This is a genomic window from Pseudomonas sp. LBUM1641 (genome assembly GCF_059716235.1).
In genome coordinates, this window is the sequence record NZ_CP166815.1 from 5,366,510 (window position 1) to 5,423,353 (window position 56,844).

The 56,844-nt window shown below is 60.2% G+C and carries 53 protein-coding genes, 4 tRNA genes and 1 riboswitch (2 of these 58 only partly in view); of the genes, 18 read left to right on the forward strand and 39 right to left on the reverse strand.

Annotated elements, in window-relative coordinates; translation table 11 throughout:
- Positions 1–114, forward strand: the 3' portion of a protein-coding gene (locus ACA046_RS24595) for an META domain-containing protein (protein WP_167663706.1). It extends 291 nt beyond the left edge of the window; only the last 114 of its 405 coding nucleotides appear in the window; its start codon lies beyond the left edge, outside the window; it ends in the stop codon at positions 112–114.
- Between the two features lie 118 nt (positions 115–232).
- On the opposite strand, the gene ACA046_RS24600 is transcribed toward ACA046_RS24595, so the two are convergent.
- A complete protein-coding gene (locus ACA046_RS24600) occupies positions 233–694 on the reverse strand; it encodes a TlpA disulfide reductase family protein (protein WP_076015050.1) in 462 nt (153 codons plus the stop codon).
- 115 nt (positions 695–809) lie between these two features.
- Between ACA046_RS24600 and arsC the strand changes: the two genes are divergently transcribed.
- The 3 genes from arsC to ACA046_RS24615 are packed head-to-tail and all read left to right on the forward strand — an operon-like array spanning position 810 to position 2,177.
- Positions 810–1,163: an arsenate reductase (glutaredoxin) gene (gene arsC / locus ACA046_RS24605; RefSeq protein ID WP_445574197.1), complete on the forward strand. Its 354-nt coding sequence runs from the start codon at positions 810–812 to the stop codon at positions 1,161–1,163.
- A complete protein-coding gene (gene wrbA / locus ACA046_RS24610) occupies positions 1,160–1,774 on the forward strand; it encodes an NAD(P)H:quinone oxidoreductase (RefSeq protein ID WP_167663707.1) in 615 nt (204 codons plus the stop codon). The genes arsC and wrbA overlap by 4 nt, the downstream gene beginning before the upstream one ends.
- The gene (locus tag ACA046_RS24615) at positions 1,758–2,177 is read left to right on the forward strand and encodes a DUF2069 domain-containing protein (RefSeq protein WP_167663708.1); all 420 of its coding nucleotides are present in this window, start codon (positions 1,758–1,760) and stop codon (positions 2,175–2,177) included. The genes wrbA and ACA046_RS24615 overlap by 17 nt, the downstream gene beginning before the upstream one ends.
- Positions 2,178–2,369: 192 nt before the next feature.
- Here the strand turns inward: ACA046_RS24615 and ACA046_RS24620 are convergent, their stop codons facing one another.
- Together ACA046_RS24620 and ttcA are read right to left on the reverse strand one after the other, a co-directional pair.
- Entirely contained in the window at positions 2,370–3,041 is a 672-nt protein-coding gene (locus ACA046_RS24620) for a DNA-3-methyladenine glycosylase I (RefSeq protein WP_063027900.1), read from the reverse strand.
- A gap of 67 nt (positions 3,042–3,108) precedes the next feature.
- Entirely contained in the window at positions 3,109–3,933 is an 825-nt protein-coding gene (gene ttcA, locus ACA046_RS24625) for a tRNA 2-thiocytidine(32) synthetase TtcA (RefSeq protein ID WP_459023064.1), read from the reverse strand.
- A gap of 362 nt (positions 3,934–4,295) precedes the next feature.
- Between ttcA and ACA046_RS24630 the strand changes: the two genes are divergently transcribed.
- Complete coding sequence (locus ACA046_RS24630) at positions 4,296–4,898, forward strand: Yip1 family protein (protein ID WP_258347235.1); 603 nt, start codon at positions 4,296–4,298, stop codon at positions 4,896–4,898.
- A 128-nt stretch (positions 4,899–5,026) separates the two neighbouring features.
- Positions 5,027–5,521 (forward strand): SprT family zinc-dependent metalloprotease, encoded by a 495-nt coding sequence (locus tag ACA046_RS24635; RefSeq protein WP_026077778.1) that lies wholly within the window; start codon positions 5,027–5,029, stop codon positions 5,519–5,521.
- A 123-nt stretch (positions 5,522–5,644) separates the two neighbouring features.
- Here the strand turns inward: ACA046_RS24635 and ACA046_RS24640 are convergent, their stop codons facing one another.
- Positions 5,645–6,826 (reverse strand): CaiB/BaiF CoA transferase family protein, encoded by a 1,182-nt coding sequence (locus ACA046_RS24640; RefSeq protein WP_459023067.1) that lies wholly within the window; start codon positions 6,824–6,826, stop codon positions 5,645–5,647.
- Positions 6,827–6,975: 149 nt separating this feature from the next.
- Entirely contained in the window at positions 6,976–8,310 is a 1,335-nt protein-coding gene (locus ACA046_RS24645; RefSeq protein WP_459023069.1) for a dicarboxylate/amino acid:cation symporter, read from the reverse strand.
- A gap of 339 nt (positions 8,311–8,649) precedes the next feature.
- Between ACA046_RS24645 and ACA046_RS24650 the strand changes: the two genes are divergently transcribed.
- On the forward strand, positions 8,650–9,648 hold the full coding sequence (locus ACA046_RS24650; RefSeq protein WP_497675159.1) for an AraC family transcriptional regulator: 999 nt from the start codon (positions 8,650–8,652) through the stop codon (positions 9,646–9,648).
- 129 nt (positions 9,649–9,777) lie between these two features.
- On the opposite strand, the gene ACA046_RS24655 is transcribed toward ACA046_RS24650, so the two are convergent.
- From ACA046_RS24655 to ACA046_RS24665, 3 genes are read right to left on the reverse strand one after another with little or no spacing between them, the layout of a single operon-like run.
- A complete protein-coding gene (locus ACA046_RS24655) occupies positions 9,778–11,124 on the reverse strand; it encodes an ATP-binding protein (protein ID WP_459023073.1) in 1,347 nt (448 codons plus the stop codon).
- Entirely contained in the window at positions 11,121–11,798 is a 678-nt protein-coding gene (locus tag ACA046_RS24660) for a response regulator transcription factor (RefSeq protein WP_003214228.1), read from the reverse strand. Before ACA046_RS24660 ends, ACA046_RS24655 begins: the two co-directional genes overlap by 4 nt.
- A gap of 18 nt (positions 11,799–11,816) precedes the next feature.
- Positions 11,817–12,125: a hypothetical protein gene (locus ACA046_RS24665; RefSeq protein WP_459023075.1), complete on the reverse strand. Its 309-nt coding sequence runs from the start codon at positions 12,123–12,125 to the stop codon at positions 11,817–11,819.
- 179 nt (positions 12,126–12,304) lie between these two features.
- On the opposite strand from ACA046_RS24665, the gene ACA046_RS24670 reads away from it, so the two are divergent.
- Positions 12,305–13,030: a 4'-phosphopantetheinyl transferase family protein gene (locus ACA046_RS24670; RefSeq protein WP_497675160.1), complete on the forward strand. Its 726-nt coding sequence runs from the start codon at positions 12,305–12,307 to the stop codon at positions 13,028–13,030.
- An 87-nt stretch (positions 13,031–13,117) separates the two neighbouring features.
- On the opposite strand, the gene ACA046_RS24675 is transcribed toward ACA046_RS24670, so the two are convergent.
- Both ACA046_RS24675 and ACA046_RS24680 read right to left on the reverse strand, forming a co-directional pair.
- Complete coding sequence (locus tag ACA046_RS24675; protein WP_459023079.1) at positions 13,118–14,734, reverse strand: ATP-binding protein; 1,617 nt, start codon at positions 14,732–14,734, stop codon at positions 13,118–13,120.
- A complete protein-coding gene (locus ACA046_RS24680) occupies positions 14,731–15,456 on the reverse strand; it encodes a response regulator (RefSeq protein ID WP_076015038.1) in 726 nt (241 codons plus the stop codon). Before ACA046_RS24680 ends, ACA046_RS24675 begins: the two co-directional genes overlap by 4 nt.
- Positions 15,457–16,262: 806 nt before the next feature.
- Between ACA046_RS24680 and ACA046_RS24685 the strand changes: the two genes are divergently transcribed.
- A complete protein-coding gene (locus tag ACA046_RS24685; RefSeq protein WP_459023081.1) occupies positions 16,263–19,160 on the forward strand; it encodes a ribonucleoside-diphosphate reductase subunit alpha in 2,898 nt (965 codons plus the stop codon).
- Positions 19,161–19,251: 91 nt separating this feature from the next.
- Here the strand turns inward: ACA046_RS24685 and ACA046_RS24690 are convergent, their stop codons facing one another.
- From ACA046_RS24690 to ACA046_RS24720, 7 genes are all read right to left on the reverse strand, one after another.
- Positions 19,252–20,343 (reverse strand): hypothetical protein, encoded by a 1,092-nt coding sequence (locus tag ACA046_RS24690; protein ID WP_497675161.1) that lies wholly within the window; start codon positions 20,341–20,343, stop codon positions 19,252–19,254.
- A 172-nt stretch (positions 20,344–20,515) separates the two neighbouring features.
- Entirely contained in the window at positions 20,516–21,838 is a 1,323-nt protein-coding gene (gene flgE, locus ACA046_RS24695; protein WP_459023085.1) for a flagellar hook protein FlgE, read from the reverse strand.
- Positions 21,839–21,869: 31 nt separating this feature from the next.
- Positions 21,870–22,598, reverse strand: coding sequence for a flagellar hook assembly protein FlgD (gene flgD, locus ACA046_RS24700; RefSeq protein ID WP_076015035.1), 729 nt, complete (start codon positions 22,596–22,598; stop codon positions 21,870–21,872).
- A gap of 16 nt (positions 22,599–22,614) precedes the next feature.
- Positions 22,615–23,067, reverse strand: a complete 453-nt coding sequence (flgC, locus tag ACA046_RS24705) for a flagellar basal body rod protein FlgC (RefSeq protein WP_003214244.1) — start codon at positions 23,065–23,067, stop codon at positions 22,615–22,617.
- A gap of 3 nt (positions 23,068–23,070) precedes the next feature.
- Entirely contained in the window at positions 23,071–23,478 is a 408-nt protein-coding gene (gene flgB, locus ACA046_RS24710; protein ID WP_497675162.1) for a flagellar basal body rod protein FlgB, read from the reverse strand.
- A gap of 236 nt (positions 23,479–23,714) precedes the next feature.
- Positions 23,715–24,542 (reverse strand): protein-glutamate O-methyltransferase CheR, encoded by an 828-nt coding sequence (gene cheR / locus ACA046_RS24715; protein ID WP_010165768.1) that lies wholly within the window; start codon positions 24,540–24,542, stop codon positions 23,715–23,717.
- 43 nt (positions 24,543–24,585) lie between these two features.
- Positions 24,586–25,518, reverse strand: a complete 933-nt coding sequence (locus ACA046_RS24720) for a chemotaxis protein CheV (protein ID WP_003214250.1) — start codon at positions 25,516–25,518, stop codon at positions 24,586–24,588.
- An 80-nt stretch (positions 25,519–25,598) separates the two neighbouring features.
- Between ACA046_RS24720 and flgA the strand changes: the two genes are divergently transcribed.
- From flgA to ACA046_RS24740, 4 genes are all read left to right on the forward strand, one after another.
- A complete protein-coding gene (flgA, locus tag ACA046_RS24725; RefSeq protein ID WP_459023088.1) occupies positions 25,599–26,363 on the forward strand; it encodes a flagellar basal body P-ring formation chaperone FlgA in 765 nt (254 codons plus the stop codon).
- Positions 26,364–26,504: 141 nt separating this feature from the next.
- On the forward strand, positions 26,505–26,828 hold the full coding sequence (gene flgM / locus ACA046_RS24730; RefSeq protein WP_003214254.1) for a flagellar biosynthesis anti-sigma factor FlgM: 324 nt from the start codon (positions 26,505–26,507) through the stop codon (positions 26,826–26,828).
- A 48-nt stretch (positions 26,829–26,876) separates the two neighbouring features.
- Positions 26,877–27,344 (forward strand): flagellar protein FlgN, encoded by a 468-nt coding sequence (gene flgN, locus ACA046_RS24735; RefSeq protein ID WP_076015033.1) that lies wholly within the window; start codon positions 26,877–26,879, stop codon positions 27,342–27,344.
- 95 nt (positions 27,345–27,439) lie between these two features.
- Complete coding sequence (locus ACA046_RS24740) at positions 27,440–28,189, forward strand: flagellar brake protein (RefSeq protein ID WP_076015032.1); 750 nt, start codon at positions 27,440–27,442, stop codon at positions 28,187–28,189.
- 60 nt (positions 28,190–28,249) lie between these two features.
- On the opposite strand, the gene ACA046_RS24745 is transcribed toward ACA046_RS24740, so the two are convergent.
- Together ACA046_RS24745 and ACA046_RS24750 are read right to left on the reverse strand one after the other, a co-directional pair.
- Positions 28,250–29,632 carry an MFS transporter gene (locus tag ACA046_RS24745; protein ID WP_459023093.1) on the reverse strand — a complete coding sequence of 461 codons (1,383 nt, stop codon included), beginning with the start codon at positions 29,630–29,632 and terminating at the stop codon, positions 28,250–28,252.
- Positions 29,633–29,974: 342 nt separating this feature from the next.
- Positions 29,975–30,051, reverse strand: a tRNA-Arg gene (locus ACA046_RS24750).
- A gap of 337 nt (positions 30,052–30,388) precedes the next feature.
- Here ACA046_RS24750 and ACA046_RS24755 point away from each other — a divergent pair.
- Both ACA046_RS24755 and ACA046_RS24760 read left to right on the forward strand, forming a co-directional pair.
- Complete coding sequence (locus ACA046_RS24755; RefSeq protein ID WP_459023095.1) at positions 30,389–30,616, forward strand: hypothetical protein; 228 nt, start codon at positions 30,389–30,391, stop codon at positions 30,614–30,616.
- Positions 30,617–30,636: 20 nt separating this feature from the next.
- Entirely contained in the window at positions 30,637–30,816 is a 180-nt protein-coding gene (locus ACA046_RS24760) for a PA3371 family protein (RefSeq protein ID WP_318301830.1), read from the forward strand.
- Positions 30,817–30,914: 98 nt separating this feature from the next.
- Here ACA046_RS24760 and ACA046_RS24765 read toward each other — a convergent pair whose 3' ends face one another.
- Entirely contained in the window at positions 30,915–31,220 is a 306-nt protein-coding gene (locus tag ACA046_RS24765) for a hypothetical protein (RefSeq protein WP_497675163.1), read from the reverse strand.
- A 32-nt stretch (positions 31,221–31,252) separates the two neighbouring features.
- Here ACA046_RS24765 and ACA046_RS24770 point away from each other — a divergent pair, with 32 nt between their 5' ends.
- On the forward strand, positions 31,253–31,579 hold the full coding sequence (locus ACA046_RS24770; RefSeq protein WP_003175643.1) for an Arc family DNA-binding protein: 327 nt from the start codon (positions 31,253–31,255) through the stop codon (positions 31,577–31,579).
- A 104-nt stretch (positions 31,580–31,683) separates the two neighbouring features.
- Here the strand turns inward: ACA046_RS24770 and mgtE are convergent, their stop codons facing one another.
- The 8 genes from mgtE to ltaE all read right to left on the reverse strand — a co-directional run bounded on the left by mgtE (position 31,684) and on the right by ltaE (position 39,433).
- Complete coding sequence (gene mgtE, locus ACA046_RS24775; RefSeq protein ID WP_076015027.1) at positions 31,684–33,126, reverse strand: magnesium transporter; 1,443 nt, start codon at positions 33,124–33,126, stop codon at positions 31,684–31,686.
- 339 nt (positions 33,127–33,465) lie between these two features.
- Positions 33,466–33,542, reverse strand: a tRNA-Arg gene (locus ACA046_RS24780).
- Between the two features lie 72 nt (positions 33,543–33,614).
- Positions 33,615–33,691: transfer RNA gene (locus tag ACA046_RS24785), tRNA-Arg, on the reverse strand.
- A gap of 108 nt (positions 33,692–33,799) precedes the next feature.
- Positions 33,800–33,890, reverse strand: a tRNA-Ser gene (locus ACA046_RS24790).
- Positions 33,891–33,952: 62 nt separating this feature from the next.
- Positions 33,953–34,141 (reverse strand): carbon storage regulator CsrA, encoded by a 189-nt coding sequence (gene csrA / locus ACA046_RS24795; protein ID WP_002554426.1) that lies wholly within the window; start codon positions 34,139–34,141, stop codon positions 33,953–33,955.
- Positions 34,142–34,326: 185 nt separating this feature from the next.
- Positions 34,327–35,568 carry an aspartate kinase gene (locus ACA046_RS24800; protein ID WP_076015026.1) on the reverse strand — a complete coding sequence of 414 codons (1,242 nt, stop codon included), beginning with the start codon at positions 35,566–35,568 and terminating at the stop codon, positions 34,327–34,329.
- 95 nt (positions 35,569–35,663) lie between these two features.
- Positions 35,664–38,282, reverse strand: coding sequence for an alanine--tRNA ligase (gene alaS / locus ACA046_RS24805; RefSeq protein ID WP_167663715.1), 2,619 nt, complete (start codon positions 38,280–38,282; stop codon positions 35,664–35,666).
- Positions 38,283–38,428: 146 nt separating this feature from the next.
- The gene (gene ltaE / locus ACA046_RS24810) at positions 38,429–39,433 is read right to left on the reverse strand and encodes a low-specificity L-threonine aldolase (protein WP_459023102.1); all 1,005 of its coding nucleotides are present in this window, start codon (positions 39,431–39,433) and stop codon (positions 38,429–38,431) included.
- A gap of 190 nt (positions 39,434–39,623) precedes the next feature.
- Positions 39,624–39,793: riboswitch (FMN riboswitch) on the forward strand.
- Between the two features lie 111 nt (positions 39,794–39,904).
- Between ltaE and ACA046_RS24815 the strand changes: the two genes are divergently transcribed.
- On the forward strand, positions 39,905–40,414 hold the full coding sequence (locus tag ACA046_RS24815) for a 6,7-dimethyl-8-ribityllumazine synthase (protein ID WP_076015023.1): 510 nt from the start codon (positions 39,905–39,907) through the stop codon (positions 40,412–40,414).
- Positions 40,415–40,532: 118 nt separating this feature from the next.
- On the opposite strand, the gene astE is transcribed toward ACA046_RS24815, so the two are convergent.
- The 7 genes from astE to ACA046_RS24850 form a co-directional block, all read right to left on the reverse strand.
- Positions 40,533–41,537, reverse strand: a complete 1,005-nt coding sequence (gene astE / locus ACA046_RS24820; RefSeq protein WP_497675164.1) for a succinylglutamate desuccinylase — start codon at positions 41,535–41,537, stop codon at positions 40,533–40,535.
- Between the two features lie 11 nt (positions 41,538–41,548).
- Positions 41,549–41,839: a hypothetical protein gene (locus ACA046_RS24825; RefSeq protein ID WP_003214319.1), complete on the reverse strand. Its 291-nt coding sequence runs from the start codon at positions 41,837–41,839 to the stop codon at positions 41,549–41,551.
- A gap of 23 nt (positions 41,840–41,862) precedes the next feature.
- A complete protein-coding gene (gene astB / locus ACA046_RS24830; protein ID WP_497675165.1) occupies positions 41,863–43,209 on the reverse strand; it encodes an N-succinylarginine dihydrolase in 1,347 nt (448 codons plus the stop codon).
- Positions 43,210–43,365: 156 nt separating this feature from the next.
- Positions 43,366–44,835, reverse strand: a complete 1,470-nt coding sequence (astD, locus tag ACA046_RS24835) for a succinylglutamate-semialdehyde dehydrogenase (RefSeq protein WP_497677135.1) — start codon at positions 44,833–44,835, stop codon at positions 43,366–43,368.
- Entirely contained in the window at positions 44,832–45,857 is a 1,026-nt protein-coding gene (gene astA, locus ACA046_RS24840) for an arginine N-succinyltransferase (RefSeq protein WP_076015018.1), read from the reverse strand. The genes astD and astA overlap by 4 nt, the downstream gene beginning before the upstream one ends.
- A gap of 49 nt (positions 45,858–45,906) precedes the next feature.
- Positions 45,907–46,926, reverse strand: a complete 1,020-nt coding sequence (gene aruF / locus ACA046_RS24845; RefSeq protein ID WP_076015017.1) for an arginine/ornithine succinyltransferase subunit alpha — start codon at positions 46,924–46,926, stop codon at positions 45,907–45,909.
- Between the two features lie 225 nt (positions 46,927–47,151).
- On the reverse strand, positions 47,152–48,372 hold the full coding sequence (locus ACA046_RS24850) for an aspartate aminotransferase family protein (protein WP_459023109.1): 1,221 nt from the start codon (positions 48,370–48,372) through the stop codon (positions 47,152–47,154).
- 278 nt (positions 48,373–48,650) lie between these two features.
- Between ACA046_RS24850 and ACA046_RS24855 the strand changes: the two genes are divergently transcribed.
- The gene (locus ACA046_RS24855) at positions 48,651–53,630 is read left to right on the forward strand and encodes a dermonecrotic toxin domain-containing protein (RefSeq protein WP_497675166.1); all 4,980 of its coding nucleotides are present in this window, start codon (positions 48,651–48,653) and stop codon (positions 53,628–53,630) included.
- A 3-nt stretch (positions 53,631–53,633) separates the two neighbouring features.
- Here ACA046_RS24855 and ACA046_RS24860 read toward each other — a convergent pair whose 3' ends face one another.
- The 4 genes from ACA046_RS24860 to ACA046_RS24875 form a co-directional block, all read right to left on the reverse strand.
- The gene (locus ACA046_RS24860; RefSeq protein WP_003214334.1) at positions 53,634–54,614 is read right to left on the reverse strand and encodes a GlxA family transcriptional regulator; all 981 of its coding nucleotides are present in this window, start codon (positions 54,612–54,614) and stop codon (positions 53,634–53,636) included.
- Positions 54,615–54,827: 213 nt separating this feature from the next.
- Positions 54,828–55,592: an ABC transporter ATP-binding protein gene (locus ACA046_RS24865; protein WP_003214336.1), complete on the reverse strand. Its 765-nt coding sequence runs from the start codon at positions 55,590–55,592 to the stop codon at positions 54,828–54,830.
- A 27-nt stretch (positions 55,593–55,619) separates the two neighbouring features.
- Positions 55,620–56,732: a M14 family metallopeptidase gene (locus ACA046_RS24870; protein WP_497675167.1), complete on the reverse strand. Its 1,113-nt coding sequence runs from the start codon at positions 56,730–56,732 to the stop codon at positions 55,620–55,622.
- A gap of 1 nt (position 56,733) precedes the next feature.
- Positions 56,734–56,844, reverse strand: the final stretch of a protein-coding gene (locus ACA046_RS24875) for an ABC transporter permease (protein ID WP_010165618.1). Its footprint extends 588 nt past the window's final position; the window shows 111 of its 699 coding nt (coding positions 589–699); its start codon lies off the right edge, out of view; it ends in the stop codon at positions 56,734–56,736.

A 56,844-nucleotide genomic window follows, 5' to 3' on the forward strand; every position in this document is an offset into this window, starting at 1 on the left:
CGCTTCTTCCAGGCCCTGCAAGGCGTACAGCGCTGGGACATCTCGCCGATCGAGCAAACCCGTTTCTGGCCGGCGGATGGCAAGCCGTTGCGGTTGTGGCTGGAAGAAGGCTGATCTGTAAGGCGCAGCAGATCTAAATGTGGGAGCGGGCTTGCTCGCGAAAGCGGTGGATCAGTCGATGTATCTGGTGACTGTCACACCGCATTCGCGAGCAAGCCCGCTCCCACATTTTTTATCCGCGCAACGCTTTGAGCTTGGCCAACACCCCTTCCGCCGTCTGCTCACCCATCAGTTGTTCGCGCACCTTGCCCTTGTCATCGATGATGTAGGTCACCGGCAAGGCTTCACTGCGGGGAATGTCGAAGATCCCGTCCGGGTTCTGCGCCAGTACGGTGAACTTGATGCCCAGCTTGTCGCTGGCGCTTTTGAGTTCTTCACCCTGGGCGTTGTCGAAGTTCACGCCGAACACACCCACTGACTGGCCCTTAAGCTGTTCGGCCAAAGCGTTGAGTTCAGGGATTTCGGTACGGCACGGGCCACACCATTCGGCCCAGTAGTTAACCACCAGCCATTGCTTGTCCAGGCGTTCGGCGGCCACTTTCTGACCATATTGGTCAACGCCATAATCATTGCCACAGCCACTGAGCAGCAGTGTGCCGATGATTGCCAATGCGCCTAACAGTCGCCTCGTCATGGGGTAATCCTTCGTAAAAATGAACGTTGGCTGCGGCCTATCGCCTCTCATGGTTTAAGGACGTGGCACAGCGCGGGTAGAATACCCGCCACCTTACGCAAGATGCGACCCGCACATGACCGATCTGACGCTTTATCACAACCCGCGCTGCTCGAAATCCCGCGGTGCGCTCGAACTGCTGGAAGCCCGTGGCCTGACACCGAACGTGGTGCGCTACCTGGAGACCCCGCTCGACGCCGCGCAGTTGCAGGCCTTGCTGGGCAAGCTGAACATCAGCGCGCGGCAATTGCTGCGTACCGGCGAAGACGAATACAAAACCCTCAACCTGGCTGACACCAGCCTCAGCGAAGCGCAACTGATTGCCGCCATCGCCGCTCATCCGAAACTGATGGAACGCCCAATCCTCGAAACCGCCGACAAGGCCGTGATTGGCCGCCCGCCAGAGAACATCCTGGAGCTGGTTTCGTGAGTGCGCCGTATGTGCTGGTGTTGTATTACAGCCGCAACGGCTCGGTCAGCGAAATGGCCCGGCAAATTGCCCGGGGCGTCGAGCAAGCCGGGCTTGAGGCGCGCTTGCGCACCGTGCCGGCCATCTCCAGCGAATGCGAAGCCGTGGCGCCGGACATTCCGGTGGACGGCCCGCTGTACTGCAGCCTCGACGACCTGAAGCACTGCTGTGGCCTGGCGCTGGGCAGCCCGACCCGTTTCGGCAACATGGCCGCGCCGCTCAAGTACTTTCTCGACGGCACCAGCAACCTGTGGCTGACCGGCGCCCTGGTCGGCAAGCCGGCGGGCGTGTTCACCTCCACCGCCAGCCTGCACGGCGGCCAGGAGACCACATTGATGTCGATGCTGCTGCCGCTGTTGCACCACGGCATGCTGATCACCGGCCTGCCCTACAGCGAACAGGCACTGCTTGATACCAAGGGCGGCGGCACGCCTTATGGCGCCAGCCACCATTCCGGTGCCGACGGCAAGCGCGCACTGGATCAACACGAGATCGCCCTGTGCCGCGCCCTCGGCCTGCGCCTGGCGAAGACGGCCGCGCTACTGGAGAACGGCCGTGGCCAGGAAGCCTAAGGTACTGCCACCCCAGGCGTGGCTGGAGCCACGGGTCAAGGCGACGCGGGTGTTGAGCCTGCTGGCGTTTTTGGGATTGGTGGGGCTGCTGTGTGCCTACTACCTGGTGTTCGCCGACCTGCACGGCGCACGGCCGTGGGTGATTCTGCTGATCGAGCTGGTGCCGTTGCTGTTGCTGGCGCCGGGGATGATCCTGGGCAGCGCACGCGGGCATTCGTGGATGTGCTTTGTGGTGAACTTGTACTTCATCAAGGGTGCGCTGGCGGCGTATGACCCGAACCGGCAGTGGTTTGGTGTGCTGGAAATGCTGGCGAGCCTGGCGGTGTTCTGCACGGCACTGATGTATGTGCGTTACCGGCACCAATTGAATCGGCGGTTGGCGGGGGAAGGTTTGCCTGCTTGAAAACACTTTTCAGGCAAAGCCGCAATCAATGTGGCTGGGGAGCTTGTTGTGGCGAGGGAGCTTGCTCCCGCTGGGCTGCGTAGCGGCCCCAAAATCTTGGGAGCGCTACGCACTCCAGCGTGAGCAAGCTCCCTCGCCACAGCAAGCCCCCTTGCCACAAAAGCTCCCTCGCCACAGGGTTATTTGTCGGTATCAATGATTGACGGTGTAAGCCAGCATCATCGACAACTGGCACATCGGCCGCCCGCTCTCGGCATGCCACTGGTTGAACGCGCCTTGCACCGTGGCCAGGTCCCGCAGGCTGGTGGGTACCTTGTCGACAATCTTCTGCGCATTCAGCGCGGCCACTACGTCATAGCTCGGCACGAACGTGTCCTTGCCCACCATCCGCAAAAAACGCGGCGCTGACAGCCCGCCCAACTGGTGGCCGTGCTTGCTCAGGTACTTCCACAGGCCGACGATATCGGTCACCGGCCAGTCGGCAATCAACGCACCGAAGCTGCCCTTTTCTTTCTCGATATCCAGAATCATCTGCGCATTGCGCGGCACGCTCTTGAGCTTGCCCAAGTGGCGGATGATGCGTGTGTCCTGCATCAATCGCTCCAGGTGCTCGGCGCCCATCAGCACGACTTTTTCCGGGTCAAAACCAAAGAACACTTGCTCGAACGCCGGCCACTTGGCGTCCACCACGCTGTGTTTGAGCCCGGCGCGAAACACCCGCAGCGATAGGGTCGACAGGTAGCGGTCATCGCTGATCTTGCGCAGTTTCGCCGGGGTCAGGGGCACAGGCAGGTGGGCTTCCAGCTCGGCCGCCGAACCAAACCGGTTCAGACAATATTCGTGCAGCCACTTGTAATCGCGCATGCCCTCTCCTAAGGATTGAAATGAAAACGGCGCCCAGGAGCGCCGTCTGTCAGAGCGGTGAAACGGCTCAGAGGTTCACTACATTGACGAAGCGCGACGCCGCACTTTCGTCGATACGCAGGTTGGTGAAGTCGAATAGGTTACGGTCGGCCAACTGCGACGGCTGCACGTTCTGCAAGCTGCGGAAGATGCTGTCGACGCGGCCCGGGGTCTTGCGGTCCCAGTCCTGGAGCATGTCCTTGACCACCTGGCGCTGCAGGTTTTCCTGGGAGCCGCAGAGGTTGCACGGGATGATCGGAAACTGCTTGAGGTCGGAGTACGCCTGGATGTCCTTCTCATGGCAGTACGCCAGTGGGCGAATCACCACGTTGCGCCCGTCGTCGGCCCGCAGCTTGGGCGGCATGGCCTTGAGGCTGCCGTTGAAGAACATATTGAGGAAGAAAGTTTCGACGATGTCGTCACGGTGGTGACCCAGGGCCATCTTGGTCGCGCCGATTTCGTCGGCAAAGGTGTAGAGCGTGCCACGGCGCAGGCGCGAGCACAGCGAGCAGGTGGTCTTGCCTTCCGGGACCAGTTCCTTGACCACCGAGTAAGTGTCTTTCTCGACGATGTGGTACTCGACCCCCAGTTCCTTGAGGTAGGCCGGCAGCACATGCTCGGGAAAGCCCGGCTGCTTCTGGTCCATGTTCACGGCGACGATCTCGAACTTGATCGGCGCGACCTTTTGCAGGTGCATCAGCACGTCGAGCATGGTGTAGCTGTCTTTGCCGCCAGACAGGCAGACCATGACCTTGTCGCCCTCTTCGATCATGTTGAAATCGGCGACTGCCTCACCGGCTTGGCGACGCAGGCGTTTTTGCAGTTTGTTCTGGTTGACCGTAAGAGTGCCCATGGCGCTTGAATCCGCGAAAGGTGTGTGACGAAAAGCCAGGTATTTTACCGGGATGGACGACCGAGTTCCAATGTGGGAGCGGGCTTGCTCGCGAATGCGGAGTGTCAGTCGCCAGGTGTTTAGCTGACCCACCGCATTCGCGAGCAAGCCCGCTGCCACATTTGACCGCATTCCAATCAACAGACCGCGCCGCGATTAAGCCTAGTGTTTACAGCGCAATTTGCTCTAAAGCCCTACAGTTTTTCCGGTCATCACTTCCTATACTGCGACATAAGGTCGCACATATATCCAGACCTTTCAGGCCAATTGGCCCGTGGGCGCTCCGCTGGGGGGCGATGGTAATAACGACAGGAGTGACTGGCATGATCCATCACGTCGTGGGACTTTTCACCCACCCCGATCAGGAATGGCGGGAAATTCGTGGCGATAAAGAAGAAAGCATCAGCCACATGTACCTCACCCACACGCTGATTCTCGCGGCGATCCCCGCTGTATCAGCCTTTATCGGTACCACTCAGGTCGGTTGGGTCATCGGCAGCCGCGCACCGGTGATGCTGACGGTGGAGAGCGCGTTATGGATGACCATCATGTCCTACGCGGCGATGCTCGGCGGCGTGGCGGTGATGGGGGCGTTCATTCACTGGATGGCGCGCACCTATGACGCCAATCCAAGCATGGCCCGCTGCGTAGCGTTTGCCACCTATACCGCAACACCGCTGTTTGTCGGCGGGCTGGCGGCGCTGTACCCGCACATGTGGCTGGGGATGGTCGTCGGCACGGCCGCCATTTGCTACACGGTGTACCTGCTGTACGTAGGATTGCCGACTTTCATGAACATCCACCCGGACGAGGGATTCCTGTTCTCCAGCTCGGTGCTGGCCGTGGGCCTGGTGGTGCTGGTGGCGATCATGGCCTTTACCGTGATCGTCTGGGGGCTGGGCGTAGGCCCGATCTACACCAACTGACGCGGTTTACCCGCAGGAAAAGCCATCGCAAGGTGGCTTTGTGCGTTATGCATGACCATTCGGCGCCTGACAGATTCGGATACACCGTTGTTTGCGGCATACTGGACGTCTCTGGAGATATGTACAGCATGCCCGAGCAACTCAATACCCGCGTCGAAGATTGTTTCCTGCAAGCCGAATCCTTTTTCAAACGAAGCTTCAAACGCCCCCAGGTCAGCCTCAAGCTGCGGGGCCAGAAGGCCGGTGTCGCGCATTTGCACGAGAACCTGCTGCGCTTCAACCCGCAGTTGTACCGTGAAAACAGCCAACACTTCCTTAAACAGACGGTTGCCCATGAAGTGGCGCACCTGATTGCCCACCAATTGTTCGGCGAGCGCATCCAGCCCCATGGCGAGGAATGGCAGTTGATCATGCGTGGGGTTTACGAACTGCCGCCGGATCGCTGCCACACCTATGAAATCCAGCGGCGGCGCGTGACGCGGTATATCTACCGCTGCCCGTGTGCCGACAGTGACTTTCCGTTTTCGCCACAGCGTCATGGGCTGGTGAGCCAGGGGCGGCGGTATTTGTGCCGCAGGTGTCGGCAGACGTTGGTGTTTACCGGGGAAACCCGCGTCGAGTGAGGTTTGTGGTGCTTGTAAGGCCCTCTTCGCGAGCAAGCCCGCTCCCACATTTGATCGCATTCCACCGATGGAACTCGGTCGAATGTGGGAGCGGGCTTGCTCGCGAAGGGGCCGGCCCAGGCGCTACTGAATCACCTTGGTACGCCGCAAATCATCTATTTGCTGAGCACTGAATCCCAACTCCACCAACACCTCATCCGTGTGAGCGCCCACCGCCGCGCCTATATGCCTGGCCGCCGGCAAACCCTCGGAAAACTTCAGCGGACACGCGATTTGCGCCTGGCTGGAACCATCGCCACGCGGCACCTGGCTGACCAGTTCCCGGGCTTTCAACTGCGGGTGTTCAACCGCCTCGCTCAGGTTCAGCACCGGCTCGACACACGCATCAATCCCGGCAAACAACTCACACAGCTCATCAAAGCTGCGTTTCTCGAACTCGACCTGCAACGCCAGCTTGAGGGCTTTCTGCTGCTCGGGTCTGGGCGACAAGCCTTGCGCCGCCAATTCGGGGCACCCAAGGGCCGTACACAACTGCTGCATAAAGGCCGGCTCCAGGCTGCCCACCGACAACCACCGCCCTTCCCGCGAGCGGTAATAGTCATAGAAGCTGCCACCATTGAGCACCTGGTTCTCCCACGCCGGCTCCACGCCGCACGCCAGGTAACCCGCGCCGGCCATGGCATTCAGGCTGAAGGCGCAGTCGGTCATGCTCACGTCGAGGTATTGCCCTACCCCGCTCTGCTGCCGGGCAATCACCGCCGCCAGCAAGCCGATCACTGCGTGCAACGAGCCGCCGCCCACATCCGCCAACTGCACGCCCAGGGGCAACGGCCCGCTGTCCTGGCGCCCGGTGTAACTGGCGACACCCGCCAGGGCCAGGTAGTTGATGTCATGGCCGGCGCGGTCCTTGTAGGGGCCGGTCTGGCCGTAGCCGGTGATGGAGACGTAGATCAGCTTCGGGTTGATCGCCTTCAATGCCTCGTAGCCCAGGCCCAGGCGCTCCATCACCCCGGGGCGGAACTGCTCGAGGACGATGTCATGATCCGCCACCAACTGCCGCACGATCTCCACCGCCTCGGCTTGCTTGAGGTCCAGGGCCAGGCTGCGTTTGTTGCGGTTAAGATAGGCATGGCTGGCCGACACGCCATGGTCATGGGGCGGCAATACGCGCAGCAAGTCCATGCGCGTGGGAGATTCGATGCGCAATACCTCGGCGCCCATGTCGGCCAGCAGCAGCGAGGCAAACGGCCCCGGCAGCAAGGTGGAGAAATCCAGTACTTTGAGGGACGCCAAGGGACCTGACATGGGGACTCCGATTCCGATTCGATTGGCCACAGAGTAGGCAAACCTGGCGGTCAGCAGCAATCACATAAACCATCATCCGGAGTGACTGATGTTTCCCGCAGGCATAAAAAAACCCATCCGAAGATGGGTTTTTCACACACGGTACAGTCTTACTTGACGGCGGTTGGAGCCGGGCCTTCGGCCACGCCCAGGTCGTCTTCTTCACGGGTCTCGGAGATACCGCGACCACCGGAAGCCAGTTCGACTTGCAGCTTGTCTTCGTCCAGTTCCTTGACCCACTTGGCCACAACCAGGGTAGCAACAGCGTTGCCTACCAGGTTGGTCAGTGCGCGGGCTTCGGACATGAAGCGGTCGATACCCAGGATCAGCGCCAGGCCGGCAACTGGCAGGTGGCCAACGGCCGACAGGGTAGCGGCCAGTACGATGAAGCCACTACCGGTCACGCCAGCAGCGCCCTTGGAAGACAGCAGCAGTACCAGCAACAGGGTGATCTGGTGGGTGATGTCCATGTGGGTGTCAGTCGCCTGGGCGATGAACACGGCAGCCATGGTCAGGTAGATCGAAGTACCGTCCAGGTTGAACGAGTAGCCAGTCGGGATAACCAGGCCAACGACCGACTTCTTGGCGCCCAGGCGTTCCATCTTGATCAGCATGCGTGGCAGTGCGGATTCGGACGAGGAAGTACCCAGTACGATCAGCAGTTCTTCACGGATGTAGCGGATCAGTTTCAGGACGCTGAAGCCGTGAGCGCGGCAGATGCCACCCAGCACGATCAACACGAACAGGATGCAGGTGATGTAGAAGCAGATCATCAACTGGCCGAGCTGCACCAGCGAACCTACACCGTAGGCACCGATGGTGAACGCCATGGCGCCCAGGGCACCGAGTGGCGCGAGCTTCATGATCATGTTGATGATGTTGAACATCACGTGGGCGAAGCGATCGATGAAGTCCAGCACCGGCTTGCCGTAGGCACCCAGGCGATGCAGGGCGAAACCGAAGATCACCGAGAACATCAGCACTTGCAGGATGTCACCGGTAGCGAACGCGCCAACGATGGTGTTCGGGATCACGTTCAGCAGGAAGCCAACGATGCTCTGGTCTGCACCGGCAGTCACGTAGGCCGCGACTTTAGAGGCGTCCAGGGTAGCCACGTCGATGTGCATGCCGGCGCCCGGTTGCACAACGTTGACCACGACCAGGCCGATCAGCAGGGCGATGGTGGAGACGACTTCGAAGTACAGCAGCGCGTAGCCACCGGTTTTGCCGACCGATTTCATGCTTTGCATGCCAGCGATGCCGCTGACAACGGTACAGAAGATGATCGGGGCGATGACCATTTTGATCAGCTTGATAAAGCCGTCACCCAGTGGCTTGAGGGCCACGCCGGTCTGCGGGTAGAAGTGGCCGAGCAAAATACCGATAACGATTGCAACGATCACCTGGAAATACAGGGATTTGTACAGTGGCTGACGAGTCGTCATTGCAAAGTTCCTCAATCGTCCCGTGTGGCAAATATCCGCCATTGCCCACGACACTTGAATTGCGAACCCTCCTGCACTGGAGGGATTTGTTGTTTGAGAGCCTGCTCAAGGCCGGTCTCCCTGCGCTCTCTAATCGCAAGCGTCGTGCCACTTTTACTGAAAACCGCTGAAGGCCTTTAGATACCAGCTCTTGGGTGGCTTTCGGCTTCAGACACCGCCTACACAAGGTGGCGGATTTCCGCCTCACCTCCTGATCTCGTCCTACAATTTGGCGGATATCCGCCTTGTTGCCCTCCCACAGGATGGCTAACATCCGCCACTCAATGGACGAGGCCCCTCATGCGTGAACGTACCATCGCCAGTCACTACGCTCGGGCCGCCCTCGGCGGTGCACGCCGGGCCGGCTACGACTACTCGGGCCTGCTGCAGCAAGTGGGCATTACCCCGGAGCTGCTGAGCGAACCCCGAGCCCGCATCGCCCCGGAGCAATTTACCCGGCTGCTACAGATGCTGTGGCTGGCGCTGGATGACGAATACCTGGGTTTCGCCGAAGGCCCGAGCAAACGCGGCACCTTCGCCATGATGTGCCACGCGCTGATTCACTGCCGCACCCTCGAGAAAGCCCTGGAACGCGGCTTATTATTTTATAGCCTATTCCCACAGGGTCCGCGCTGGCGCCTGACACGCGAAGGGGAGATGGCCCGCTTGAGCCTGGACGATTCGCAGCTGTGGGACCCGGACCACTTCCTCAGCGAATGCCTGCTGGTGATCTGGCATCGCCTCGGCAGTTGGCTGATCGGCCAACGCATCCGCCTGGACCAGGCCACCTTCAGTTACCCGATGCCGCCCCATGCCGGTGAGTACGACTTGCTGTTCCCCTGCCCGCAAGTGTTCGCCGCGCCCACCAGCAGCCTGGTGTTTCCCAGCCGCTACCTGAGCCTGCCGCTGATGCAGGACGAGCGCACCCTCAAGCACTTCCTCGAACGCTCACCAGCCGACCTGCTGTCGCGACCGGATGAAGGCGACAGTTTGAGCAGCCAGTTGCGCCGCTTATTGAGCCGCGACCGCACGCCGTGGCCCGACCTCGAAGCCGTCGCCCAGCACCTGCATATCAGCCCGCAGACCCTGCGTCGGCATTTGCGGGAGGAAGGCACCAGCTTTCAGGCGCTCAAGGATGAATTACGCCGGGACATTGCGATTTATCATTTGGGCCGGGCGGATTTGTCGTTGCAGGAGATCGCCGAGCAGTTGGGGTTTTCCGAACCGTCGGCGTTTCATCGGGCGTTCAAGAAGTGGACCGGGCTGACCCCGGGGGCCTATAGAGCACAAGAAACCTAACCGTAGCAGCTGTCGAGCCTTGGCGAGGCTGCGTTGGGGGCGCCTCCAATATCGAGCCAGGCGCAAGGCCAAGTGGGGCCCTACGCAGCCTCGCTAAAGCTCGACAGCTGCTACGAGGAGATAGCGGAGTTAGACGCCAGGGAAGTGGATCTTGAACGCCGCGCCACCCAACGGTGAATCTCCAAGGGTCAACCGTGCGCTGTAGCTTTCGATGATGTCCTTGACCACCGCCAGGCCGATGCCCTGTCCCGGATGCTGGCGGTCCAGCCGCTCCCCCCTTTGCAGGATCCGCGCACGCTGGTCCGGTGGCACGCCGGGGCCGTCGTCTTCGATGCACAGCTCGGTGCCTTCCAGGCTTTCCTGCAAGGTGATGCGCACTTCGCTCAGGCACAGGCGATAGGCGTTTTCCAGCAGGTTGCCGAGCAGTTCCAGCAAGGCGCCCTTCTCGATCGGCACGTCGCATTCTTCCGGCAAATCGAAGGCGACCTTCACGCCTTTATCGCGATAGACCTTGTCCAGCGTGTCGCACAGGCTTTGCAGTACCGGCTCCAGGCGCACCTGGTGACGCACCAGGCCGCTTTTACGCAGGCTGGCGCGCTGCAATTGGTAGCTGATTTGCTGGCTCATGCGCTCGATCTGCGATTGCAGCACCCGGGCCTGGTCGCGATCTTCGGGGCGCTGGGCCATGTCTTCGCTCACGCCTTGCAGCACTGCCAACGGGGTTTTCAGGCTGTGGGCCAGGTCATCCAGGGAATCACGGTAACGGGTGCGTTGCTCGCGCTCGCTGTGGAGCAACCGGTTCAGGGAGCCGGTCAGGCGCAACAATTCGCGGGGGTGTTGTTCACTGAGACTTTCCCGGGTGCCGCCTTCGATTTCATCCAGTTCCTGGCTCAGCCGGCGCAACGCTTGCAGGCCCCAGGTCAGGCCCAGCCACAACAGGGTCAGCAGCACCAGCAAGGCGGCGCCGAAGCCCAGGTAGAGGTTTTCCCGCAGGCCTTCGAGGGTCAGTTGGTATTCGCGCACCGGTTGCAGGGCGACAATACTGAACGCCGCGCTCTTGCCGCCCAGCAGCTTGACCTCGACGTCATAGACAAAAAATTCCTGGCCGTTGGCTTCGCGAATCCGCGCAAACTCGTTGCCGCGCCCGTCATAGCGCGGCTTGTAGTTGATGTTCTCTTCCTGGGTGGCGCGCGACCGCCAGACCAGATGGCCTTCGCGGTCATAGATGTAGCCCAACAGGCGGCTGTCGGTGAGGTTGAAGCGCTCATCCGGCAACTGCGCGGGCATCAGCAGGCGATTGTTTTCAACCCGGGCAGCCGAAATCAGCGTGGTGACATCCGACGCCAGCCGCTGCTCGATGGAATCCTGCAGGGCCAGGCTGAAGGCGCCCTGCATGGCTGGCAACAAGGCCAGCATAAACAGCACGGCCAGGGTGGTGGCCGCGAGCATCAAACGCACACGTAACGAGCGAATCAACGGCAGCGCTCATTAAACAGGTAGCCCAGACCGCGCACGGTGTCGATCGGCTTGAACCCCGCCGGGCCTTCCAGCTTGCGGCGCAGGCGGCCTACCAGCACTTCGATGACGTTCGGATCGCGCTCGTCGTCATCGGGGTAGAGCTGTTCCATCAGGCGGTCCTTGGCAACCACTTGCTGGTGGTGACGCATGAGGTATTCGAGGATGCGGTATTCGTAGGCGGTCAGCGCCAGCGGCTGTTCGTCGAGGGACGCCTGCTTGCGATTGAGGTCCAGCAGCAAGGGCCCGGCGACGATGGTCGACTGGGTGAAACCGCTGGAGCGGCGCAGCAATGCGTTCATCCGCGCTTCCAGCTCTTCGAACTGGAACGGCTTGACCACGTAGTCGTCGGCACCGGCGGCCAGGCCTTCGACCTTGTCCTGCCAGTTGCCGCGGGCGGTCAGGATCAGGATCGGGAATGTCTTGGCCTGGGCGCGCAGTTGGCGGATCAGGTCCAGGCCGCCCATGCCAGGCAGGCCCAGGTCGATGATCGCCAGGTCGTGGTTGAATTGCCCGGTCTGGTACAGCGCCTCTTCGGCGTTGGCGACGGCCTCGACCACGTGACCGCTGTCGGTCAGGCGGGTCAACAGGTGATGACGCAGCAACGCCTCATCTTCGACAACCAGCAATTTCATAAAGCTCTCCAAGGCAAATCAACTTTCCAACTGGGGTATATCATAGCGGCCCTGCAGGTCTTGCTGGCGCAGTTTACTGCCGTTGAAGTGACCTGACAGGTTTTCATTGCCTACGCGATAGTCCGACTGCGGGGTGTGCTGGCCCAGGGACTGGCCCCAGGGCGCGGCTTGTTCACCGGCATCCTCGAAGCTCACCCGCTGAAGAAGGCTGTAGGGCTTTTTGCTCTTCTCTTTGGAGAAACCCGTGAAGCTCGCATCAGAGGCCTGGACGCCAGCGGTGGCGCTGAGCATGGTTAACGCCAACATCAGCTTCTTGATCGCAGTCATGATCTACCTCACACGCTTTGGCTTTGAGTACGGGGCCAGACTACGCAGACGCCCCTGAACTCCCCCTGAACACTCTCTGAACCTGGGCTGAACCGAGGCCGGCTACTGTGTAAAGAGTTATTTACGTATCCCCGGCCGCAGGCTATCCAGCGGCCCTTCAACTCGGCAAAATACCCGGCATGAATTCCCTACCCGCCTGCTGCACCCCACTTGATGCCCATTGGCCGTTGCCCGTTGCCTTGCCCGGCACGGTTTTGCTGAGCACCCGTTTTGACCCGGCCCTGCTGGCCATCGGCGACTTCCAGCGCAGCGCCGTGCCGCCACCCGCGAGCATCCAGCGTTCGGTGGCCAAGCGCCAGGCGGAGTTTCTGGCCGGTCGCCTGTGTGCCCGCGCGGCCTTGCAACAGCTGGATGGACTGGATTGCGTGCCGGCAATTGGCAAGGACCGCGCGCCGGTCTGGCCCGCGCATATCAGCGGTTCGATCACTCACAGCACCGGCCATGCGGCGGTCATCGTCGCCCACAAGACACAGTGGCGCGGGCTGGGGATGGACCTGGAGAACCTGCTGACACTGGAGCGCGCGGAACGCCTGGCGGGGGAAATCCTGACACCGGATGAATTGCAACGCATGGCTGCCGGGCCGCGGGAGCAGATCGCGCAGTTGGTGACACTGACGTTTTCGGCGAAAGAGAGCCTGTTCAAGGCGCTCTACCCGATCGTGCAGAAGCGCTTCTATTTTGAACATGCCGAGTTGCTGGAATGGTCGGATACCGGCCATGCACGGCTGCGGTTGCTGACGGACCTGTCGGCAGAGTGGTGCCATGGCAAAGAGCTGGAGGCGCAGTTTGTGGTGAATGAGGGGCAGTTGTTGAGCCTGGTGGCCGTAGCAGCTGTCGAGCCTTAGCGAGGCTGCGTCGGGAGCGCCGCCGATGTAGAGCCAGGCGCAAAACCGAGTTGGGGCCAACGCAGCCTCGCCAGGGCTCGACAGCTGCTACGGGTGGGGTTTCTCTTGGTCCCGTGGCCAACTCAGGCTGAAGCACGCGCCGCCCAGGTTGTTGCTCTTGCTGATCAACGCCCGGCCGCCGTGCCAATGGATGATCCGCCGCACAATCGATAACCCCAACCCGTGCCCGCCCGACGCGCGAGTACGGCTGTCATCCAGGCGCAGGAACGGAGTGAAGATCCGCTCCCAGGCACTTTCCGGCACGCCCGGGCCGTCGTCTTCCACATCGATGCGACACCGCACCTGGCCCACCTGATAGCTGATCAGCACCTGCCCCTGGGCGTGGCGCATGGCATTGCTCACCAGGTTTTGCAGGGCTCGATGCAGGTAACGCGGCTCGGCCTCGACCCACGCATCATCCCAATGGGCAGAAGACAGACAGATGCCCCGCGCGACGTTGATTTCCGGGCGTAGCGGCGACAGCTCATCAATCACCTGATCGAGCAACGCGCTAAGGTCGACCCGCTGAAAATTCAGCGCCGGCGAACCCTGCTCCAGTCGCGCATAAGTCAGCATTTCGTCCACCAGGCCATCAAGGTCCTGGATGTCGCTGTCCATGCCCTCCATGTACTTGCGCCGCGCTTCAGGCGTGGCCGCATCACCAATCATCTCCAGGCCGAACCGCAGGCGTGCCACCGGGGTGCGCAGCTCGTGGGACACCGCGCGCACCAGTTCGCGCTGGATCGCCAGCAGCCGTTGCAGGTGTTCGGCCATGCCATTAAACGCTGCCGCCAGGCGCCCTACCGAATCGGCGCCACGGGCCGGCACTCGCACTTCCAGACTGCCCTTGGCGATGCGCGTGGCGGCAGCTTCCAGGCCACTCAAGCGCCGCTCCAGTTGGCGCACCAATAAATAGACGATCAAGCCGATCAGGGTCAGGCTGATCAACGCGATCAGGATCAACCACTGCGGCGGGTACGGGTTCATCTGGTACAGCGGACCGATTTCCAGGACCCACGGCGTGCCGACCATGCCGGCAAACACCCGGATCGAATCACCGCCCTTGCCCAGGGCCATCACTGTGTCGCCCTCGGACACACGGCGGCGCTGGTCTTCGTCCATGTCAGCCTGGTCGAGCATCACCAGGTGCATCTCGAATCCAAAGCCCTTGGCCTCTTTCAGGTCGGCGAGTTTTTGCGGTTGCTCGGCCACCGGGAAACGCACCAGTTCATCGGCCAGCAGGTAAATGGTCGCGCGGGCCAGTTGCTCGCTGATTTGCTGCACTTCACCGGTGAGCAACAGTTGCTCCTGGTCGCTGACTAATCGCAGCACCCTGGCCGCGTGGGGGCCGGTTTGCTCTACCAATACCTGGCCGCGCTGCAGACGGGTGCGCTGGCTCAGGTCCAGATTCGCCTCGGCCACGGTCTGCAATTCCAGCGGGATGCCCAGCAAGCGTTCCCACACCGCCAGGGCACGACGGCGCTCGATGGCGCTCATGGGTTGCAGGTTGTCGCCCATCAACGCGAAGGTGCCATGGGCCAGGCGCTCGCGGTATTGGCCGCTGCGTACTTCATTGAGCAGGTGCAGGGCCAGCACACCGAGCAACGCCACCAGAATCAGCGCCGCGCACATGCCGCCGTAGATACGCAGGAAGATCGAGTTCACGGCGTAAGGTCAGCGGCAGCTTCGGGGACGAACAGGTAGCCTTTGCTGCGAATGGTCTTGATCAGCCGTGGGTGGATCGGGTCGTCGCCGATTTTCGGGCGAATCCGCGAGATGCGTACGTCGATGGAGCGGTCCTGGCCGTCGTAGCCAATACCGCGCAAGGCGGTGAAGATTTCTTCCCGGGACAGAATTCGCCCGGCATTCGCCACCAGCAGCCATAACAGGTCGAATTCGGCGCTGGTCAGCTCGATGCCGCCGTCGTGCAGCCAGGCTTCACGCAGGGCGTTGTCCACCACCAGCGGGCCGAATTGCAGGCGACGCTGTTTTTCGGGGATGGCCGGTTCGACGCTTTCACTGCGCCGCAGCAGCGCTTGAATGCGCGCCAGCAGCAAGCGTGGGCGTACGGGTTTGCACACGTAGTCGTCGGCGCCCATGTCCAGGCCCAGCACCTGGTCCATGTCGTCGGTGCGCGCGGTCAGCATCAGGATCACTCCGTCGTAGTCCTCGCGCACCTTGCGGCAGATGCTCAGGCCGTCTTCGCCGGGCAACATCAGGTCGAGGATCACCAGGTCCGGCTGTTCGGCGATGATCCGCGCCGCCGCCAGGGCGCCGTTGCCCTCCACCGAGACGCGCAGGCCGTTGCTCTCCAAATAGTCACGGGTCAACTCGGCCAGTCGCTCGTCGTCCTCGACAATCAATACCTGCCAGGCTTCATGCTCCATGCGTTACCTCGGTTCTCATTATTGTAGGAGCGGGCTTGCCCGCGAAAAACTCAAGGGTGCCGCGTTTATTCCGGTTTCCAGCGTTATCGTTGACGTCCTTCGCGGGCAAGCCCGCTCCTACAGTTGTCATGTGGAGCGAACAAGATATCGCGTGAAACAAGGGGCGATTGTAGCCATGAGCCAGCCCTCTAGTACAAGCGCGCAAATGCGTTCGGAGATGGTGTTTTTTTGTGATAGGGTTCGCGCCCGCAAAAATCCAACCGGATGTTTTTATCTCGGAATATTCGGTGACAAACGGCGCGATGCAGCAGTACTGCGGCCTACACGCCTGTTCCACGTTTCATACACATTTTACCCACAGCGTTATCCACAGGTAGTGCGTTGCCATACCCCCGAAAACGCATTATCTTGTAGGTCGTCGCCAAAAAAACCCTACATGTAGGGTTTTGAGCGAAAAGACCAAACACAAATCAGACAAGAAACTCAAGCTCTTTCTTGCTCCTGTTTGGTTGAACTTAAGCCTTTTTCAGAAGACCAAACCGCGCACGCGGATGGCAGCCGTTTTTAGCCCCGATCAGGCAAAAACGGTACGGGTGTTGCAGTACGAAGCAGTCACCCACCAGGAATACGGTAAAGAGCCCCAAGCTTGTACCGAAGACTTCGGCATGGAAGCGGCGCGAACAGCTCCCTTCCTCCTGTCCCGAAGTTGTTATGCCAGGCCCTTGGCCTGTTGTAAGTGCTTCAGGACGGAACGGTGGGCACCGTGATGGTGCCCAAATAAATATAGAATGTGGAGACAACCCCCCATGCAAACCGACACAACTCGCGAGAACCCGCAGGGCTCCGTGCCGCAGGCCGCTGATTCGAACCTGGATCTGTCCGCCACCGCACCCGGCCAACTGCGTGTGATCAAGCGTAACGGCACTGTCGTTCCTTACACCGATGACAAAATCACCGTCGCGATCACCAAAGCGTTTCTTGCAGTTGAAGGCGGCACCGCTGCTGCCTCGTCGCGCATCCACGACACCGTTGCGCGCCTGACCGAACAGGTCAGCGCAACGTTCAAGCGTCGCATGCCATCGGGCGGCACCATCCACATCGAAGAAATCCAGGACCAGGTCGAACTGGCCCTGATGCGTGCCGGCGAGCAGAAAGTTGCCCGCGACTACGTGATCTACCGTGACTCCCGCGCCAAGGAACGTGCCGTACGCTCCCCGGCCGAAGAAGCTGCCGTACAAGCTCACCCGTCAATCCGCATCACCCTGGCCGACGGTACGTTTGCTCCGCTGGACCTGGGCCGCCTGAACACCATCATCACCGAGGCCTGCGAAGGCCTGGAAGAAGTCGATGGTGACCTGATCCAGCGCGAAACCCTGAAGAACCTGTACGACGGCGTGGCCCTGACCGACGTCAATACCGCCCTGGTCATGACCGCCCGTACCCTGGTTGAACGTGAGCCGAACTACTCGTTCGTGACCGCGCGCCTGCTGATGGACACCCTGCGTGCCGAAGGCCTGGGCTTCCTCGGCGTCGCCGACAGCGCCACGCACCACGAGATGGTCGACCTGTACGCCAAGGCCCTGCCTGCCTACATCGCCAAGGGTATCGAATTCGAATTGCTGAACCCGATCCTGGCCACCTTTGACCTGGAAAAACTCGGCAAGGCAATCAACCACGAGCGCGACCAGCAGTTCACCTACCTGGGCCTGCAGACCCTGTACGACCGTTACTTCATCCACAAGGACGGGATCCGCTTCGAACTGCCGCAGGTGTTCTTCATGCGCGTGGCCATGGGCCTGGCGATCGAAGAGAAGCACAAAGAAGACCGCGCCATCGAGTTCTACAACCTGTTGTCGTCCTTCGACTACATGTCGTCGACCCCAACCCTGTTCAACGCCGGCACCCTGCGTCCACAGCTGTCCAGCTGCTACCTGACCACCGTGCCGGATGACCTGTCGGGCATCTACCACGCGATCCACGACAACGCCATGTTGTCCAAATTCGCTGGCGGCCTGGGTAACGACTGGACGCCGGTGCGTGCACTGGGTTCGTACATCAAGGGTACCAACGGCAAGTCCCAAGGCGTTGTACCGTTCCTGAAAGTAGTGAACGACACCGCTGTAGCCGTGAACCAGGGTGGCAAGCGCAAAGGCGCGGTGTGTGCCTACCTGGAAACCTGGCACATGGACATCGAAGAGTTCATCGAACTGCGCAAGAACACCGGTGATGATCGTCGTCGTACCCACGACATGAACACCGCCAACTGGATCCCTGACCTGTTCATGAAGCGTGTCTTCGATGACGGCCCGTGGACCCTGTTCTCGCCATCCGAAGTGCCAGACCTGCACGACCTGACCGGCAAGGCCTTCGAAGAGCGTTACGAGTACTACGAAGCCCTGTCCCAGTACCCGGGCAAGATCAAGCTGTTCAAGACCATCCAGGCCAAAGACCTGTGGCGCAAAATGCTGTCCATGCTGTTTGAAACCGGCCACCCATGGCTGACCTTCAAAGACCCGTGCAACCTGCGCAGCCCGCAGCAGCACGTGGGCGTGGTCCATAGCTCGAACCTGTGCACCGAGATCACCTTGAACACCAACAAGGACGAGATCGCCGTTTGCAACCTGGGCTCGATCAACCTGCCGAACCACATCGTCAACGGCAAGCTGGACACCGCCAAGCTGGAACGCACCGTGAACACCGCCGTTCGCATGCTCGATAACGTTATCGACATCAACTACTACTCGGTACCACAGGCGCAGAACTCCAACTTCAAGCACCGTCCGGTTGGCCTGGGCATCATGGGCTTCCAGGATGCGCTGTACCTGCAGCACATTCCTTACGGTTCGGACGCTGCGGTCGAGTTCGCCGACAAGTCCATGGAAGCGGTCAGCTACTACGCGATCCAGGCTTCCTGCGACCTGGCCGACGAGCGCGGCGCCTACGAGACGTTCCAGGGTTCGCTGTGGTCCAAAGGCATCCTGCCGCTGGACTCGCAACAGATCCTGATCGAGCAGCGTGGCCAGAAGTACATCGACGTTGACCTGAACGAATCCCTGGACTGGGCACCGGTACGTGCCCGTGTGCAGAAAGGCATTCGTAACTCCAACATCATGGCCATCGCACCGACCGCCACCATCGCCAACATCACTGGCGTGTCGCAGTCGATCGAACCGACCTACCAGAACCTGTATGTGAAATCGAACCTGTCGGGCGAATTCACCGTGATCAACCCGTACCTGGTTCGCGACCTGAAAGCCCGCGGCCTGTGGGACTCGGTCATGATCAACGACCTGAAGTACTACGACGGTTCGGTGCAGCAGATCGAGCGCATCCCGCAAGAACTCAAAGAGCTCTACGCGACTGCCTTCGAAGTGGACACCAAGTGGATCGTCGACGCCGCCAGCCGTCGTCAGAAGTGGATCGACCAGGCTCAGTCGCTGAACCTGTACATCGCCGGCGCATCGGGCAAGAAGCTGGACGTGACCTACCGCATGGCTTGGTACCGTGGCCTGAAAACCACTTACTACCTCCGTGCCCTGGCCGCCACCAGCACCGAGAAGTCGACCATCAACACCGGCAAGCTGAACGCTGTTTCCAGCGGCGGCAACCACGGTGATGATTCGGTTCTCGCGGCACCCGCCGGTCCAGCGCCAGTGCCAAAAGCCTGCGCGATCGACGAGCCGGATTGCGAAGCTTGCCAATAAGCTGAGCCGGTCCCGGGCTTGAACGCCCGGGATTGAAAAACCCGATAAACCCCGACTGCATAGGGTTTATCGGGTTTTTTCGTTTAACGCCCTAGAGGAACGCGTACGCAATACCCTGCTTTGGCGAGCCGCCCCGCCGGCCCCACAACTCGACTTGCCCACCAATCACCGCCATTGAATGACGATCATAGGCCACGACACCCAGCTTGCCGCTCGCCAGTTCACTGCTTGAGGAGTTCCTGTAGAGCCCCTTCAGCCCAAGGCGATCCAGCGCCTCGTGTGGCATTTCGCCGTTGTTCAAGCTCTGCATCGCATGGGCAAAACTTCGTTGCGCATCACCCGGCCTGTCGTCCAGACCATTTCCTTCCATCTGCGCACGCTTGGCACTCGCGGCAAACATGAAGTTTGCATCGGTCATCATCGCGGGATCATCGCCTTTAAACTGTGCATACGCGGCGGCCTGCTTGAGTTCGTCCTTGGACAAATCAAGCTCGAAGCCGTCCCGCATTTTCACGTGATAACCATCCCCCGTCTCTTTCACCTCCTTGAAAACGTCCGTGGGTTTCTGACCGTACCGCATCATCGCCCCCTTTATCGCGGAAACGGTGACGCAGTTGCCATCAGGGCCCTGGCTGAAGCCACTCCAGATATTGTCCGGTGTCTTTCCAGGATTGCTGTTGTCGGGCTTGTAGTTGAAATGCCTTGAACCTTCGGTCAGCGGCTTGTTGCTCATGGGCTCGCTGGGGCCAAAATCATTTCTGTTAGCCCCGCCCCCACCGCCGCCGCCACCCCCTGGCGATGGCGATGGCGATGGTGCCGGTGCAGGAGCTGGCGCAGGGGATGGTGGCGTGTCGTCCGAGTCCGGAAACAACATCTTCAGCAGTTGTTTGAGAAACTCAAGCCACTGCCCGGAAGCCTCTTCAATCAGCTTGTTGAGGATTTCCCTGAATTTCTCGTCACCGATCTCCCCGCGCACTTCGTTGAGCTTGTCTCGCAGATCTTGCGCGAGCTGGCCCTTGGACGTTTTCTCGGCGTCATCCAACGCTGTGAGCAGCTTTTTGACCGTTTCCTCGTTAGAGACACCCTTGTTTTCTTCATCGTCCGACCGATCTGGCTTCGCAATACCCCCACCTGAAAAACTCACGCCCCCGATGACACCACCTGAAACCGACACACTCGCCATAGCCTGCTCTCCACCCGTTGACCTCAGCCTTCTTGGCTTCGTGGGTGGAAAAACAGCCGTAGGCCGTTCCGCCAAAACCATGTCATCCCATGACAGCCCGGGACAATCGGCAGGCAAAAAAAAGCCCCTCGACCGAGGGGCTTTTCCAGTGTTGCGGCTTAAAGCGACAGCATCAGGTCATCTGGATGATGGTCTGCATGATGGTGCTCTGGGTGGAGATGGTCTTGGCGTTCGCCTGATAGTTGCTCTGGGCCTTGATCAGGTCCACCAGCTCGTTGGTCAGGTTGACGTTGGAGTTCTCCAGGGAGTTGGCCACGATCGAACCCAGGGTACCGACTTGCGGGGTATCAAAACCCGGCTGGCCCGACGCGAAGGTTTCTTTCCAGGTGGTGCCGCCGGCTGGCTGCAGGCCCTGCTCGTTGTTGAAGCTGGCCAGGGAGATCTGGCCGATGGCCTTGCTCTGCTGGTTGCTGAAAGTAGCGAACAGTACGCCGCTGCCGTCGATTTTCAGCCCGGTAATTTGACCGGTGGCGTAACCGTCGGTGGTTGGCGGGTTGCGGTAGGTAGCCGAGTTGAACTGGGTGATGTTCGCCATGTTGACGGCCACGCCGTCTGTATTGGCGGCCGCGCCGTTAGGCGTCCAGACACCATTGACCAGGGCGCCCGGCTTCCAGTCGGAAATGGTCAGGGTGGTGTTCGAAGCGGTGGCTGGCGGGGTGATGATGCCCGAGAGCTTGCCGGCGGTATCAAACGACAGCGTCGAGGCAACAGGCGCCTTCACGTCAGCACCGGTGCCACTGATCGGCGAACCGTCAGGGTTGCGCCCATCGATCAGGGTGTAGGACTTCCAGGTGTTGGAGTCTGTCTTCACCAGGTACTGCACCATCGGATGCGAGTTGCCCTGCGTATCGTAGAGCGTGGTGGAGTATTGAGTGGTGAAGGTCTCCGACTTGGTCGGATCAAACGGGGTCTTGGTCTGGTCGATCACCGGCGAGGACGAATTCAGGTTACTGGTGGAGTCCACCTTGCTCGAAGCCTTCGGCGGCAGGTACGACAGGTTGAGCTGAAGGTCGGTCAAGCCGCCCTTCTGGATGTTGCCATCGGCGTCCGCCGCGTAGCCTTGCAGGCGTGAGGTGCCGGTGTTGTTGGTGATGTAGCCGTCCTTGTCGGCACGGAAGGCACCGTTACGGGTGTACTCCAGCGAACCGTCGCTGCCTTTCTGCACGAAGAAGCCGCCGCCCTGGATCGCCATGTCCAGCGTGCCGCCACTGTTGTTGACGTCACCCTGGGTGAACTGCTGGGACACTGCTGCCAGGTTCACACCGTTGCCGATGCTGTTCTGGCCGGTGCCCAGCTTGGACGCCGCGTAGATATCCGAGAATTCGGCACGGGACGACTTGAAGCCGGTGGTCGCGACGTTGGCGATGTTGTTACCGGTCACGTCCAGTTGTTTGTTGGCCGCATAGAGGCCGCTAAGGCCGATATTAAAAGACATTGTTCTCTCCTTTTGCCGTATCTAGCCGGCTCTATGTACCGATAGTCTGAATTTGCGACAGCTTGATGCTGCCCATGCCGCCCGCCAGGTTGAGCAGCATTTCGCCGCCGGTCTGGCTCAGGGTCACGCTGGTCACCGTTGCCGGCAGCGAGGTGAGCAAGGCAACCGAGTCGCCCTTGTCATTCTTGGTGGTGGCATTGAAGGTGTAGGTGCCGGCCGGTGCCGTCTCGCCCGCATCGTTCTTGCCGTCCCAGACAAAGCTGGAATTGCCGGCGCTCTGGGCACCCATGTCGAGGGTGCGAACGACGTTGCCGTCCTTGTCGGTAATCTTGACCGAGACGTTGCCCGTCGCCGCCGTCACTGCCACGGAGCCGGTCATGCTCTTGCTGGTGTCGACCATGGACTTGTCGGTCTGGGTGATCACCGAGCGACCCACCAGCGACGAAGCCTGCAGTGCCTGCGAGGAGCTGAAGTTGCTGGAAATCGCATTCACCGAGTCGTTCAGGGTGTTGATGCCTTCCAGGCTGCTGAACTGCGCCAGCTGTGCCACGAACGCGCCGTTGTCCTGGGGCGACAGCGGGTTCTGGTTTTTCAGCTGGGTGACCAGCAGTTGCAGGAACGCGTCCTTGCCCAACGACTGGTTACCCGTCGCCGACTTGGCCGCGTCGCCGACGCTGCTGTTATCTGTCGCAGTCTTGACCTTGGAATTGAAAAGGTCCTGGACCGCCGTGTTCGTCGAACTGGTATCAACAATGGCCATTATTTGGCGCCCCTTATCACTGACCCAGGGTCAGGACCTTCTGCATCATGGTTTTGGCGGTGTTCATCATTTCCGCGTTGGTCTGGAACGAGCGGCTGGCGGAAATCATGTCTGCCATTTCCTCGACCACGTTGACGTTGGGGTAGTACACGTACCCTTTTTCGTTCGCGGCAGGGTGGTTCGGCTCGTAGCGGGCTTCGAGATTGCTTTGGTCTTCGACTACACCAAGCACCTGCACGCCCTGGCCTGCGGCATCCTGGTTCTGGAACAGCGAATCGCCGCTACCGCTCTGGCCGCCTTGACCGCCCTGGAACATGGTGGCGAACACCGGGTGCCGGGCACGGTAGGTCTGGTCAATGCTCGAAGACACGGTCTCGGCGTTGGCGATGTTACTGGCGACGGTGTTGAGGCGCGTGGTCTGGGCGCTCATGCCACTACCGGCAATATTGAAAACACTGGCGAGGGACATGGCTTATTCTCCACGCAGGGCTGACATCAGCCCTTTGAATTTGCTGTTGAGCAGGGTGAAGCTGGCCTGGAAGTTCACCGAGTTCTCGGCGTAGGCCGATTGCTCCAGTTGAGCGTCCACGGTGTTCTGGTCGATCGACGGTTGCATCGGCGTGCGATACAGCAGCGACTCGTCACCATTGCCCAGGCCTTGCGCTTCGATATGACGGCTGTTGGTCATGTTCAGGCCGAAGGTGCCGTTCTTGGTCTTGTCTTGCTGTGCGGCGAGCACGGCAGAGAAGTCCAGGTCCCGAGCCTTGTAGTTCGGGGTGTCGGCGTTGGCGATGTTGTTAGCCAGGACTTCGGCACGCTGGGCGCGGAAGCCCAGGGCTTGTTCGTGGATACCGAGCGCTTTATCGAAGCTGATGCTCATGGCGGAAACCTTTAGGGGCTGACCTGCTTTTCGTAACAGGGTTATAGCAATCGGCATGCCAATTCTTTTGAGGGCCGTATTACAAGGGTTTGCGGGGCAATTGCCGGCGGCAATGCCAGAAAAGCGGCAAAGGGTTTCCGCGAAACGCCAGTAAAGCGGCAAATGAGGGTTTGCCGCTTTGCGGCCATAAAAAAAGGGAGGCCTGTGCAGGCCTCCCTTTTTTGTTCAAGCATTCATCACTTGGCCTGGTAAATGATCCCAGGACTGCACTGCACCATCTGGTAATGATCCGGCAAACCGTTCAGCGCCTCGGAAGCGCCAAGGAACAGATAACCACCGCGCTTGAGGGTGCCGTGGATACGCAACAGAATGTCTTTCTTCACCTCGGCCGAGAAGTAGATCAACACATTGCGGCAGAACACCATGTCGAACTTGCCCAGGCTGGCGTAGCTGTCCAGCAGGTTGAACGAGCGAAACTCGACCCGGCTCTTGATCGGCGCCTTGACCGCCCAACGCCCCGCGCCTTTAGGATCGAAGAAACGCTGCAAGCGCTCCGGAGACAACCCGCGCCCCAGTGCCAGGCTGTCGTACTCACCGGTCTTGCAGTTGGTGAGCATGGTGCCGGACAAATCCGTGGCCACAATTTGCGCCCCGGCCTTCAACTGGCCCATGTTGGTCCGCTCGAACTCATCGATGGACATCGAAATCGAATACGGTTCCTGCCCCGACGAACAGGCGGCCGACCAGATGCGCAGGCGCTGGCCCGGTGCGGCCTTGATCGCCTCAGGCAGCACCTTGTTCTTGAGCACTTCAAACGGATAGGTATCGCGAAACCACAAGGTTTCGTTGGTGGTCATGGCATCGACCACCATCTCCTTGAGCCCGCTGCGCGGCTGGCCCTGGATCCGTTGCACCAACTCCCCGAGGGACTTGATGCCCTGCTGCTCCATCAGTTTGTTGAGACGGCTGGATACCAGGTACTGCTTGTTTTCACCGAGCAATATGCCACAGGCTTTTTCCAGGAAGACCCGGAACTGTTCGAAATCCAAATTACCCGTAGACAATGATACCGCCTCTTAAATCGTGTGACCGCCAGGGAAAAGGCCCCTAGCCGTGATCTGCTGCCTTGATCCGGTCGACTACCCGGGATGCCAGGTCATCAGGGCGGAATTTGGCCAGGAAGTCATCAGCACCGACCTTCTTGACCATCGCCTGATTGAATACACCCGACAACGAAGTATGCAGGATGATATGTAATTTTTGCATGCGTGGGTCGTTGCGTATCTCGGCCGTGAGGGTGTAGCCGTCCATTTCCGGCATCTCGATGTCGGAGATCATCATCAGGAATTCTTCTTCCGGCTTCTTGCCCTCGTCCACCAGCTTGCGCAGGTAATCCAGGGCCTGGCGACCGTCATTGAGCGCCACCACTTCAACGCCAACCGTCTGCAGGCAACGGGACACCTGTTTGCGCGCCACCGAGGAGTCATCCACCGTCAACACCCGCAGCGAGATCGCCTTGTGCGCGGTTTCGGCGTCTACCACACCCACCGAAATCGCCTCCGAGGTCGGGGCCACTTCGGCGAGGATTTTCTCCACGTCGATGATTTCCACCAACTGGTTGTCGACCCGCGTCACCGCCGTGAGGTAGTGATCGCGGCCGGTGCCCTTGGGCGGCGGATGGATCTCTTCCCAGTTCATGTTGACGATGCGCTCCACCGAGCGCACCAGGAAACCCTGGGTCTTGGTGTTGTACTCGGTGATGATCACAAACGGGCTCTCGCGGTCCTGCAAACCCGCCGAACCGGTGGCCATGGCCAGGTCAAGAATCGGGATGGTCGCGCCACGAATATTGGCCACACCGCAAACCACCGGGCTGGACTTGGGCATTATTGTCAGCTTGGGACACTGCAGCACTTCCCGAACCTTGAAGACGTTAATCCCGTACAACTGCTTGCCGTCCAGACGGAACAGCAGCAACTCCAGGCGATTCTGCCCCACCAGCTGTGTGCGCTGGTTTACTGAATCCATTACACCGGCCATGCCCAGACTCCTACGCTAAAACTTAGGGGTACGACGCGTACCCAACACTAAACGGCACGAGCTTTGCTTTTTTATTGGCCATGGACATCAAAACGACAGTTTCCCGACGCTCCCGATCCCCACAGTACCGCAGATTACTCTGCGCCTCGATGGCGTTGCTTGCCTTGGCTACGGGCCAGCCGGCCCGCGCCGATAACGTCACCTTGCCTGATCTACTTATCGGCGTCACTCAAGGCTTTCTTGAGTTCACTGTAGAAGATTATCTGGCGACGACCCAGACACCGGGCCGCTATGAAATCCAGGTCAACCAGTTGGATCCGCGCCTGCGCATGCCCATGTGCGACAAGGAATTGACAGCCTCCCTGGAGAGCCCCGCCCAACCCATCGGGCGCGTGACCGTGAAGGTGCGCTGCGAAGGCGCCTCGCCCTGGACGGTGTTTGTACCGGCCCAGGTCAAATTGTTTCGCGACGTCGTGGTGGTGACCCGCCCGCTGAAACGCACCGGAATCATTGGTTATGAGGACGTTGCGATGCGCGAACGGGACATCAGCCAAATCAATCAGGGCTATCTCACGTCCCTGGACCAGGCGCTCGGGCAAAAACTTACCCGACCAATGGTTGCCGACCAGGTGATTACCTTGGTTCATCTTGAGCAGGCCGAAGTGGTGCGCAAAGGTGACCAGGTGGTGATCTCCGCCAGCAGCGGCGGCCTGAATGTAAAAATGCCGGGGGAAGCCCTGTCCAATGGCGGCATGAGTGAGCAGATTCGCGTGAAGAACCTCAACTCCAACCGCGTGATCAAGGCCCGGGTGACGGCACCGGGGCAAGTTGAGGTGGCTTTATAGATCACTGGCATCGGACGCCGGCTTTTCCTACACTGTGCGCAAAGCGGTATCGCGTATAGGTTTATTGTCAATCGAGCCTAAAGTTTGTCCGGGTATGGCCGAAAACATGGCAAGCGTCCAAATACCCAGAGGTTTTTTAACATGGTCATCGATTTCAGTCGTTTGAATAACGCCCTGCCAACGCCCGGATCTTCGCGCACCAACGGTGCCAAAGACAGCGTTGAAGCCAAGTCCCAGCCTCTGCCTGCCAAGACAGAACAGGCCGGTGCCAGCCAAAGCGGGGAATCGGTACACCTGAGCAATGAGGCTCAACAGTTGCAGAAGGTCACTGACTCGCTGAGCGATCAACCGGTTGTCAACAAAGCCCGCGTGGCCGAATTGAAGCAGGCGATTGCGGATGGCAGCTATAAGGTCGACAGCAACCGTGTAGCCAGCAAGCTGCTTAACTTCGAAGCTGAGCGCTAGGCAAAGGCCTGCGCCAGGCTTTTGGACGCTTAAACCCCAAGGCCAGCCATGCACGACGAAAACTTGCTACAACTGATCATTGAAGACCTGCCTCCTGCACAGCAGTTGCTGGAGCTACTTCGGGAAGAGTCCCTGGCCCTGTTCGGCCGGGACATGCGCATGCTGGAAGAAATCCTGGCGCGCAAGCAGTCGCTGATCGTCCTGCTGGAACAGCACGGCAAGAAGCGCAGCCAGATTCTCCTCAGCCTGGGCCTCTCGGCCGACCACAAGGGCCTGGAGCAACTCGCCAGCCACTCCACGGTGGGCGACCAGTTGCTGGCCCAAAGCAAAGAACTTAACCAGTTGCTGACCCTGTGCCAGGAAACCAACATTCTCAACGGCCAGGCGATCCAGCTTCAGCAAGCCACCACCGCCAATCAGTTGCGTATCCTCCACGGCGGCGAGCCTCCGGCCCTCTACAACGCTCAAGGCTCTACCTCGCGCCTGGCCAAGCCAAGCACCCGCAGCCAAGCCTGAAACCAGCTTAAGCGCGCCCTATCCAAGGCGTGTCACATGCTGGCAAAATGAAAGCACTTGCGTGTAGTCGTATTTTGTCTGGAGATGGAAGAACCGTGTTCAACGCCCCTAACGCGGAAGATGCTCCGCAGCCACCCAAGGTACTCACCACGCCGCTGGAAATCGCTGGCACCTTGCGGATGCTGCAAGAGAGCCATGATCCGCTGATCATCACCTTCCACGAACGCAACCAGCGCTTTCAAAGCTACCTGGTGGAAATCGACCGGGACAGCCAGACGCTGGCCCTCGACGAAATGATCCCGCGGGACGGCGAACGCTACCTAGAGAATGGCGAAGCTTTCCGTATCGAAGGTTTTCACGATGGCGTGCGGGTGGCCTGGGAAAGCAACGGCACCCTGACCACCGACGAAGCCGGCGGCCACCGCATTTACCGCGGCAGCATGCCCGACGAAGTGATTTACCATCAGCGTCGCAATGCCTTCCGCGCCGCCCTGAAGCTGGCGCAACTGGTCGGCGTGGAGCTGGGTGGCGACAAACTCAAGGCCCCCATCAGCGGCAAGCTGCTGGACATTTCCGCCACTGGCTGCAAATTGCGGTTCGAAGGGGACATCTCCGAGCGCCTGCAACTGGGCCAGGTCTACGACCGCTTCATCGCCGCCCTGCCCTTTGGCAGCATGACCACCTCGGTGGAACTGCGTTACCTGCACTTCGAAGAAAGGATCAACACCACCTTCGCCGGCGTACGCTTTCATAACATGAGCGGGCTGGTGCAGCGTCAGGTCGAGCGGTTTGTGTACCAACTGCAGCGTGAAGCGCGCCGCTTCGACAAGGACGATGATCTTTAAACACTAAGGGTCGCGATAAAAAAACGGGCAGCTCCTCAAGGGAACTGCCCGTTTTTGTTTTCAGGGACGCGCCCTGCTCAAGTCGTGGGGGTGCTCATCCGGGTCCGGATGCTCCGGGGGCTCGGTGACCGTTGATGGCTCCTCCACCTCAGGATCGACTTCAGGCTCAGGGTCCGGAACGGCGGTCTGCATCTGGTCCTGCACCACCTGCTCATCCACACGCGGGTCGAGGCACGCCACCAGCGGCGAGCTGGACATGCTGTCGGGCATCGCTACGTGATGCAGCGGTGCATCGTCCACCTGATGCAGGTTGGTGACTGCCTTGGGCCGAATGCGCCAAACCAGGATCAACGCACACAGGCTGAAAAACGCATACAGCATGTGGCTGCCGAACAGCTTCATCACCACACCGGCCAACAACGGCCCGATACTGGCACCGACACCGTAGGTCACCAGCAACATCGCCGTGAGCGACACCCGGCGATCGCCCTCGACGTGGTCGTTGGAAAACGCCACGGCCAGCGGGTACAGGCAGAACTGCACCAGGGAACAGAGAAAGCCCGCAACAAACAGCACTTCCAACGGCACTTGGGTCATGATCGCCAACGGCAACGCAGCCACCGCCAGGCACAAGGCAAAGCAGCGAATCAACAGCGCGCGGTCATACCGATCAGACAACCAGCCCAACGGCCATTGCACCAGCAGCCCGGCGAAAATACAGCTACCCATGAACAGACCGACCTGCTCGGTGGTCAGCCCCTGCTGGGACGCGTAAAGCGGCGCCAAACCGTAGAACGAACCCACGATCAGCCCGGCGCCCAACACCGTACTGAGGGATTGCGGCACCCGTTTGATAAAGAAGCGCGGCTCCATCGGCGCAGGATGCAGCGGTGCCGGGTGAATACGGCGAGTCATGGCCACCGGCACCAGGCACAGCGCAAAACACAGCGCGACCAGCATCAGCAACTCAAGGCCCAACTCAGGGTGCATCACAAGGATCAGTTGGCCCAGCACCAGGCCGAGGTACGAAGCAATCATATAGCCGCTGAACACCGCACCGCGCTGCTTGGCTTCAGCCTGCTCGTTAAGCCAGCTCTCGATGACCATGTACTGGCACATCATGCCCAGGCCGACAATCATCCGCAGCACAATCCAGGCTGGCAGCCAGTTGATCAGCCCGTGGCCCAACACTGCCGCGCCGACGATCCCGGCACAGGTGGCGTAGGCCCGGATATGCCCGACGCGGCCAATCAGGCGGTGACCGATCTTGCCCCCCAAGACCAGGCCAAAATAGTTGGCGGCCATCAACGCACCCACCCACAGGCTGTCGACGTGATCTGCCGCCAGGCGCAAGGCCAGGTAAGTACTGAGCAGGCCGGAGCCGATCAGCATCATCAGGGAAGCAAAATAAAGGGCTCGAAAAGGTTTCCAGATCTGGCGCATCGGCGTTCCGAGCGGCTCCTTGCAATGGGGTTCAGGGCTATCGGAATGATAGTCCCGGGTCGTCGGGTCCGGACAGCCAAAACACGCGGTTGCCGGGGAATATTTTGCTCATGCCAATTGGCTACGTGTCAGACGCTCGACAGTGACCTGCGAGGTACACGATGCCGACGAATACTTGCGCCGCTTCGCCCTTGCCTCCCGTGTGAACCTCAAACGCGGGCAAGGTTCGGTTGGTGTTTGAAAAGACTGGCGACCACAGGGGCCCAGCCACAAAAAAGCCCCGCCAGATAGATCTGATCGGGGCTTTCTGAAGTTCTGGCCGCGTGGGCAGGAACGATTATGTGGTGTCCCAGGGCCGGTTCGAACGGCCAACCTTCCCCTTAGGAGGGGGATGCTCTATCCAATTGAGCTACTGGGACAAATGACAGCCAGCCGGCCAAGAGCACGGCGACGGACGGCGTGCATGTTAACGGCGCAGGTCAATTTTGTCATGTCGTCCGTGGGCTTTTTGAGTGTAGGCCTATGCCCGCGGCACCAAGGCTCATTCCAGGCAATGATTGCGGGCAATTCGCAACCGTCGTGCAAAATGCATTACCCCAAAATGCCATCATTGCAAATTGCAACATCACGACAACATAGGACATATATAACTATTTGATTTTAAAGGATTTATTATCAAATAAAGACTGGCACGGCGCCTGCAATCCTTTATCCTACAAATACAGTCCGGCCCAGCCATCTGCGGAGAACATGCCCATGAACAGCGCAATTCTACTAGCCCTCAATACCGTTGCTCTGGCTGCGCTGGTGATGTTCCATTTTCAATCTACAACCGCTGATGATGCCGCGCAGGTCAGCCAGGCGATTCCCCATCACCTCCAGCAGCGCCCGCAGCTGGCAGTCATGAAGCCGAACATGCAATCACCGCTGCAACTGACCCAGGGCACTCAGGCCGCCCCTTCGACTGAACACTGGGTTTTCTGAACCGCTTACCGGAGTATTCCATGACCAAGTCCGCCTGGTTGTTTCTAACCCTGGCCCTGGCCGCCGCCGGCCTCGGCTTGAACGTATTGTCGCAAGATGTACAGACCGTCTCATTCGTTGCCGCCGGCGTGTTTGGCAGCCTGTGGGTACTGGCAATCATCATTGGTCGCCGCATCAAATTCGACCCCGTATTGCGCTGAATCCCTCCGCTCGTCGTCCTCTTGCAAATAGCAGCCACCCTCAGGCTCACCCGTCCGAACAACTGACCATATGTCGCTCCGCCCTCGTAAATTGGCAATTAGCCACTAATCTTAAAGTTAAGGGCAAAAGGCCATATTGCTATAGGATGTGCGCCCGAAAAGCCTTTTGCGCCCAGGGCCTGCGGCCTCAACACACTTTTGGGTGCGTCCGTGGAAAAGTTTTCCAACCAGTCCGCAAATTTTGAAATGAGTACTGGCATAAAGCCGGTAGCCGGTTCAATATTTGTCACGGAATTGACGCCAAGGAACTGGCAAATCTGAGGCATGATGCGGCCTCTTTGCAATTCAGGTTGAACATTTGGCAGCAAGCCTTGTCCTAACATGCATCTTGCGGCCAATTCCAAAAACCGCTCCCCTGAACTAACCGGTTAAATATATGCGCCCATTGAAACAGGCAATTTATTCCAGCCGTACGGCTGACAAGTTCGTCGTACGTCTGCCAGACGGAATGCGGGAACGCATTGCCGAGGTGGCTCGCAATCATCACCGCAGCATGAACTCCGAAATCATCGCACGCCTGGAACAAAGCCTGATTCAGGAAGGTGCGCTGGGCGACGAGCTGAGCATGCGCCTGGACAGCCCCGAGCTGTCACTGCACGAACGCGAACTGCTGCAGCGTTTTCGTCAGCTCTCCCACCGTCAGCAAAATGCTCTCGTCTCGCTTATCGCTCACGACGTTGAGGCAGCTGCAGAAGCCAACTGATTGGCAACCGAAAGCTGAAAGCCAGCCATGGGCTGGCTTTTTTTTGCCTGGGATTTGGTAAAGAAAGGATCAGGGGGCAAAAGCCCCCTGACCTATAGAAGGGATCAAAGCAGGAAGATGGTTGCCAGGCCAAGGAAGATGAAGAAGCCCCCACTGTCAGTCATGGCGGTGATCATGACACTGGCGCCCATGGCCGGGTCGCGCCCAAGGCGTACCAGGGTCATAGGAATCAGAACCCCCATCAAGGCCGCCAACAGCAGGTTAAGCGTCATCGCCGCGGTCATGACCACGCCGAGCGACCAACTGCCATACAGCAGGTACGCCACGATGCCAATGACACCACCCCACACCACGCCGTTGATCAGCGCGACCGCAAGCTCCTTGCGCATCAAACGCTTACCATGGCCGGTACCCACCTGATCCAGCGCCATGGCACGCACGATCATGGTGATGGTCTGGTTACCCGAGTTACCGCCGATCCCGGCCACGATCGGCATCAGCGCCGCCAGGGCCACCAGCTTCTCGATGGAGCCTTCAAACAGGCCAATAACCCTTGATGCAATGAACGCGGTAATCAAATTGACCGCCAGCCAGGCCCAGCGGTTACGCAGGGACTTCCAGACTGACGCAAAAATATCTTCTTCTTCCCGCAGACCGGCCATGTTGAGGACTTCGCTTTCGCTCTCCTCACGAATCAGGTCGACCATTTCATCGATGGTCAGACGGCCGATCAGCTTGCCGTTCTTGTCGACCACCGGGGCCGAGATCAAGTCATAACGCTCGAACGCCTGGGCGGCGTCGTAAGCGTCTTCGTCGGGATGGAAACTCACCGGATCACTGGCCATGACGTCCGCGACTTTCTTGTCCGGGTCATTGACCAGCAGGCGCTTGATCGGCAGCACGCCCTTGAGAATGCCTTCGTTATCGACCACGAACAGTTTATCGGTGTGGCCTGGCAGCTCCTTGAGGCGGCGCAGGTAACGCAGAACCACTTCCAGGCTGACGTCTTCGCGGATGGTGACCATCTCGAAGTCCATCAGTGCGCCGACCTGCTCCTCGTCGTAGGACAACGCCGAACGCACGCGCTCACGCTGTTGAGCGTCGAGGGTTTCCATCAGCTCATGGACGACGTCTCGCGGCAGCTCGGAAGCCAGGTCAGCGAGTTCGTCGGCATCCATGTCCTTGGCGGCGGCCAGGAGCTCGTGATCGTCCATGTCGGCGATCAGGGTTTCACGGACCGAGTCGGATACTTCGAGGAGGATGTCGCCGTCGCGGTCAGCCTTGACCAACTGCCACAGGGTCAGACGGTCATTAAGCGGCAAAGCTTCGAGGATGTAGGCGACGTCGGCAGAGTGCAGGTCATCGAGCTTGCGTTGCAGCTCGACAAGGTTTTGCCGGTGGACCAGGTTCTCGACCCGATCATGATTCGCGCCTTCCTGGCGATGCGTCAGGTCTTCGACCACGCGCTGGCGCTGCAGCAGCTCGACGACTTGAGCCAGGCGATCCTGCAGGCTTTCCTGTGTTTTCTTTACTTCAACTTCGGTCATAGGCGAACTCCACTCCCAGCAGCAGGGCACGCCGGAAGGATCAATCAGTCAATTCATGATTGGTAAAACGGGGTACTGAGTAACTACTGGGTAAGTCCATGGAGGTGTTCCACAAGCCCCGGCGGGGCTGACGGGCGCAATGATACACCGGGCGGCCGCTTTTAACGTCAAAAAACTGGAAAGAACAAGCGCTTGCGACACAAAGCTGAGCATTGGCCACACATATGAACTGCGACGACGCAGCTCAAAAGGAAAACACATGGGCGGGAGAAAAAGACGTCGCGGGAAATAAAAACCCCAGACGGCAAAAAGCCCGCACAAGGCGGGCTTTTTGTTGTTTGGTGCACTCGACAGGATTCGAACCTGTGACCGCTCGGTTCGTAGCCGAGTACTCTATCCAGCTGAGCTACGAGTGCAGATTGTGTTTTTAGACCAGATCACAACTGGTTGAAGCCAAGTTACCTGCATTGCTGCAACTAACTCTTAAATGGTGCACTCGACAGGATTCGAACCTGTGACCGCTCGGTTCGTAGCCGAGTACTCTATCCAGCTGAGCTACGAGTGCATTTGTTGCCGCGCATTATAGGCCGTTCAATCTCTATGTAAAGCTATTTTTTCGTTTAGTTTCAACAACTTAGCGAAAAAACCAGATTGCAACGTACTAAGCAAATAATGGCGGAGAACGGGGGATTCGAACCCCCGACACCCTTTTGAGGTGTACTCCCTTAGCAGGGGAGCGCCTTCGGCCACTCGGCCAGCTCTCCGCAACACGGGGCGTATATTAACCAGCTTCATCCCCGTTTGCAAACATAAAAAACGATAAAAATTAATGGCTTGGTTCTTCGTCCTTCTCTTTCTTGATCCGCAGGTAGATTTCCTCGCGGTGGACAGCCACCTCTTTCGGAGCGTTAACCCCAATACGCACTTGATTGCCTTTGACGCCGAGCACGGTCACGGTGATTTCGCCATCACCAATAATCAGGCTTTCTGCGCATCGACGAGTCAGAATCAGCATACCTTTCTCCTCACGCATTTCATTTCGGGAACAACAGTCTGCAAAAAAAAGGCATTCGACCTACAACCAATGGTCATAGCCCTACCTGCCTAAGTATTGTCGAGCCCAGGTAAAAGAACAGGTCTTCACCACGCGCCCGACAAAAAAATGAAAGGCGCGGATAACCGCGCCTTCCTGGCAACGCATCACTCGCCCTGTCGGGCCGGAGCGTCCAGCTCAAAAGCGGTATGCAGTGCGCGTACAGCCAGTTCCAGGTACTTCTCTTCGATCACCACCGACACCTTGATTTCCGAGGTGGAGATCATCTGGATGTTGATGCTTTCCTTGGCCAGGGCTTCGAACATGCGGCTGGCAACGCCCGCATGGGAACGCATGCCCACGCCCACGATCGACACCTTGGCAATCTTGGTATCGCCGACCACTTCACGGGCGCCGATTTCCTTCGCGGTGTTCTGCAGGATCCGCTCCGCCGCATCGTACTCGTTGCGATGCACGGTGAAGGTGAAATCGGTGGTGTTATCGTGCGAAACGTTCTGCACGATCATGTCGACTTCGATGTTCGCGCCACTGATAGGGCCCAGAATCTTGAAGGCCACGCCCGGGGTGTCTGGCACGCCACGGATAGTCAGCTTGGCTTCATCACGGTTGAAAGCGATACCGGAAATGATCGGCTGTTCCATGGATTCCTCTTCATCAATAGTAATGAGGGTGCCCGGACCCTCCTTGAAGCTGTGCAGTACGCGCAGCGGAACGTTGTACTTGCCGGCGAACTCAACGGCACGGATCTGCAACACCTTGGAACCGAGGCTGGCCATTTCCAGCATCTCTTCGAAGGTGATCTTGTCCAGGCGCTGAGCCACGGGCACAACCCGCGGGTCGGTGGTGTAGACGCCATCCACATCGGTGTAGATCTGGCACTCGTCAGCTTTCAGGGCTGCCGCCAGGGCCACGCCGGTGGTGTCGGAACCGCCACGACCCAAGGTGGTGATGTTGCCGTGTTCGTCGACGCCCTGGAAACCGGCGACAACCACTACACGACCGGCCTTCAGGTCAGCGCGAATCTTCTGATCATCAATCTGCAGGATGCGTGCTTTAGTGTGCGCGCTATCCGTAAGAATGCGGACCTGGTTGCCAGTGTAGGACACCGCCGGCACACCACGCTTGTTCAGCGCCATGGCCAGCAACGCGATGGTCACCTGCTCACCGGTGGAAATGATCACGTCCAGCTCACGGGGAACCGGTTGCTGATCGCCACTGATTTGCTTGGCCAGATCGATCAGGCGATTGGTCTCGCCGCTCATGGCCGACAGCACCACCACCAGGTCATCGCCGGCATCGCGGAATTTCTTAACCTTGTCGGCGACCTGCTCGATTCTTTCGACAGAGCCGACCGAGGTGCCTCCAAATTTCTGTACGATCAAAGCCATTTCTAAGCCGCCTCAGCCCGTAAAGGGGCGCCTGTTATTCAATCAACCAGCACTGACTGAGCCCGCGACTAGACCACGGGCCCATTAACAGCGTCTTAAATACCTGCCTCGACAAACGGCACGGTCAGGGCCAGGGCCGCGTCCAGGGCGCCGGCGTCAACACCACCGCCTTGCGCCATGTCCGGACGACCACCGCCCTTTCCGCCCACTGCCGCGGCGGCTTGCTTCATCAAATCACCGGCCTTGAGTTGGCCAGTCAGGTCTTTGGTTACACCGGCAACCAGAACGACCTTCTCCTCATGGACACTGCCGAGCAGGATCACTGCGCGGCCGAGCTTGTTCTTCAACTGATCGACCAAGGCCAACAGCGCCTTGCCGTCCTGACCGTCCAGGCGCACGGCCAGCACTTTCACACCTTTGACGTCCAGGGCGGAAGCCGACAGATCGTCGCCCGCCGCGCTGGCCGCCTTGGCCTGCAACTGCTCCAGCTGTTTCTCCAGCTGACGGTTGCGCTCCAGTACGCCGGAGAGCTTGTCGATCAGGTTGTCGCGGCTGCCCTTGACCAGGCCGGCCGCTTCCTTGAGTTGTTCTTCTGCCGCATTGAGGTAGGCCAGGGCCGCAGCGCCGGTGATCGCTTCAATACGACGCACGCCGGAAGCCACACCGCCTTCGCTGATGATTTTCAGCAGGCCGATGTCGCCGGTACGGCTGGCGTGGATACCGCCACACAGCTCCACCGAGAAGCTGCCGCCCATGCTCAGTACGCGCACTTCGTCGCCGTACTTCTCGCCAAACAGCGCCATGGCGCCTTTTTTCTTGGCGGTCTCGATGTCGGTTTCTTCGGTTTCCACCGGGGTGTTCTTGCGAATCTCGGCGTTGACGATGTCTTCCAGGGCCTTCAACTGCTCAGGCTTGATCGCCTCGAAATGACTGAAGTCAAAACGCAGGCGCTGGCTATCCACCAACGAACCCTTCTGCTGCACATGCTCACCCAACACCTGACGCAACGCGGCGTGCAGCAAGTGAGTGGCCGAGTGGTTCAAAGCAGTTGCATGCCGTACGTCGGCATCCACCTGAGTGTCCACCGGCGCGCCGACGGTCAGGTTACCCAGCACCAGCACGCCGTGGTGCAGGAAAGCACCGCCGGTCTTGGTGGTGTCGCGCACTTCGAAGCGACCGGAGGTGGAGCTCAGGAAACCGCAGTCACCGACCTGGCCGCCGGACTCAGCGTAGAACGGGGTCTGATCCAGGACTACAACGCCCTCGTCACCTTCGTTCAGCACGTCGACCGACTTGCCGTCCTTATAGATAGCCACGATCTTGGCCGAGCCAACGGTGGCTTCATAACCAATGAACGAAGTCGCTACATCAACCTTTACCAGGGTGTTGTAGTCCAGGCCAAAGGAGCTGGCGGAACGGGCACGCACACGCTGGGCTTCCATCTCACGCTCAAACCCGGCTTCGTCGATGGTCAGCTCGCGTTCGCGGGCGATGTCGGCGGTCAGGTCCATCGGAAAACCGTAGGTGTCGTACAGCTTGAACACCACGTCGCCCGGCACCACGGTGCCTTTGAGCTCAGCCAGATCCTGCTCGAGAATCTTCAGGCCGTGTTCCAGGGTCTTGGAGAACTGCTCTTCTTCAGCCTTGAGCACGCGCTCGATGTTGGCTTGCTGCTGCTTGAGTTCCGGGAAGGCTTCGCCCATCTCAGCCACCAGCGCGGCAACGATCTTGTAGAAGAAGCTGCCGGTAGCGCCCAGCTTGTTACCGTGGCGGCAGGCGCGACGGATGATGCGGCGCAGCACGTAGCCACGGCCTTCGTTCGACGGCAATACACCGTCGGCGATCAGGAAACCGCAGGAACGGATGTGGTCCGATACAACCTTGAGCGACGACTGATTGTCGTTGGCACAGCCAATGGCCGCGGCCGAAGCGCTCAGCAAGTTGGTGAACAGGTCGATCTCGTAGTTGGAGTGAACGTGCTGCATCACCGCACTGATCCGCTCCAGGCCCATGCCGGTGTCCACCGACGGCGCTGGCAACGGATGCAACACGCCATCGGCGGTGCGGTTGAACTGCATGAACACGTTGTTCCAGATTTCGATGTAGCGGTCGCCATCTTCTTCCGGCGAGCCCGGTGGGCCGCCCCAGATGTCGGCGCCGTGATCGTAGAAAATCTCGGTGCAAGGGCCGCACGGGCCGGTATCGCCCATGGTCCAGAAGTTGTCGGAGGCGTAAGGCGCGCCCTTGTTGTCGCCGATGCGAATCATGCGCTCGGCTGGCACCCCGATTTGCTGGGTCCAGATGTCGTAGGCTTCGTCATCGGTGGCGTAGACGGTCACCCAGAGTTTTTCCTTCGGCAGCTTCAGCACGCCGGTCAGGAAGGTCCAGGCGAAGGTGATCGCATCTTTCTTGAAATAGTCGCCGAAGCTGAAGTTACCCAGCATCTCGAAGAATGTGTGGTGGCGGGCGGTGTAGCCCACGTTTTCCAGGTCGCTGTTCTTGCCGCCGGCGCGTACGCACTTCTGGCTGCTGGTGGCGCGGGTGTAGGCGCGCTTTTCCTGGCCCAGGAAGCAGTCCTTGAACTGGTTCATCCCCGCGTTAGTGAACAGCAGGGTTGGGTCATTGCCTGGGATCAAGGAGCTGGAGGCGACACGGGTGTGACCTTGCTCTTCGAAGAAGCGAAGGAAGGCTTCACGGATTTCTGCGCTTTTCATTAGGTTATTCCACGGAGGCTGCGGCCAAAGGCCAGTGCTAAACGTCATCAGACGGAGCGACGGCAAAGGGCCGCATTATATCGGCCCTTTGCCCGTGGTACAGCGTGTTTATGTGATAGAAACAGTCAATTAGACGGTCTGCACTGTCATTTCCGGGAAAACTCGACAAATGTCGCGAGCACTTGCTCGATCTGTGCCCGGCTGACGTCCAGATGAGTGACCATGCGCAGACGCGACGCGGCGCTCAACTTGATCCCGCGCTCGGCAGCAAACACCTTCAACGCCTCAGCCCGATCACCGATATCCACGTAGACCATGTTGGTCTGCACCGGCTCCACCGTGTAGCCCGCCTTGCGCAGTTCATCCCCCAGCCATTGGGCGTTGGCGTGGTCGTCGGCCAGGCGCTGCACCTGGTGATCCAGGGCGTACAGCCCCGCCGCTGCCAGCGAGCCGGCCTGGCGCATGCCGCCACCGACCATTTTGCGCAAACGGCGGGCCTTGGCGATCAACGCCGTGGAGCCGCACAACACCGAGCCGATCGGGGCGCCCAGGCCTTTGGACAGGCACACCGACACCGAATCGAAGTGCTGGGCGATCTCCCGCGCATCCACCCCCAGCTTGACCGCCGCGTTGTAGAGCCGCGCGCCATCCAGGTGCAAGGCCAGGCCGTGTTCCCGGGTAAACGCCCGCGCGGCCGCCAGGTATTCAAGGGGCAATACTTTGCCCTGCATGGTGTTTTCCAGCGCCAGCAAACGGGTGCGGGCGAAGTGGAAGTCGTCCGGCTTGATCGCCGCCAGCACGTGCTCAAGGTTCAGGGAACCGTCGGCCTGCACTTCCAGGGGTTGCGGCTGGATAGAGCCGAGAACCGCCGCGCCGCCGCCTTCGTATTTGTAGGTGTGAGCCTGCTGACCGACGATGTATTCCTCGCCACGCTCGCAGTGCGCCATCAACGCCAGCAGGTTGCTCATGGTGCCGGTGGGCACGAACAACGCGGCGGCAAAACCCAGGCGCTTGGCCAGTTCGGCTTCCAGGCGATTGACGCTCGGGTCTTCACCGTAGACATCGTCACCGCTGGCGGCAGTCGCCATCGCGTCGAGCATGCCTGGGGTGGGCTGGGTCACTGTGTCGCTGCGCAGGTCAATCACGGTCATCAAACTAGCCTCTAGCGGATTGGGGCATTTCTTGTGTTAACGATTACTGCGGGCAAACCCGCGGAATATCAAGCCCCGGGCTTGCACAATCGAATACCAACCAAACAAACCGATATAGGTTATCGATAAACCAACCGTGCAGTTTCTGAAAAACCATGATAAAAACTCTCCGCCGCCAGGGTTCTGGTGGCAACGTTCTCAGGGCGGGGTGTAATTCCCCACCGGCGGTAATTGCACGCAATGTGCATAGCCCGCGAGCGCTTGGCGCCTCGAACTGCCTCGGCAGGACGGCGACAAGGTCAGCAGACCCGGTGTGATCCCGGGGCCGACGGTCATAGTCCGGATGAAGAGAGAACGGGATTGGCACCTAAGGGCCGCGCTGACGTCATGTTTCCATGAGCCAGCTGTGCGTACCCTTAAATCCCATTCGATTCATAACGCCCTGTTTTTTTCTTAAACAGGAGTCAGAACATGCAACCCACCGCAATCGACAGCAAAAGCAAAAACCATCACGGCGAGCGTGTCGCGTTTATCCAGGCCTGCTGGCACAAGGATATTGTCGACCAATCCCGTAAAGGTTTCCTCGCCGAAATGATCGCCCAGGGCTACCAGGAATCGGACATCGATTTCTTCGAAGTCGGCGGCGCCTTTGAAATGCCCCTGCACGCCAAGCTGCTGGCCAAGTCCGGCCGTTATGCCGGTATCGTCGCGGCCGCCCTGGTGGTGGACGGCGGCATCTACCGTCACGAGTTCGTGGCCCAGTCTGTGGTCAGCGGCCTGATGCAGGTTCAGCTGGAAACCGAAGTGCCAGTGTTCTCGGTATCCCTGACTCCGCACCACTTCCACGCGGGCAGCGAGCACCACACGTTCTTTTATGAGCACTTCGTGCACAAAGGCCAGGAAGCGGCACGCACCTGCGCCGACACCCTGCACAAGGTTCGCGCACTGCGCCGCAATGAGCCACGGGCGGTAGCGGTTTAAGCGACACTGTAGGAGCTGGCTTGCCTGCGATGGCATCACCTCGGTGCGCCTGACAGACCGAGTTGATGCCATCGCAGGCAAGCCCGCTCCTACATTTTGACCGAGTCAGTCTCGGGGTTCAGGCCAGGCCAACATCCGTGGTCGGCACAATCAATATCCCCGCTCGCAAGCCATTCTTGACCTTCGGGTTCGGGAAGATGATGCGCGCGCCCTCCTCCTCGATCACCCAGCGGGTCTTGGCAATGTCCTCGGCCAACAGATACCCCTTCTCCAACTCCGAAAAGTTTTCCACGTCCGCCGGCAAATGCAGGACGAAGGCATCGCTGTGCTTGATCACTTCCCGGGAGACGCTGAACAGCTTCAGGCCGTCCAGGCTCTCGGTGGTGGGCTCGTTGCCTTCGATGATCCGCTTGAGGCGGGCTTCCAGGCGCGATACGTCCACGCCCTGGTTATGCCCGAACGGCCGGGCCTTGCCCAGCTCCAGGGTGAAGGACTCGGCCTCCAGCTGCTCGTAGGTAAACGCGGTGAAGGTAATCGAAGTCTTGTTCTGCAACAGCACCGCTTCCATGCCGGCAGCTCGCAGGCGCGCCAATTCATGGCGCGAATGCTGGCGACCGTCTTTCCACGGGTACAGCGCGAACTGCTCGATCTTCGAGCCACGGATGGCGGTGTGCAGGTCGTAGTGCAAACGACTACGCCCAGGCACGCTGAAAAAGGTGCGGGCCAACTGCTCAAGCTCGGCGGCGCGCATGGCTTCAGGGCCAATGCTTTGTTCATGACGGCCGTTGAACAGCCGGTTGACGTCCAGTTCGAGGTAACGCTCGCCGCGGCGCATGGCCTCGGGGTTACCGAACAGGAACAGAATACGGGTACGGGGCTTGATCTCCCCGCGGGCAATGCCTTGCAGCAAGCGGTCGGCCAATTCGATTGGCGCGGTTTCGTTGCCATGGATGCCGGACGACAGCAGCACATCGCTGCCGTTGTCCCGCGCCTCAGGAGGCCGCACTTCAAGCGCGCCCTCACTGAGCCAGCGCAGTTGCACGCCATCGACAGTCAGTTGAATTTTTTGCGCCGGTTCGCGACCGGCGAGGGTCAGTTCAAGCAGTTTGCCGAGGGCGAGCATAAGCAGCTTCCTTAGTGGTTGCAGCCAGGACCGTGGACGTGATCGTCGTCATCACCTTCAACGTCGGCCGGTTCCATTTCCAGTTGCAGGCTCATCAGGTTGGTGGCCAATGGGCGCATCAGCAGGTTGGCGTATTCCGCGTCGCCTTCTTCCACGTCAACGCCGATCAGCAGTTGGCCACGGCCGTCGTGCTGGATCCAGATCTCCTTGCCCTGCCACACCACGGCAACGCGGGTGCAGGAGGTTTCCAGCTGGGTGCCGTCGGTGTCTTCAAGGATCAGTTTCAGGGTGTCGGTGGTCATAAATAGTTCTCAGCCGTGCGGCGTTAATTGATCTGGAAAGGATAAACCGAGCCCAGTTTAAGGATTTGCGTCAGTTCATCCAGTGCCGTCCGGCACTCAAGCAGCAATTGCGGGTCAGCCAGGTCGGTTTCCCGCAGGCTGTCGCGGTAGTGCTTGTCGACCCATTGGGTCAGGGTGTCGTACAACGGCGCCGTCATGATAACCCCTGGGTTGACCGCCGCCAGTTCGGTTTCATTCAACGCTACGCGCAAGCGCAGGCACGCCGGGCCACCGCCGTTCTGCATGCTTTGCTTGAGGTCGAAGACTTTGACTTCGCGGATCAGCCCGCCGGAAGACGTCAGGCCTTGCAGGTACTGCCAGACGCGTTCGTTGGCGCGGCATTCTTCCGGCACGATCAGCAGCATCGAACCGTCGGCGCGGCTCAGCAACTGGCTGTTGAACAGGTAGGAACGCACCGCATCTTCAACGCCAACCTGGGCACGGGGCACGCAGATCGACTGGAAATTGCCGCCGAGCTTGCCGAGCTTGCCCTGCAATTCGCCGAGCATCTGTTCGGTATTGAGGAACGCGTCCTCGTGATAGAACAGCACCTCGCCATTGCCCACTGCGATCACGTCGTTGTGAAACACACCGGCATCGATCACCGCCGGGTTCTGCTGGGCGAAGACCACGCCGTCATCCCGCAGGCCGTGCAGGCGAGCGACTGCCTGGGAGGCCTCGAGGGTCTGGCGCGCCGGGTACTTTTGCGGCGCCGGGTAGCGGGTGTCGAACGCACTGCGGCCGAACACGAAAAACTCTACGCCCGCCTCGCCATAGTCCCGGCAGAAACGCGTGTGGTTGGCCGCGCCTTCGTCGCCGAACTGCGCCACCGCCGGCAACGCGGCGTGGTGGGCGAAGTGTTTGCTATCGGCAAACATCGCCCCCAGCACGCGGCTGGTGGTCGGGTGTTCGATGCTGCGGTGGTATTTGCAGTTGAGGTTGGCGGCGGTGAAATGCACGCGGCCATCGGCTGTGTCGGCGCTCGGGCTGACGGTGGCGGCGTTGGCCACCCACATGCTCGACGCCGAGCAGCTGGCAACCAGCAGCGGCATGGCTTGCTTGGCGGCCTGTTGGATGACTTGTGCGTCGGTGCCGGCAAAACCGAGGCTGCGCAAGGCGGCCACATCCGGACGTTCCTGGGGCGCCAGCACACCTTGCACAAAGCCCATTTCCATCAGGGCTTTCATCTTCGCCAGGCCTTGCAGCGCCGCTTCCTTCGGGTTGGAGGACTGCTGGCTGTTGCTCTGGGACGCGACGTTGCCGTAGGACAAACCGCCGTAGTTATGGGTCGGCCCCACGAGACCGTCAAAATTGACTTCACAGGATTTCATCGGCGAGGCTCCACGAACATCTGTTTTTATAGGCATCAAATTTCTTGAATACACCACAGATCAAATGTGGGAGCGGGCTTGCTCGTGAAGGCGGTGTGTCATTCAACATTTCAAGTGACTGAACCACCGCCTTCGCGAGCAAGCCCGCTCCCACATTTAGATCAGCGTCACACCGGGCGTCAATGTGGCTGGCAGCACCAGGCTCGGGGTTTCAAGCGAGGCCACCGGGTACGCACAATAATCCGCCGCGTAATAGGCGCTGGCACGATGGTTACCCGAAGCCCCCACACCACCAAATGGCGCGCTGCTCGCGGCACCCGTCAGCTGTTTGTTCCAATTGACGATCCCAGCACGGCTCTCCAGCCAGAACTGCTGGTAACGCGCTTCGGAATCCGACAGCAACCCGGCCGCCAAGCCGTATTGGGTGTTGTTGGCCTCGGCAATCGCCGCCTCGAAATCAGCGTAGCGAATCACTTGCAGCAGCGGGCCGAACAGCTCTTCGTCAGCGCGATCCGTGACCTCGGTCACATCGATAATCCCCGGCGTCAGCAGCGCAGCCTGGGCCTGGGGTTGAGTCATTTCCAACAGCGCCACGGCGCCATTCGCCAACAGCAGTTCCTGGGCATCCATCAACGCCTTGGCGGCACCGAGGGAAATCACCGAGCCCATGAACGGCGCAGGCGTTTGATCAAACGCGCCGACTTCAATGGTCGAACTCACCGCCACCAGGCGCGCGAGCAACGCATCACCCCAGGCGCCTTCAGGCACCAACAGGCGACGGGCACAGGTGCAGCGCTGGCCGGCCGAGATAAATGCCGACTGGATAATGGTGTACACCGCCGCGTCCACGTCGGCCACTTCGTCCACCACCAGCGGGTTGTTGCCGCCCATTTCCAGCGCGAGGATCTTGTCCGGGCGCCCGGCGAATTGCTGGTGCAGATGGTTGCCGGTGCGGCTGGAGCCAGTGAAGAACAAACCGTCGATACCCGAGTTCGCCGCCAGGGCGATCCCGGTTTCCCGCGCGCCTTGCAGCAGGTTCAAAACGCCCGCCGGCAGGCCAGCATCGATCCAGCATTGCACGGTCAGCTCGGCGACTTTCGGGGTCAGCTCGCTCGGTTTGAACAGTACGGTGTTACCCGCCAGCAAGGCCGGCACGATATGCCCGTTAGGCAGGTGACCCGGGAAGTTGTAAGGACCAAACACCGCCACCACACCGTGGGGCTTGTGACGCAATACGGCAGTGGCGTCGCCCAGTGGGCCGCTCTTCTCGCCGGTACGTTCGCGGTAGCTTTGCACCGAGATCGCGACCTTGTTGACCATGCTGGTGACTTCAGTCGCCGATTCCCACAATGGCTTGCCGGTTTCCTCACCGATGCAGCGGGCGAGTTCGTCCGCACGGCTTTTCAGGTTGGCGGCGAAGGCTTCCAGCACGCTCAGGCGTTCTTCCAGGGAGCGCTTGGCCCAGGCTGGAAATGCCTGGCGTGCGGCCTGAACGGCAGACTCGACCTGCTCGGTGGTAGCGCCATTACCCGACCACACGACCTGCTGGGTCACCGGGTTCAGCGACTCAAACACTTCACCCTGGCCAGCCAGCCACTCACCTGCGATGTATAGCGAATTCATTATTTAGACTCCCGGGCAGCGGACAACGGTACGGCACGCACTTGATCACCGGCGATCAGTTGCAGGCGCTTGGCGGTCTGTTGATCGACCACCAGGGTGCCCGCAGCCAACCGCGCCGGTGCTGCGGTGATGCGGCAATCTTCGCGTTTACGGTTATGGATCAGGAACGGCGTGGCGTCGTCACCCGGCGTACCAATCGCCAGCACCAGCGCCTCGCTGTCGCGTACCGCGCGGATCTTGGTGGTTTCACACTCCACCGCCGGGCCTGCGTCGAAGATGTCGACGTAACCCTGGTAGCTGAAACCTTCGCTCTTGAGCATGCTCAAGGCCGGCTCGGTGTCGGTGTGGACCTTGCCGATCACGTTGCGTGCGTCCTCGGACAGGAAGCAGCTGTACAGCGGAAACTTCGGCATCAGCTCGGCGATAAACGCCTTGTTGCCTACGCCGGTGAGGTAGTCGGCCTGGCTGAATTCCATCTTGAAGAAGTGCCGGCCCAGGCTTTCCCAGAACGGCGAGCGCCCGGCTTCGTCGGACATGCCGCGCATTTCGGCGATGATCTTGTTGCCGAACAGCTGCGAAAATTCCGCGATAAACAACAGGCGTGCCTTGGCCAGCATGCGACCGTTAAGGCCGTTGCGGTAATCGGCGTGCAGGAACAACGAGCACAGCTCGGAGTTGCCGGTCAGGTCGTTGGCCAGGAACAGCGTCGGGATTTCGCGGTAGATGTTCAGCTCCTGGGAGGCACTGACCGTCAGGCCGACCCGGAAGTTGTACCAAGGCTCACGCAGGCCGACGGCGCCGGCGATGGCGGAAATCCCCACCACGCGGCCTTCGTCGTTTTCCAGCACGAACAGGTAATCCGCATCACCACGCCCGGCTTCGCCGCGAAAGGTCTTTTCAGCCCAGCCGACCCGATGGGTCAGGCGCTCTTCATTGGCCGGCAAGGTGGTGAGGCCGGTGCCGGTGCTGCGCGCCAGATCAATCAGGGCCGGTAAATCGCTGCTGCGTACGGGACGAACGATCATGCTATCTCCTCAAACGGGCCGCCTTGCAGGCCACCCGCGAAACTCATTCTTAAACCGCTACCAGTCGAACGCTGGCACCCTCGCCGACGCCCAGGGCTTCGGCGGTTTCCAGGTCCAGGGTCACTGGCTTGCCCGGTGCGTAGTCCAGTTCCAGCATCACCGCGCGGTAATCCTGCAACTGGCCGTTGCTGACCAGGTACTGACGGCCGACACCCTTGGCCATCTCACCGATCTTCACCGGCACCACACGGCTCTGGGCGATCGAGCGAATGCCCGAGACCCGCGCATGCAGGGTTGGCCCGCCGTCGAAAATGTCGATGTAATGGTCGGTCTCGAAGCCTTCGCGCATCAGAATGTCGAAGGTGATCTGCGCCCGTGGGTGCACCTGGCCCATAGCTTCCTGGGCGGCGTCCGGCAACAGCGGCACGTAGATCGGGTAATGCGGCATCAGTTCGGCCAGGAAGGTCCGGCTCTTCAACCCGCACAGGCGCTCGGCAGCGGCGTAGTTGAGGTCGAAGAAGTTGCGGCCGATGGCGTCCCAGAACGGCGAATCACCGTTCTCGTCGCTGTAGCCCACAATCTCGGTGACCACCGAATCCGCGAAGCGCTCCGGGTGGCCGGCCACGAACAGCAGGCGGCCCCGGGAGTTGAGTTCCGACCACGGCGAACCCACCAGCTCCGGCACCACGTAGAAACTGGTCAGCAGGCTATTGCCGGTGAGGTCATGGCACTGCGAGAGCACGTGGATCTTGTTGTGGATCTTCAGCTCGCGGGAAGCATGCACGAAGGTTTCGTTGCGGAAGCTGTAGAACGGTTCCGAGTAGCCCGCCGAAGCGACGATGGCTGAGCAGCCCGCCAGCTTGCCGGCGTCGGTGTCTTCAAGGACGAAGAAATAGCTTTCTTCGCCGTTGAAGCTGACCTCGGCGGCGAAGGACGCTTCGCTCGCGGCGATCTTGTCGCTCAGGCGTTCGACATCATCCGGCAACGAGGTGACACCAATCGGGCTGTCCGCAGCCAGACGCTGTACCTCGCCCAGATCAGCCATTTGCGCGGGGCGCATCACCAGCATGGTGTCACTCCTTAACTCGAAAACTCATAGGGGGAAATGCCGGACAGATTTTGAATCAACACAGACCCAATGTGGGAGCGGGCTTGCTCGCGAATGCGGTGTGTCAGTCAATGCATCTGGCGACTGAACCACCGCTTTCGCGAGCAAGCCCGCTCCCACATTTGATCCGGTCCGGCATACAAAATTTGTATTGGGTACCCGAATCGCCGGGCACCCAACGGTCTATCAGGCTTGCGTCAGCTTTTTAACAGCACGTTCGAAGCGGTCCAGGCCTTCCTGGATATCGGCATCTTCCACCACCAGGCTCGGGGCGAAGCGCACCACATCCGGGCCGGCTTGCAGGATCATCAGGCCTTCACGCTCGGCGGCGTTGAAGATGTCCTTGGCCTTGCCTTTCCAGGCATCGCTCAGCACGCAACCGAGCAACAGGCCCAGGCCACGCACTTCGGTGAAGATGCCGTATTGCTGGCCAATCTTCTCCAGACGGGAAACGAACAGGTCGTGCTTGGCGTTAACGCCAGCCAGCACTTGCGGGGTGTTGATCACGTCGATCACCGCTTCCGCCACCGCGCACGCCAGCGGGTTGCCGCCGTAGGTGGTGCCGTGGGTGCCGACCACCAGGTGCTTGGCCAGGTCTTCGCGAGTCAGCATGGCGGCAATCGGGAAACCGCCGCCCAGGCTCTTGGCGCTGGTGAGGATGTCCGGTACTACGCCGTAATGCTGATAGGCAAACAGCTCGCCGCTGCGGCCCATGCCGGTTTGCACTTCGTCGAACACCAGCAGCGCGTTGTTCGCGTCGCACAGGTCGCGGGCGCCTTGCAGGTACGAAAGCTCAGCCGGCAGCACGCCGCCTTCGCCCTGGATCGGCTCCAGCACCACGGCGCAGGTTTTGTCCGAGACGGCGGCTTTCAGCGCTTCCAGGTCGTTATACGGCACGTGGGTGATGCCGACGATTTTCGGACCGAAGCCGTCGGAATACTTCGACTGGCCACCCACGTTCACGGTGAACAGGGTGCGGCCGTGGAAGCTGTTCAGCGCGGCGATGATTTCGTATTTCTCGGTGCCAAAGCGGTCGAATGCGACGCGACGGGCCAGCTTGAAGGCGGCCTCGTTGGCTTCGGCGCCGGAGTTGCAGAAGAACACACGCTCGGCAAACGTGGCGTCGATCAGCTTATGGGCCAGGCGCAGGGCCGGCTCATTGGTGAAGACGTTGGACACGTGCCACAGCTTGTTGGCCTGTTCGGTCAATGCACCGACCAGCGCCGGGTGGGCGTGGCCCAATACGTTGACCGCGATGCCGCCGGCAAAGTCGATCAGCTCTCGGCCCGCCTGGTCCCACACGCGGGAACCTGCGCCACGCACGGGGATGAAAGCGGCAGGTGCGTAGTTGGGAACCATGACCTGGTCGAAATCGGCACGTTGCACCGGGGCTTGCTCAACGGACATCGGAGTCTCCTGAAGAGGAACGCCTGCCTGAAACTGGCGGGCGATACAGGGATTGTAAGGACAGTTTTCAGCGCGGCCTTGCCGCCAAGCGACAACTTCTTATAGCGCCAACCCGCGATTTTCGCGGGTTTACGCCAATGCGACAATTAGCATCGCAATGGCGCAGTTTAAACCGCCCGGGCCGGTTGTGGGCGGTTGGTGAGGCACAACTATGTAATGCCGTCGCCGATTGCCGTTTTGGTCTGCTGTTGATCTCATCCGCGCACAGGAACAGCGCCATGCCTGAAATCGACGAGCAACACCTCGCGCAACACCCCGACAGTCATTATCAACCGCTGGCCAAGGCCGTACCTGACTGGCTGACCGGCGCTTCAGCCGAGCGACGCACCCAGCTCAAACGCACCTCGCCTCGCGCGTTGGCGTGGCACAAAACCGCGACCCGCGAGCAGCACCGCCAATTGCGCCTGCGCAACGCCAGCCACTGGACCGCACAAAACCGGGTAGACCAGCGCCTCGAGCAGTTGCAAGACGCCCAAGCCTTCGCCGCCCTCTTGCTGGCCGACGCATTGAAAACCCGGTTCGGCCTGACACTGGACGTGCGCACCACGTTTTTGCGCCTGTACATCCCTGCCACTATTCCCTGGTTTACCGTAAAGAGCGGCGCCGCGCGCACCTGGACCGTCTCGTTGCTGGACGCCGCGCTGCACAACTTCGAGGCCGACGAGACCCAGCCTGACGCATTCGAAGCGGCCAGCGAATTCATCACCCAACCCGATGCACGTGGCCATTTCCAGCCCTTGCCCGAGATCAAGCGCGGCCTGTCGATCCCGGCGTTCACTCAACTGTGCAGAACCCTGGATATCGGTGCGCAGTACAAAACCTATCTGGAAGAGAACCTGGGCATCACCAATGGCCTGGTGGCAACGGTTCTGCAACACGAGGTCAAGGCCAGCGAGCGTGCGGCGCTGGAGGTCGCACTGCAACTGGCAAACATGAACGGCGACCTGGAGGACGACATGTACCAGGCGCTGCAAGGTTTACTGGATGGTCGACCAGCACGTATCTCGGGCAAGCCCGTGCGTTGCCATGACCTGCACATGATGTCGGCCCGGCTGACCGGGATCGTGCTGTTCGCCCCGGACCTGGAGCGCGAGCATGGCGCAGTACCCGTAGTGGCCTATGTTCCGGACGACCCGGAGCACCCCATCAAGCAATACACCTCGCCCGCCGCGTTCACCGCAGAACTGACCCGGCAACTGCGCGACGCTAACTATCAACGTTTTTTCAGTCGATTCGTCGCCCACCAAGACCGTGGCTTTTTCTTCTCCAGCCTCAACAACCGCCTGGGGCAGATCACCTGGCACCCACACAACCCCACCGACCCGCAACCCACCTGGCGCGAAACCCCACGGGAACGCCTCAACCTGCAACTGGGCGCGCCGGCGATCCCCGGCGATTGGCTGACCCACCTCTACCAGCAAAAGCTCAACAAAATCCTCAACGACGCCCAAGTCATCTCCGTTTCCACCGCCAAGGTCGACCAGAAGGCACGCTGGGCCCTGTGGGATTCATTCCAGCAAATTGCCACGTCGCTGCTCAACATCGCCGCGCTGGTGATTGCCCCGTTCGTGCCCGTGCTGGGCGAAGTCATGCTGGCCTACATGGCCTATCAACTGCTGGATGAAACCTTCGAAGGCATCGTCGACTGGGCCGAGGGCCAAACCACCGAAGCTTTCGAGCACCTGATGGGCACGGTCGAAGCCTTGGTGCAGTTGGGCACCTTCGGCGCTGGCGGGGCGATTGTTGCGGGCGAGTTTCGCGCACTGCTGCCGCAACGCACGGTCGCCTTTATCGATAGCTTCAAACCGGTCAAGGTCCCCAACGGCAAAACCCTGTACTGGAAACCTGACCTCGCCCCCTATGCACGTAAAGTCGCCTTACCAGAAGGTTCTACCCCCAACGCACAAGGCATCCACCAACACCTGGACCAGGCGGTGATCAGCCTGGACGACACCCCCTACGTGCTGAATAAAACACCCGACCGTGATGGCTTCTTGCTGGCGCACCCCGAACGTCCCGACGCCTATCAACCCAAAGCCTGGCACAACGGCACGGGTGCCTGGCAAACCGAGCTGGATCAACCGCTGTATTGGGACAGGGCCACCCTGCTGCGCCGGTTGGGGCATCGTGCGAAAACCTTCAGCGCCCAGGAGCTGGAGCAGATTCGCAGCGTGAGCAACACCCCTGAAAACGTGCTTCGCCAGATGCATGTCCAGCGTGAACCGATGCCCGTGCTGCTGGAGGACACCCTCAAGCGCTTCAAGATCGAGCAAGACATTTCGGCCTTTATCGAGCAAATGAGCAGCGACGATCCTGCGGTGTACCGCCAGGCCTCGCCACTGACTCAACTGCAGTTACTCTGCGACAACGGCACCTGGCCTGAGACCAAGGCCCTGCAGGTAGTGGATGGCACAGGCCAGACGCTTTGGCAGTACGCATCCCGCGACGGCGTTGCGCGGGTGCGGATCAACCAGGTGCAACTCAACAGCGGCGACCTGCTTAAAACCGTTCTTTTGGGACTCGATGAGTCCGAAATCAAAACCCTGCTGAGTGAAGAATTCGGCCTGCCGGCCCGCAGGATTGATGTGCGTACGCGCGCGCTGAGGAACAAAATCGCGCAGGCCGCCGAGAGGCAAAAATCCAAGCTGTTCGAGTCCCGCTACAAAGGTGCGAACCAACCTGTGCACGGGGCAGCGCAACAACTGATGGACAGTCGACCCGGTCTTCCAGCCTCGGCTGCCGACGTAGTGCTGGAGCAAGCCAGCGACCTGGAGCGGGCAGAACTGGGCAGCGGAAAAGTCCCCAAGCGTCTGGACCAACTGGCCAATTGGGCACGCCAGGAAACCCGCTTGAACCGCGCCTATGAAGGTTTGTACCTGAAAGCCCCCGCCAACCTGGACACCCACACCCTGGCCCTGCACTCGTTGCCGGAGCTGCCCAGCTGGTCCGGCACCGTGCGCCTGGAAGTACGTGAACATACGCTCGAGGGCACCTTGCGCGACAGCATCGGCCAGGCAGCCGCAGCGGAACGCAAAGTGCTGGTACACGAGGAAGGCGAGTACCAGGTCTATGACGACGAGGGCCTGCACCTGCAAGGCAAGACCGACTTTTACAATGCGGTGCTACAGGCCTTGCCCGACAGCGAGCGCAATGCATTGAACCTTCATATTCGCCAAGGCCCCCAACTGCGTCAGGCGATTGCCGCAACGCCATTGCCCCGCGACCGGCTGCGCCCCATTCTCGAACGCCAGCCCGTGCGGCCACCCGCCTCCGGTAAAATCCCGAGACTGCCTGGGGGCATGGACGGCTATGCCCTCCCACCGGGCCCCATACCGACACCGGGCGCACCGCTGTCGCTCATCCAGCGCGCAGAAGCGCTGTACCCTGGCCACAGCCCCGCGCAAAACCGCGCACTGATCCACCGCCTCAATCGCCTCCCCGGCGGCGCGTTGCCCCAGTTGCAGCTTTTGCAACTCGAATATGCTCGATTGTTCCAGGACCTGGCGATTTGGCGCGCCGAAATCCCCACTACTTACCCCGGAACTCAAGCCCGCCTCGGCGCTGCTGAATACGCCTACGAAGGAGAAAAACGCCTACAACTCGCCGATCAAATCAGGCGCTGCTGGCGCCGGGAAACCGAATCAACCCTGGACAATAATGACGAACATCTCAGCTATAGCCTGGTGTACGAGGAACCGATCTTGGGCGAACTGCCCACACTGACGGCCAATTTCGATCACGTCTCGACACTTGGCCTGATGGGCGCTGAGAACACCTCAGGAGCCCTGGGGTTTATTCAACGCTTTCGCAATCTGCACACCCTGGAATTACGCGGCATGCCGCTGGGCGTTTTCCCCGAAGGTTTGGAGACGATGCCCAATCTCACCGAACTGGTGCTCGACAGCTGCGACATCCAATTGACTGAGCAGAGCCTGGCAAGGTTGTCATCGATGTCGCGCCTGGAATCCCTCGACATGCTCAACAACCCGCTGGGCAAAACACCCAGTGTCGAAGCGATGCCCAACCTCAGGTCCCTGGACCTGTCCTCCACCGAAATTGACCAGGTCCCGCCCGGCCTGCTCACACGCCCCAAGCTTAAGAGCGCGATCCTCAATAACAACCGCATCACCGAGCTGCCCGACGCCATGTTTGAACTGCCGGATACGATCAGTGACGGAATAAACCTGGCAGACAACCCCTTCCCCGACCCAGTCATTGACCGCATCAAAAGCCACTTCCACCGTACCGGGGAACGCTGGAAAACCACCGCCCCCCAGGCCGATATCGACCACCTTAAAGCGCTGTACCCCACGTTCGACACTGATGAATGCAATCTGTATATCTTCGGCATGCCCGGTAATCTGGAAGCCGGTCGACTGGAACTGGCGCGCCTGGGCAGCGAATACGAAAAGCTGGAAGCGGATCTGCAAGCGTGGCAAATCGACGTCCCCACCCACCACCCGACGCTGAACACGGAACTTATTCCCATGGTGCGCGCCCATGAGCAAGTCAAACGCCAAGCGTTCAAGGAACTGATGGAAGCGTGCTGGCGCCGCGAAACTGCAACCGACGACGCCGACGACGGCCCCACCATCACTCACGAACTGCTCTACGGCACCCGTCTCCTGGGAGACTTACCTACCGTGACCGCCAATTTCGAGCATGTGACACTGCTGACGCTGCACGGGGGGTCGGGCACCACGGGCCTCGGTAATTTCCTGAACAGTTTCCCAAGACTCAGAAGCCTCTCGGTCCATGGGTATCGGTTACAGAGCATCCCCGCAGAAGTATTCCGGATGGCCCGGCTGCACGAACTGGTGTTGCCTAATTGTACTATCCAGCTGAACGCCGCTACTGCCGACGCGTTGGCAGAGATGCATCAACTGACCTATCTGGACTTGAGCGATAACCTGTTGGACATCACTCCCAGGCTGGGCAACATGCAGCAACTGGAGCACCTGGACTTGCAATCGACCGGCATCAGGGTGGTACCGCAAGGGCTGTTTTCATTACGGCGAATCGTATCCGCCGACCTTAGGGACAATGCGATCCGCCATATCGATAGCAGCATCCTGGAAGTGCCCATCGATAATTTCAATGCAATGCTGTGGGAGGGCAATCCGCTGTCCAGGGCGAGCCTCGCCACCCTGAGCCGTTACGCACGGCGCCACCGCATGGACGTTTCACTCGAGGAATGACACCTAGCCGCGCTCGGACGGCACCGACGACAACTCGAACGGGCTGCTGCTGCGCCGCTGGTTGCGATCTTCACGCGGGGTGGCGCCGAAGAAGTTGCGGTAGGCGCTGGAGAAGTGCGGCCCCGAGGAGAAGCCGCACGACAGGCCGATCTGGATGATCGACTTGCTGGTTTGCATGAGCATCTGGCGGGCCTTGTTCAGGCGCAGTTCCAGGTAGTACTGGCTGGGGACGCGATTGAGGTATTGCTTGAAGATGCGCTCGAGCTGTCGTCGGGACACGCACACATGCTGGGCGATTTCGTCGGTGGTCAGCGGCTCTTCGATGTTGGCTTCCATCAGCAACACCGCCTGGGTCAGCTTTGGATGGCTGGAGCCCAGGCGGTTTTGCAGCGGGATGCGCTGGCGCTCGCCGCCTTCGCGGATGCGCTCTACCACCAGTTCTTCCGAGACTGCGCCGGCCAGTTCAGCGCCGTGATCACGGGCCAGCACCGCCAGCAGCAGGTCGAGTACCGACATGCCACCGCAGGCGGTCAGGCGGTCACGGTCCCAGTCGAACAGATGGCTGGTGGCGATGACCTTGGGGAAACGCTCGGCGAAATCGTCCTGCCAGCGCCAGTGCACGGCGGCGCGATAACCGTCGAGCAAACCGAGTTGAGCCAGCGGATACACACCGGCCGACAACCCGCCGATCACACACCCGGCGCGCACCAGTTGCTTGAGGGCGGTGCTGAGCTGGGAAGCGATGACGGTCGGTGGTTCATCCGCCAGCAGGAACAACTTTTGAAAGCCTTCCAGCTTGCCAGCCCAGGGTTCACCCGGCAGTTGCCAGGCACCGTCGATTGGCGGCTCGGCCTGCAAAAACGAGAGTTCGTACACCACGTCCGGATGCACCCGCTGAGCAACGCGCAAGGCCTCCTCAGCCAGCGCAAGCGTCAGTGCTTTAGTGCTGGGCCAAATCAGGAAACCTATTCGATGGGCAGTCATGGAGTGCTATCCGAAGCGAAAAACAAATAAAAAGGCATGGGCAATGCTAGCCCGGAAGTGAACACAAGTCTCAAAAACGATGTAGATCCGCTTTGCTGTAGGAGCAAGCTTGCTCGCGAAGCTCGTTAACGATAACGCTGGTAACCTGACACCCAGCGGCGCTCTCGAGTTTTTCGCGAGCAAGCTCGCTCCTACAGGGTGCAGCGGTATCAGTTACTTCAAGCTGCCGGAAAGAAACTGCTGCAAACGCTCGGACTGTGGGTTAACCAGCACTTCGCGCGGGTTGCCACGTTCTTCAACGATGCCTTTGTGCAGGAATACCAACTGGTTGGAGACTTCACGGGCAAAGCCCATTTCGTGGGTCACCACCACCATGGTCCGGCCTTCCTGGGCCAGGTCCTGCATTACCTTGAGCACTTCGCCCACCAGCTCCGGGTCGAGGGCCGAGGTGGGTTCGTCGAACAGCATCACCTCAGGCTCCATCGCCAGGGCCCGGGCAATCGCCACGCGCTGCTGTTCACCGCCGGACATGTGGCCAGGGAACGCATCCTTACGATGGCCCACACCCACTTTAGCCAGGTAGTGCTCGGCCTTTTCCCGGGCGTCTTTTTTCGACATGCCCAAGACGTGCACCGGCGCTTCCATGACGTTTTCCAGCGCGGTCATGTGGGACCACAGGTTGAAGTGCTGGAACACCATCGACAGTCGCGAACGCATGCGTTGCAGCTGTTTCGGGTCCGCGGCCTTCATGGCGCCGTCTTTGTTGGCCACCAGTTTCAGCTCTTCGTTATTGAGCAGAATCTTGCCGGCGTGAGGTTGCTCCAGCAGGTTGATGCAGCGCAAAAAGGTACTTTTGCCCGAGCCACTGGACCCGATGATGCTGATCACATCACCGGCCGCGGCGGCCAGGGACACACCTTTGAGCACTTCATGACTGCCATAGCGTTTATGCAGGTCTTGGACTTCAAGTTTGTACATGCGGTCGGTTCTCACAAAAACAGTTGGTCAGTCGTTGAGCAAGCGCCCGTGCCGCAGCGCTTCGCGCCCCGCCACCTTGGCCAGCCAGAAACCCGCTTGGGCATAACGTAGCCGTTCAACGGCAAACAACACCCCAGGCGTGCCCGCGCAAACAATGCTCACGCGGTCGGACAAGGGATCGATCACTTCAAATATCGGGTCGCCGGCTTGCACCACATCCCCGGCTTTACGCAGGTAGCTGATCACGCCGGCGTGGGGCGCGAACAGCAACTCGGTGCCTTCGAAGGGCAGGCCTTCGCAGGCTTCGTGCTGCGGCGCGGGCCATTCACCACGAATCAGGCCTTGCTCGGCAAGGAACGCCAGGATGCCTTCGGCGTGGAAAATCGCCTCATCACGGCCAGTATCCGCCTGGCCGCCCAACTCCAATGTCGTCGCCAGGCACGCCAGGGGAATCTGCGCCTCGGGGAATGCCCGGGACAGACGCAACCACGGCAGCGAACAGGCTTCGTCAAACGAGCTGCCACCGGAATCTTCCGCCAGCAGGCCGACCTTCACATTCAAGTGCGCCGACAGCGAACGCCACTGCGGCCAGTGCTGCGGCAACGCGTACATGTGCAGCGCGGCTTCGGCGTCGCAATGCAGATCGAGGACCACGTCGGCGGTGCAGGCATGGCTCAGCAAGACCCGCTGCATGCCTTGCAGCTGACTGCTCGGCGCCGGCAAGGCGTTGAGCGCATCGGTCATGGCCTGGCGAATCATGCGCACGTTGGCATGGGGATCATCCCCAAGCTTGTCTTTGAGCAACTCGGTGACCGGCTCGCTCAACTCAACGAAGTCGCGGTTGAAATTCTTGCCGCTGCCGATCTCGAAACGGCCCTGGTGACTGCCTTGCAGCAGTTGCCCCAGGCCCATCGGATTGGCAACGGGAACCAGCTCGATCACGCCATTGAGGGCGCCTTGCTGTTCCAGTTCGGCCAGGCGCTTCTTCAGCTCCCAGGCGGCCCGCATGCCGGGCAATTCATCGGCGTGCAGGCTGGCCTGGATATAGGCCTTGCGCTCGCCGCTGCCGAAACGGAACACCGTCAGTTGGCGTTCGCAGCCCAGGTGACCCCAGGGCAACAGGTGATCGATACGTTCCATATCAATGCTTCCGTGGAGCCAGGTAGCTCAGCCAGCGGCCTTCGGCCAACTTGAACAGGCGCACCAGGATGAAGGTCAGGCACAGGTAGAACGCACCCGCAGTGATATAGGC

Excerpts from the sequence above, each read along its gene's own strand:
- ACA046_RS24600 (WP_076015050.1), bottom strand. The coding sequence starts at position 694 with ATGACGAGGCGACTGTTAGGCGCATTGGCAATCATCGGCACACTGCTG.
- arsC (WP_445574197.1), top strand. The coding sequence starts at position 810 with ATGACCGATCTGACGCTTTATCACAACCCGCGCTGCTCGAAATCCCGC.
- ACA046_RS24620 (WP_063027900.1), bottom strand. The coding sequence starts at position 3,041 with ATGCGCGATTACAAGTGGCTGCACGAATATTGTCTGAACCGGTTTGGT.
- ttcA (WP_459023064.1), bottom strand. The coding sequence starts at position 3,933 with ATGGGCACTCTTACGGTCAACCAGAACAAACTGCAAAAACGCCTGCGT.
- ACA046_RS24630 (WP_258347235.1), top strand. The coding sequence starts at position 4,296 with ATGATCCATCACGTCGTGGGACTTTTCACCCACCCCGATCAGGAATGG.
- ACA046_RS24635 (WP_026077778.1), top strand. The coding sequence starts at position 5,027 with ATGCCCGAGCAACTCAATACCCGCGTCGAAGATTGTTTCCTGCAAGCC.
- ACA046_RS24640 (WP_459023067.1), bottom strand. The coding sequence starts at position 6,826 with ATGTCAGGTCCCTTGGCGTCCCTCAAAGTACTGGATTTCTCCACCTTG.
- ACA046_RS24645 (WP_459023069.1), bottom strand. The coding sequence starts at position 8,310 with ATGACGACTCGTCAGCCACTGTACAAATCCCTGTATTTCCAGGTGATC.
- ACA046_RS24650 (WP_497675159.1), top strand. The coding sequence starts at position 8,650 with ATGCGTGAACGTACCATCGCCAGTCACTACGCTCGGGCCGCCCTCGGC.
- ACA046_RS24660 (WP_003214228.1), bottom strand. The coding sequence starts at position 11,798 with ATGAAATTGCTGGTTGTCGAAGATGAGGCGTTGCTGCGTCATCACCTG.
- ACA046_RS24665 (WP_459023075.1), bottom strand. The coding sequence starts at position 12,125 with ATGACTGCGATCAAGAAGCTGATGTTGGCGTTAACCATGCTCAGCGCC.
- ACA046_RS24670 (WP_497675160.1), top strand. The coding sequence starts at position 12,305 with ATGAATTCCCTACCCGCCTGCTGCACCCCACTTGATGCCCATTGGCCG.
- ACA046_RS24680 (WP_076015038.1), bottom strand. The coding sequence starts at position 15,456 with ATGGAGCATGAAGCCTGGCAGGTATTGATTGTCGAGGACGACGAGCGA.
- ACA046_RS24685 (WP_459023081.1), top strand. The coding sequence starts at position 16,263 with ATGCAAACCGACACAACTCGCGAGAACCCGCAGGGCTCCGTGCCGCAG.
- ACA046_RS24690 (WP_497675161.1), bottom strand. The coding sequence starts at position 20,343 with ATGGCGAGTGTGTCGGTTTCAGGTGGTGTCATCGGGGGCGTGAGTTTT.
- flgE (WP_459023085.1), bottom strand. The coding sequence starts at position 21,838 with ATGTCTTTTAATATCGGCCTTAGCGGCCTCTATGCGGCCAACAAACAA.
- flgD (WP_076015035.1), bottom strand. The coding sequence starts at position 22,598 with ATGGCCATTGTTGATACCAGTTCGACGAACACGGCGGTCCAGGACCTT.
- flgC (WP_003214244.1), bottom strand. The coding sequence starts at position 23,067 with ATGTCCCTCGCCAGTGTTTTCAATATTGCCGGTAGTGGCATGAGCGCC.
- flgB (WP_497675162.1), bottom strand. The coding sequence starts at position 23,478 with ATGAGCATCAGCTTCGATAAAGCGCTCGGTATCCACGAACAAGCCCTG.
- ACA046_RS24720 (WP_003214250.1), bottom strand. The coding sequence starts at position 25,518 with ATGGCCGGTGTAATGGATTCAGTAAACCAGCGCACACAGCTGGTGGGG.
- flgA (WP_459023088.1), top strand. The coding sequence starts at position 25,599 with ATGGACATCAAAACGACAGTTTCCCGACGCTCCCGATCCCCACAGTAC.
- flgM (WP_003214254.1), top strand. The coding sequence starts at position 26,505 with ATGGTCATCGATTTCAGTCGTTTGAATAACGCCCTGCCAACGCCCGGA.
- flgN (WP_076015033.1), top strand. The coding sequence starts at position 26,877 with ATGCACGACGAAAACTTGCTACAACTGATCATTGAAGACCTGCCTCCT.
- ACA046_RS24745 (WP_459023093.1), bottom strand. The coding sequence starts at position 29,632 with ATGCGCCAGATCTGGAAACCTTTTCGAGCCCTTTATTTTGCTTCCCTG.
- ACA046_RS24755 (WP_459023095.1), top strand. The coding sequence starts at position 30,389 with ATGAACAGCGCAATTCTACTAGCCCTCAATACCGTTGCTCTGGCTGCG.
- ACA046_RS24760 (WP_318301830.1), top strand. The coding sequence starts at position 30,637 with ATGACCAAGTCCGCCTGGTTGTTTCTAACCCTGGCCCTGGCCGCCGCC.
- ACA046_RS24770 (WP_003175643.1), top strand. The coding sequence starts at position 31,253 with ATGCGCCCATTGAAACAGGCAATTTATTCCAGCCGTACGGCTGACAAG.
- mgtE (WP_076015027.1), bottom strand. The coding sequence starts at position 33,126 with ATGACCGAAGTTGAAGTAAAGAAAACACAGGAAAGCCTGCAGGATCGC.
- csrA (WP_002554426.1), bottom strand. The coding sequence starts at position 34,141 with ATGCTGATTCTGACTCGTCGATGCGCAGAAAGCCTGATTATTGGTGAT.
- ACA046_RS24800 (WP_076015026.1), bottom strand. The coding sequence starts at position 35,568 with ATGGCTTTGATCGTACAGAAATTTGGAGGCACCTCGGTCGGCTCTGTC.
- alaS (WP_167663715.1), bottom strand. The coding sequence starts at position 38,282 with ATGAAAAGCGCAGAAATCCGTGAAGCCTTCCTTCGCTTCTTCGAAGAG.
- ltaE (WP_459023102.1), bottom strand. The coding sequence starts at position 39,433 with ATGACCGTGATTGACCTGCGCAGCGACACAGTGACCCAGCCCACCCCA.
- ACA046_RS24815 (WP_076015023.1), top strand. The coding sequence starts at position 39,905 with ATGCAACCCACCGCAATCGACAGCAAAAGCAAAAACCATCACGGCGAG.
- astE (WP_497675164.1), bottom strand. The coding sequence starts at position 41,537 with ATGCTCGCCCTCGGCAAACTGCTTGAACTGACCCTCGCCGGTCGCGAA.
- ACA046_RS24825 (WP_003214319.1), bottom strand. The coding sequence starts at position 41,839 with ATGACCACCGACACCCTGAAACTGATCCTTGAAGACACCGACGGCACC.
- astB (WP_497675165.1), bottom strand. The coding sequence starts at position 43,209 with ATGAAATCCTGTGAAGTCAATTTTGACGGTCTCGTGGGGCCGACCCAT.
- astA (WP_076015018.1), bottom strand. The coding sequence starts at position 45,857 with ATGATCGTTCGTCCCGTACGCAGCAGCGATTTACCGGCCCTGATTGAT.
- aruF (WP_076015017.1), bottom strand. The coding sequence starts at position 46,926 with ATGCTGGTGATGCGCCCCGCGCAAATGGCTGATCTGGGCGAGGTACAG.
- ACA046_RS24850 (WP_459023109.1), bottom strand. The coding sequence starts at position 48,372 with ATGTCCGTTGAGCAAGCCCCGGTGCAACGTGCCGATTTCGACCAGGTC.
- ACA046_RS24855 (WP_497675166.1), top strand. The coding sequence starts at position 48,651 with ATGCCTGAAATCGACGAGCAACACCTCGCGCAACACCCCGACAGTCAT.
- ACA046_RS24860 (WP_003214334.1), bottom strand. The coding sequence starts at position 54,614 with ATGACTGCCCATCGAATAGGTTTCCTGATTTGGCCCAGCACTAAAGCA.
- ACA046_RS24865 (WP_003214336.1), bottom strand. The coding sequence starts at position 55,592 with ATGTACAAACTTGAAGTCCAAGACCTGCATAAACGCTATGGCAGTCAT.
- ACA046_RS24870 (WP_497675167.1), bottom strand. The coding sequence starts at position 56,732 with ATGGAACGTATCGATCACCTGTTGCCCTGGGGTCACCTGGGCTGCGAA.